The following is a 53,920-nucleotide window of genomic DNA, read 5'->3' as shown; positions in this document are numbered from 1 at the left end:
AAACAATCTAAAAGCAAATATCGAACCTTTTCTAACTTTAAACCAGCGTATTAGGCCCTTAACTTAATGACATTGACCTACGGCACGCGAAGCTTTTTGCGGTGTGTTTTCTACCAATATTGGACACCGCTGGTGCCGCTCGTTTAAGGCTTCGAATATCGCTCCTTATTTCCGCGGCACCTCTTTTAATTTTTCATCCAGATTGTCATCACGCAAATCCATGCAAAAAGAGGAACCCACTGTTTGCAGTGGGTTCCTCTTTTTGAAATACAGGCTATTTAATTATTTATCGCTACGCTTAAGTGTAGCATGCATTTTATAACCATTATAGTCTATATCCATACCCAGGGAATCAGCTTCGGGATATAGTTTACCGCTGTTTTTAACGGCAACTCCGCCCACGTCAATTGTAAATGAATAATCTGTGCCGCTAACCTTGCCATCCGTGATCGGCGTTGAGCCCTGCGGTGATTCACCTGTGCCGGTAAGCTTATCGCCATCAACCTTAAAGGTGTAGTTTAACGGATAGTCGTTACCATCGGGTGCGTGTAGTGTTCCGGTCCATTTACCGTTAAGGTCTGCAACTAAGGCGAAGCAAACCATAAAGCAACAAAGTAATGCCGTACTTGTAAAAATCTTTTTTTTCATTGTCCCTTGATTTTAGTTTTTGAGTTGGCTACTGCGCTGTATCACAATAGGTTTTAAATATAAATAAAAACCCCGCCATATGCAATGGCAGGGTTGGAAACTGATATGTCTTTAATAGCTAAATACTATTTATCCTTCTTAACAATAAAATGTACCTTCTGACCGCCAAAATCCAAATCCATTGCTAATGAATCCGCATAAATTTTACCGGTGTGCGGGTAATCATTTCCTGATACTGAAACTTTGAATGAGAAGGTATCGCCCTTAATTTTACCATCGTCAACTGTTACTTGTCCTTGCGGAGAATCTGCGGTGCCGGTTAACTTTTCTCCATCAACCTTAAAATTATAAGATACCGGGATATCCTGTCCATCAGGAGTAACAATGGTGCCGCTCCATTTACCGGTAATGTCTGCTACTATCGCGAAGCAAACCATAAAGCAGCATAATAATGCTGTAGTTGTAAAAATCTTTTTCATAACAAGTTTAGTTTTTTTATAAGATGCTTTATTTGATAGAACTGTTACACTAAAATATAATTAATAATCCAGAAACATCAACCGGAACTATCCTCTCTAAAAATAAAGTTTTTCTATTTCAAAACATAGGATTAGGCAAACATTTGTTACTCCTCATTATAGTTAGGGGGATGGAAAATCAGCCCCGGTATGGTTACCAGGTTTTCTCATGGGGGCTTGCTTCAAGTTTGCCTTAAAAAGACCGTACTACGGTTTTCTTACCAGCGTAGCATGCGATTTTATGTCGCCTAAGCTGATATCCACCCCTACCGAATCGCCATAAAATCTGCCGGTGTGGTCAATTTCCATTTTGTTTACAATTACATTAAATGTAAAAGTATTCCCGGTTATTTTGCCGTCGTTAATCGGCATATCGCCGGTTGGTGTTTTGGCAGTTCCGGTAAGTTCATTGCCCTCAATTTTAAAGTTGTAAAGCAAAGGGTACTCATCGCCCTGGTCGGTTTTTAGGAGACCGGTCCATTTGCCGGTCAGGCTTTCAATGGTGGCAAATCCTGTAAAAAAGCAGCACATTAACAAAGCAGTAAAAATGATCTTTGGGGTTTTCATAGATTAATTTTTTGTTTGATTTTAGTGTTTGTTTTCTGGAATAAAGGTAGAACCGGTATTAAAGCTTATCATAAACTAAGTGTTAAGTTTGCCTACGACTGTTAATATAAGATTGTGTATGTATTAATATTGGGTTAGGAACTTAGTAACTTTCTTCAACAAACACGTTGCTTTAAAAGTTATTCTTCCACTATCCTACCCCTAAAAAATTACCAAACAACATTAATAAGATAAAATACTGTTATAATCTGGTAAAAAATCCCCATTTATACATCTCTACAGTGCGTACTTTTGATATTAGTTAATTGTAGGTAGGTAAATGATCGGACTGAAGCTAACCCAATCAGCCACTCACCCAATCAACTTAATCAACTAACCCAACGGGATATGCTAAAGAAGTTAAGTTTAATGGTTATAACCTGCTGCTGGCTTGCTGCCGACGCGCAGAAGCAGGACTATCCTATCCAGCCGGTACCTTTTACCAGTGTAAAGCTTACTGACCACTTCTGGACGTCGCGCATTGAGACAAATCGCACCGTTACTATCCCGGCATCCTTTAAACGTTGTGACAGTACCGGACGCATCAAGAACTTCATAATGGCTGCTGAACACAAAGGCAAATTTTGCACCGTATATCCTTTTGATGATACCGATATTTATAAAACTATTGAAGGTGCCTCTTATTCACTCGCAGTACACCCCGACCCAAAGCTATCTGCTTATATAGATTCGCTGATCGCTATTGTTGGTCGCGCGCAGGAGCCAGATGGCTACTTATATACTGCACGAAGCATAAACCCGGCACACCCCATTTCGGCAGCAGGACCTGAGCGCTGGGTAAACGAGGGGAAGATGAGCCATGAATTATATAATTGCGGCCACATGTTCGAGGCTGCGGCAGCGCATTATATGGCAACCGGCAAGCGCAATTTCTTAAACATTGCGCTAAAAAATGCGGACCTGCTGGTACGCACATTCGGACCGGACAAGAAACATGTTGCCCCCGGCCACGAAATTGTTGAAATGGGTTTGGTAAGGCTTTACCGCATCACCGGGAAAACCGACTATTTAACCCTCGCAAAATTCTTTATAGACCAACGCGGCATAAAACAATACGATAAGCGCAGCAAAAACCCATACGAGAACGGCGTTTATTTCCAGGATAATGAGCCGGTTGTAGACCAGGATGAAGCTGAAGGTCATGCGGTAAGGGCAATGTACCTATATTCAGGCATGACCGATGTTGCTGCCCTAACCGGCGATACTGCTTACGTAAAAGCCATCGACAAGATCTGGAACAACATGGTCACTAAAAAAATGTATGTGCAGGGGAGCATTGGCGCCGTTGGCGATGGTGAGCGGTTTGGCGATAATTACGAATTACCAAATGCGACGGCTTACAATGAAACCTGCGCGGCTATCGGCAGCGTTTTCTGGAACCAGCGCATGTTCCTGTTGCACGGAGATTCAAAATATATTGACGTAATGGAGAAAACCCTGTACAACGGGTTGATCTCGGGCGTTGGCCTGGATGGCAACACATTTTTCTATACCAATGCCATGCAGGTAAGCGACAGTTTTAACTATCCTGATTTAGAGCGCTCACGTTCCGGTTGGTTCGTATGTTCATGCTGCCCCACCAATGTGGCGCGGTTCCTGCCGTCAATTCCAGGCTATATGTATGCCCAAAATGGTAATGATGTTTATATAAACCTTTTCATCAGCGGCACTGCTAATTTGAAGGTGAACAATAAAATTTTAAAGATAACCCAGCAAAATAATTACCCATGGGATGGCGGCCTCGCATTTACCATTGACCCGGCTGCTGCTATGGAAATGAACCTGAAGATCCGCATCCCGGGATGGACACAGAACCAGGCTATCCCGTCAACGCTTTACAGCTATGAGCAGTCATCGGCACAAAAAATAGAAATAAAAGTTAACGGCAAAGCTGTTGATTACCAATTGAAGAATGGCTACGCCGTAATCAGCAAAAAATGGAAAAAGAACGATAAGGTTGAGCTTACTCTGCCGATGGATGTGCAGCGCGTAGTTGCCAACGCCAGCCTTACTGATGATAGCGGAAAGATTTCCCTGCAACGCGGACCATTAATGTATTGTGCAGAATGGAAGGATAATGACGGCAAAGCCAGCAATATCATCGTGCCAAAAAACACCGTGTTTACTGCCACCTACCAACCTGACCTGCTAAATGGCGTTACGGTTTTAAAGGGTGATGTAAAAAGCGTTGATGTTAACGAATCAGCGCAAACCATCAGTACAACAAATAAAACAATGACCGCAATCCCCTATTACTCATGGGCTAACCGGGGTAAAGGAGAGATGACGGTATGGTTTCCTGAACAAGTAAAATATATTTAATTGATAACGAAATAAACTTATAAACCGTAGTTTTGACAGTATAACCAATGCCGTCCTTTACGGTTAACCAACAATCAAATCAATATTATCAATGAAGACAAAGATTTTTTTACTGACCTGCCTGGCTGCGGCTTTTACACTTAAGGCTGCAGCACAGGAAATTTCTATCGACAAGGGATGGAAGTTTGCCATCGGTGATTCCACCCAATGGGCATCGCCAACTTATAACGATGCTAACTGGAAACCCATTAACCTGGCTTATGATTGGGAATCGCAAGGGTATCCTAATACTGATGGCTTTGGCTGGTACCGTTCGCACTTGGTGATCCCATCTTCATTGAAGGAAAAATCGTATTTAAAAGATAGCCTTCGGATTACGCTTAATAACGTTGATGATAACGACGAAGTTTATTTAAATGGCCAGCTGATAGCTAAATATGGCGGTCAGAAGGGTGATATAAAAAACGGCAACTACGGGCCACGCAGCTACACGATAGCGGCCAATAACCCGGCAATTTTATGGGACAAGCAAAACGTGCTGGCTATCCGCATTTTTGACACCGGCGGCGCAGGTGGTTTATATGGCGATAAATTTACCCTGAGCATGGCCGACCTGATGGACCCTGTAAGTATAAACACCGATGCTGAGTTTAGTTATGGTGATAACAACAGCTTAAATAAATCGATCAAATTGGTAACTACCAGCAATTATGCATATAAAGGAAAGCTGGCATTTAAAGTTACAGATCCTGAAAACGGAACCGTACTTTACGAAAAAACAAACGATGCCGACTTTACAGCAGGTAAACCTTTTACTTACTCTTTTAGCATAGCACGACTGGAAAAGAAATCCTACGTAGTGAGCTATACTTTTACGGAAGAAAAATCAGGTAAATCGATCACAAAAACTGATGGTACGCCTTATGTGCTTACCCCCTATCCCAGCTCGAAGCCGAAGATCAACGGCGCAGACGTTTACGGAGCAAGGCCAGGCAATCCGTTTTTATACTTAATCCCGGCAAGTGGTAAAAAACCACTGATTTATGCTGCGCAGGGTTTGCCTGATGGACTAAAGCTGGATGCTAATACCGGTATAATAACAGGCGTGGTAACTAAAAAAGGTGATTACCCCGTTACGCTTACCGTGAAGAACAACCTTGGAAGCAATACAAAAAAATTCACCATAAAAATTGGCGATATAATTGGCCTTACACCTGCCCTCGGCTGGAACAGCTGGAATGCGTTCGGTTTATCGGTTAACGATGAGCGCGTTCGTACTGCTGCCAGGACGATGATAGAAAAATTGAGCGCCCATGGCTGGAACTATGTGAATATAGACGATGGATGGGAAGCTGAACAACGTGCAGCAAGCGGCGAGATTGTAACCAACCAGAAGTTCCCGGATATGAAGGCGACTACTGATTATGTACACAGCTTAGGTTTAAAAATGGGGATCTACTCTTCGCCCGGCCCGCGTACATGCGGCGGCTATTTGGGCAGCTGGCAGCATGAGGACCAGGACGCTAAAACCTACGGCGACTGGGGTATTGATTATTTAAAATACGACTGGTGTTCATACAGCGAGGTAACGGCTAAAAACCCAACGCTTGATGATATGAAAAAACCTTACCAGGTGATGCGGGCATCGCTTGATAAAATTCCGCGTGATATCATGTTCAGCTTTTGCCAATATGGTATGGGCGATGTTTGGAAATGGGGCGCCGAAGTTGGCGGCAACAGCTGGAGAAGTACCGGCGATATTGAAGACACCTGGAAAAGCATGTCGACCATTGGATTTCACCAAATAGCTGACGGTCCTTACGCACAGCCAGGACACTTTAATGACCCGGACATGCTGGTAGTAGGAAAAGTAGGCTGGGGCGATAATCAACATAACTCACGCTTAACCCCTGATGAACAATATACACATATCAGCTTGTGGAGCCTTTTATCATCGCCATTATTAATAGGCTGCGATATGGGCAAATTGGACAAGTTTACACTTGGCCTGTTAACAAATGACGAAGTACTGGCCATTGACCAGGATGCATTAGGTAAAGAAGCACACCAGGCGATTAAAGAAGCGGATTACCAGGTATGGATAAAGGACCTGGCAGATGGCGGCAAGGCTGTAGGATTATTCAATACATCAGATAAATATCAAACCATTACGTTAAACCGTGATGAAAACGATTTAAAGGGGTTGACAAAGATCCGTGACGTATGGCAGCAAAAATATATTATAACCAGCGGTAACACTTATTCGGTTAAGGTTGCTCCGCATGGAGTGATGCTGATGAAGCTGAGTAAGTAAAAGCCCCACCCAAACCCTCCCCTAAAGGGAGAGGGCTTAAAAAAGTGTAAATAACAAAGTAAAAAACAATAAAATAGAAAGTCTCTCCTTTAGGAGAGATTTAGAGAGGCATAACATGAGCATAATTTGGAAAGGGGTATTCCCGGCAGTAACTACAAAATTCAATGACAATGATGAAATGGATTTTGAGGCATTCGATAAAAACATCGAAGCACAATTAGAAGCAGGTGCAAAAGGTATCATCATCGGTGGTTCGTTAGGCGAAGCTAGTGTATTGAGCGATGTAGAAAAAATCGAGTTGCTGAAACAAACTGTTAAAACGGTAAACAAGCGCGCTTATGTAATATTAAATATCGCTGAGCAAACCACTAAGGCCGCACTATTATGTGCCGAAAATGCGTTGAAATACGGTGCGGATGGTTTGATGATGCTGCCCCCGCTGCGTTACCTTGCTGATAAGCAGGAAACACTGGAGTACTTTGCAACTGTTGCCAAAAGCACACCGCTGCCAATTATGATCTACAATAATCCTTACGATTATAAAATTGAAGTTACGCTGGATATGTTTGAAGAATTGTCAAAATACGAAAACATCCAGGCGGTAAAAGAATCAACCCGCGACGTGAGCAACGTTACCCGGATGATCAACCGTTTTGGCGACAGGTTTAAACTTATGACAGGTGTTGACACGCTGGCCCTTGAGAGCCTTTTTATGGGAGCTGATGGTTGGGTTGCCGGTTTAGTTGATGCATTCCCCAGGGAAACTGTTGCTATTTTTAATTTAGCAAAGCAAGGCCGTCACCAGGAGGCTTTGAAAATATACCGTTGGTTTTTACCTGTGCTGGAATTGGATATTCACCCTAAGCTTGTACAATATATCAAGCTTGCTGAAACACAAACCGGCCTTGGTACCGAAAACGTACGGGCACCGCGTTTGCCGCTTGTTGGCGAAGAACGCAAAAGGATTTTATCGATCATTGATAACGCCATTGCTAATCGTCCTGAATTACCTGTTGGTAGCTGGGGTGTTTAAGTGAGGAAGAGCGGGGTTAGTTAAAAACATTTCCCCAATTTTGTAGCAGAAGGATTTGCGGAGTTTAAAAACTTCGTAAATCCGGCATGTTTTTAAAATTCACATACTATGGAAACAAGAAATTTAATAGGCTACAATTACCAGCCCGAACTTGGCAATAAATTCAAGGCAGTTGATCCATCCCTGGGGACAGATCTTCCCGGCGAGTTTTACGCAGCAAGTATCTCAGAAGCTAATGCAGCAATGGAACTGGCCGACAAAGCCTTTGCTACTTACCGCAACATCAGCGGAGAGAAGAAGGCTGCCTTTTTACGTAGCATAGCAGAAGAGATTATAGCTATCGGTCCGCCGTTAATTGAGCGCGCCATGCTGGAAAGCGGTTTACCCGATACCCGTTTACAGGGGGAACGCGGCCGCACCACCAACCAGTTAAAAATGTTTGCCGATTTGCTGGATGAAGGTTCATGGGTAGAAGCTATAATTGATACCGCTATCCCTGATCGTCAGCCATTGCCGAGAATAGATATCCGTAAGATGATGGTGCCACTGGGCCCATGCGTTGTGTTTGGTGCGAGCAATTTCCCGATGGCGTTTTCTGTTGCCGGTGGGGATACTGCCGCAGCTTTGGCTGCAGGTTGCCCGGTAATTGTAAAGGCGCATCCGGCGCATCCCGGCACAAGCGCCCTGGTAGCAGAAGCCATTAAGAAGGCTGCTGAAAAAACGGGGATGCCGGAGGGTGTATTTTCCATTTTATATGATGACGGCTACGCAATCGGCGAGGCATTGGTAAAGCACCCAAAAACCAAAATAGTAACTTTTACAGGCTCGTTTAAAGGCGGAATGGCATTGGTGAAAATGGCGCGTGAACGTTACGAACCTATCCCGGTATTTGCTGAAATGGGCAGCACAAACCCAATCATATTTTTACCGAAGGCGCTGGAAAATCGTGCTGAAGATCTGGCAAAATTATCAGCATCAATAACTGCCAACGCAGGGCAATTTTGCACCCAGCCAGGTTTATTAATTGCTATTAAATCAGATGCTTTAGATCGGTTTAAAAACGCACTTGCAATTGCTATAGCAGATGTAAATTCAGCTACTATGCTTACGCCGGGCATTTGCGCAAACTTTAATAAACTATCCGGCGGCATCATTGCTGACGATTCGGTTTCGATAATTGCACAATCAGATAAGATCGACAACAGCAAAATCAATCAGGGCGTTGCCGTGGTAACTGAAATAACTGCAGCAGCATTTTTAGCCGACGAAAAATTTAAGGAAGAAGTTTTCGGGCCATACTCCATGTTGGTTGTTGCCGATGATGTCGCACAGATGGAGCAGGTTGTTGATTCGTTACATGGGCAGCTAACCGCCACCATCATGACCGAAAGCGACGAGCTGGCAAACTATAAAAGCATCACTGATAAACTGGTAAACTTAGCAGGCCGAGTGATATTAAACGGTCCGCCAACAGGTGTTGAAGTAGGCAATGCCATCCAACATGGCGGCCCATTTCCCTCAACCTCTGATAGCAGGTTTACATCGGTAGGCATATCGTCAATCAAACGGTTTGTTAGGCCGGTGGCATGGCAAAACTGGAATGAAGAATTATTGCCCGACGAATTAAAAACCGGCAACCCACTTAACATCTGGCGATTGTTTAATAATGAATGGAAGAAATAATTTAATAAAATTTGTCATTGCGAGGAACGAAGCAACCGCATGCTATACAGAGCGGCTCTACAGGTTTGCGATTGCTTCGTTCCTCGCAATGACAAGAGTTCCCTATTAATAATAACAATGTCGACTAAAACATTTTTCTGTATAGATGCCCACACTTGTGGTAACCCGGTTAGGCTTGTGGCCGGCGGGGGACCAAACCTGGAAGGCAACAACATGAGCGAGAAACGCCAGCACTTTTTAAAGGAGTATGATTGGATCCGCAAAGGTTTGATGTACGAACCAAGAGGGCATGATATGATGTCGGGCAGTATTCTTTATCCGCCTCACGACCCCGCGAATGATGTAGCCGTGCTGTTTATTGAAACCAGCGGTTGCCTGCCCATGTGCGGGCACGGAACGATCGGAACGATCACTATTGCTGTTGAAGAAGGTTTGATCACACCGAAAACACCGGGCGTTATCAGGATGGAAGCCCCTGCCGGTTTGGTATTGATCGAATACAAACAGGAAGGCGCAAAAGTCAAGTCGGTAAAGCTGACCAACGTGGCCTCCTACCTGGCTGCTGAAAACCTGGAAGTTGAATGTCCTGACCTGGGTATGCTTACCGTTGATGTAAGCTACGGCGGAAATTATTACGCCATAGTTGATCCGCAACCAAACTTTAAAGGACTTGAGGATTTTACCGCCGATCAGCTGATTTCGTGGAGCAGAGTTTTAAGAAAACGGATAAATGAGAAATACACATTCGTTCACCCGCAAAACCCAACCATTAACGGCTGCTCACATATTCTTTGGACGGGTAAGACAATCTCTCCTGAAGCTACAGCACGTAACGCAGTTTTTTATGGGGATAAGGCGATTGACCGTTCACCATGCGGAACAGGTACATCGGCGCGGATGGCGCAATGGCACGCCAAGGGCAAATTGAAAAAGGGCGACAAGTTTATCCACGAAAGCATCATCGGCAGCCAGTTTATCGGAACTGTTGAGGATGAGGTGATGATAGGCGATCAACCGGCAATTATCCCGGGCATTGAAGGCTGGGCAAGGGTGTATGGGTACAATACAATTAAAATAGATGATGAGGATCCGTATGCATTTGGGTTCCAGGTGATATAAGCCCCACTATCCAATATGTCATTGCGAGCGCAGCGTGGCAAACTCGTAGCCATACAGAGCGGCCAGAAACGTGTAGAACTTGCTAAGCTGCTCTTTGCGCGACGAGGTTGCCGCGCTCGTTCCTCGCTCGCAATGACATGGTTTGTTAAATTTTGTATTTATGCGATTTGCTAAAAGACACGAATATTCAGTTTATATCCTCACCAATAAGTCAAACACAACGTTTTATGTTGGTGTAACAAGTGAACTGGAAAATCGTGTTTGGCAACATAAAAACAAAGTTCATGATGGGTTTACTTCAAAGTATGCGATTAACAAGCTTGTTTATTATGAAGAATATCAATGGATACAGGATGCAATTGCAAGAGAAAAACAATTAAAAGGTGGATCGAGGCAAAAGAAAATAGATCTGATCTTATCAGTAAATCCGTCATGGGTCGATTTAAGTGACGGCTGGTATGATTGAATCAAAAAAATATTGTCATTGCGAGCGTAGCGCGGCAAACTCTTAGCTATACAGAGCGGCAAAAAAGGTGTAGAACATGCTAAGCGGCTAATCCAGCGACGAGGTTGCCGCGCTCGTTCCTCGCTCGCAATGACAAAGTTTATTAGTGATTATTTATTTAGAAATAAGGGCGTTATGAAGGCAATAATAATAGGGGGTGGTGTAATAGGTTTATTTTCGGCTTATTACCTGCACAAATCAGGATGGGAAGTTGATATTTTAGAACAGGGCGACCTATCAGATAACTGTTCATACGGCAATGCCGGTATGGTTACACCAAGCCACTTTGTTCCGCTGGCATCGCCGGGAATGATTGAGCAGGGCATAAGGTGGATGTTTGATAGCAAGAGCCCGTTTTATGTTAAGCCTTCGTTCAACAAAGATCTGATAGGCTGGGGCTTAAAATTCATGAAAAGCGCCACCAAAAAACATGTGGAGCGTTCTGCGGGCGGGCTGCGTGACATCTCGCTGTTGAGCCGAAATCTATACCACGAATTTGAAAAGGAATCCGGAATTGATTTTGGTTTGGAGGATAAGGGGATCCTGATGCTTTTTAAGTCGCAAAAGGTTGAGGAAGAAGAAATCCACATGGTTGAAAAGGCAACAAATCTAGGCCTTGATGCGCAGTATTTAACTCCCGAAGAAACCCACAAACTTCAGCCTGGCATTGAGCTTGACATTTTAGGCGCGGTACATTACCATTGTGACTCCCACATGTCGCCGAATAAGTTAATGAAGGGGTTGGTAAAATACTTAGAAGCTGAAGGCGTCCGTATTCACAGGAATACCGAGGTGACAAAAAAAAACCAGGATGGCAATAAAATAACGTCGGTAAGTACTAAGGATAAGGAATTTACTGCTGATAACTATGTAATTGCAGGTGGCTCATGGTCGCCGGGAATCGCTAAGCTGGCCGGGTTAAATATCCCGCTGATGCCGGGTAAAGGTTACTCTTTTATGGTGAATGACCCGGTTAAAAAAATGACGATCCCCTCTATCCTCTGCGAGGCCAGGGTTGCGATAACACCTATGAATGGCGGCATCCGTTTTGGCGGCACCATGGAGATCGGCAAGATCAACAAACAGGTGAACATGAACCGGGTAAGAGGTATTGTTGAATCCGTACCAAAATATTTTCCTGAGTTCAAATTGCCTGTGCCAAACGAAAAGGATGTTTGGTTTGGTTTCAGGCCATGTTCGCCGGATGGGTTGCCTTATATCGGGATATCAAGTAAATATAAAAACCTTGCGATTGCAACCGGGCATGCAATGATAGGTTTGGGATTGGCACCGGCTACCGGTAAACTGATAGCAGATGCGTTTAATGGCGAGAAGCCGCTTATTGAGGCAGGATTGTTTGATGCAAACCGCTACCAGTAATCTCATTGTCATTGCGAGGTACGAAGCAATCGCGAACTATACAGGGCAAATAGTAAGGTGTAAAACTGAAAAGCGTAAATGCACAGTTCGCGGTTGCCGCGCTATCGCTCGCAATGACAGGTGAGAATTAATGGTTCAATAAATTTTTATACAACTCATAATTCTCCTCATCAAAACAAACGAAGGTTACCTTTTCAATTTGGTCTGCCTTTTTGAGAAATTCAGTTACAGTATCAACAGCAATCTTCGCTGCCTTATCCTTCGGGAACCTATAAACGCCGGTACTGATATTGGGAAACGCAATGGTTTTGCAGGCGTTATCAATAGCTAGTTGCAGAGAATTTTTATAGCAATTTACCAGCTTATGCTCTTCGTGGTATTTACCATCGTTCCAAACCGGACCAACGGTATGGATCACATATTTGGCAGGCATCTTACCTGCGGTTGTGATCACAGCCTCGCCGGTTTTACAACCGCCTTGCCTGGCTACTATATTGCGGCATTCCTCCAAGATTGCTGGTCCGCCGGCACGATGGATGGCACCATCGACACCACCTCCGCCCAAAAGCGAAGTATTAGCCGCGTTAACAATAGCGTCAGCATTTATTTTGGTGATGTCGGCCTTAACAAGCTCGATCTTATTTTTGTAACCAGTCATGATCATCAATTTAATAACCTGTAATCAATAAATGTTCCATAATATTCTATCAAAATTTCCCTTTCGGACTTTACCGACTTTCCGGACTTTCGGACTTCCAACACAATCAACTTATTTAACTAAATTTACCTCATGAAAGTGTTGCCCTTTACCATCCCTGTTCCGCATGATCATTCCATCATTGTGCAGGAGGAGGTATTGCCGCACTTTTATACCTACCTGCACCGCCATGCGGAGATCCAGATCACCTGGATTAAAAAGGGAGAGGGCACTTTGCTGGCCGGTAACAACATGCACGTTTTCCGGGAGGGCGAAATCTATATGATTGGCGCAAATCTCCCGCACTTATTTAAAAGTGATCCGGCCTATTTTCAGGCAGATGGTGATAAGGAAGTGCACACTATCACTATATTTTTTAATCCATCCGGTAAATTATCCGCTTTATTTAATCTCCCCGAAATGAAGACGATTAAGGCTTTCATCGCCCAAAACCAAAGCGGATTTAAAATCCCGGATAGTATGTACACCGATATAGCTCACCGCATTACCGATATTCAAAACGCTAATGGGGCCGAGCAGCTTTATGGCTTTATAGAACTGCTGAATATTTTAACACAAACCAGCGACCTGCAACCTTTATCATCAGGCAGCTACGCATTTTCTATGACTGACCCTGAGGGTATGAGGATAGCGGCCGTTTACGACTACATTATGCAAAACTATAGCAGCGCGTTGACTCTGGAAGATGTTGCCATGCAGGCCCACCTAACCCCTACTGCATTTTGCAGGTACTTTAAAAAGCATACCCGCCACACGCTGGTAAATTTCATAAATAAAGTAAGGGTAAATGAAGCTTGTAAAATGCTGGTAAACGGGTCAGCAAAAAGCATTGCAACCGTAGCCTACAGTTGCGGCTTTAACAGCATTACCAATTTTAACTATGTATTCAAAAGTATTACCGGGGTATCACCACGTGATTACGTGAACGGGTATGCTAACGCGATAGAATAAGTTGATCGTAGGGGCGTATAGCATACGCCCTATGGTAAATGCCGCAGGATTAGGGCATATGCTATATGCCCCTACCGGAAAATCATGGCGTTTTATAATAATATATCGGCGAATAAATACCCTCACTCGTGGTATAATATCCGGTCCCATTAGGAGTAAACCCTATTGCCTCCCCTTGTCGTTCTGAAACATAAAATGGTTCCCCGGGTTTTGATTGCATGGTTTTCCAAACCGGCTCGTTGCCTTTGCGTTTCCAGTAATAAACGCTTTCATAGTTTTTCAATAATATCTGTGATCCATCCTTAGAAATATCTCCGGCGGTTATCCATTTAAGTGGCTTTATCCCGGCAAAAAACAATTTACAGCGTTTGGTTAACATGACAGAGTCGTTAGCCTTATAATTTAGCGGAGCTGTATAAACGGTTACCGAATCCCGCCGTTTTGACACTATATAAATCAATTTTTCGATAGGGTCTATCATCAAGGTTTCTGCATCCCTCGGTCCGTCAGGGTATTTCAAGTGGAGTGGTGCCATCCTTGTTTTTGATACTGCCTGCGTCAACCAGGATGAATTTTCCTCCGCACGATAAATGGTTATTCCATTTATTCTATCAGAAGAATTGTCACCAATGTCGCCCAGGTAAATATAGCTTTTCTTTTTATCCGGACCCGGCCCAACAGCAATATCTTCACAATCATGTACACCCTGAACTTCTTTTGAATCACCTTTAAAATAGATAGTGGACAAAAGCTTCCCCTGGGGTGTTATGGCGAAAAATCTGCTGGTATCACCGCTATCATTGTGCACATAGTAGACATCCGAATCAACTCCCGAAGCTGCGATACCCGAAATTTCGTCCATTTGTTTGTTTTCAAGGGTTCCTGTTATATCTGTTTCGCGGCTAAGGTGGCGGTGCCTGCCATATGCCCCTAAAAACAGTGCTATTACCAATGCCAGCAGGATCTTTATTTTTGTAGCTCTCCGCATCCGGTGTTCTATTCTCTGATTAGTTCAACTTTTACAGCGCAAAGAAACGCATTTAACATGAAGAGTTTATTAAGAGGATCTTTAGCTCAATAGAATAAAACCTAATCGGCCAGATTTTATTATGAACGGCGACATGTTTTTTCTAAATTAACTAAAAGGATAGTTTTTAGTCCCTGTATTTAAAACAAATTAATATATTAGGCCATAAATCAAATTCACAATATGCAGCTAAAGAAAAAAGTTTTTTGTGCACTCGCGGCGGTATCCCTGTTGGGCCTACAGGCTAAAGCGCAAAAGGTAGAATTTACAGAATACGACCTGCCAAATGGCTTGCACGTAGTTCTGCACCAGGATAGCAAGGCGCCCGTAGTGGCCATTACTGTCATGTACCATGTAGGATCGAAAAATGAAGTTGCGGGCCGCACCGGTTTCGCTCACTTCTTTGAGCACTTGCTATTTGAAGGCAGTGATAACATCAAACGCGGTGAATTTATGAAGATCGTATCGGCTAACGGCGGTCAGAATAATGCCAACACCACACAGGACAGGACTTTTTATTTCGAGGTATTCCCCTCAAACCAACTGGAAACAGGGATGTGGCTGGAAAGCGAACGCATGATGCACCCGGTTATTAATGAGATAGGCGTAACAAGACAGAAGGAAGTGGTAAAGGAAGAAAAACGCCAAAGCCACGACAACCGCCCCTATGGCAACTTTAGCGATGCCATAGCAAAGGACTTGTTTCCTAACCACCCTTACCATAATGGCATCATAGGGCAAATGAATGACATTGATGCAGCAAAACTTGATGAGTTTAAAGCTTTTTTTAAGCAATATTATGGGCCTAATAACGCAGTATTGACCATTGCGGGCGATATCAATATCGATAAAACGAAGGAATTGGTAAAGGCCTATTTTGGAGATATCCCGCGCGGGGCCGATGTTGTTTACAAGAAGATTGAAGAAGCGCCGATAACCAAACAAATTGTTGATACAACCTACGATGCCAATATCCAGATCCCATTGATAGTATCCGCATACCGTGTACCGGGAAGAGATAGCCGCGACTCAAAGATCATGCAGATGATCTCGAGCATATTAACCGGTGGCAGCAGTGCAAGAATGAACAAGAAAATGGTTGATGAGAAAAAAGACGCGTTGCAGGTTTTAGCCATTAACTATGCGCTTGAAGATTATGGCATGTATATTATTGGTGCATTACCTAACAACGGCGCGGCTCCATCAGCACTATTAAGCGATATGGATGAAGAGATCACCAAACTGCAAACCGACCTGATCAGCCCTGAAGATTACCAGAAGCTGCAAAACCAGTTTGAAAATAATTTTGTGAGCGCCAACACCCGTATGCAGGGCGTTGCCGAGAGCCTGAGCAATGGCTATACCTTTTATCACAAAGATACAGGCCATATTAACAAGGAACTGACAGAAATAAAATCGATAACAAGAGAAGAAATAAGGGATGCAGCTAAGAAATACCTTAATGCAAACCAACGCCTTGTATTGTATTATCTGCCCGAAAAAGGCAAAGCTCAATAATTAATTACATCACGAAAAATGATCATGAAGAAATATATAATGATAGCTGCCGGAGCATTATTAATGCAATATGCACAGGCGCAAACAATTGACCGTACACAACAACCCAAACCAGGGCCGGCGCCAGTTTTAACTATTAAAGATCCTGTTAAATACATTTTACCAAACGGTATTACGCTGTTGGTGGTTGAAAACCATAGCCTGCCAAAAGTAACCGCCAACTACCTGATAGACCTTGGCCCGGTAACCGAAGGCAGCAAGGCAGGCGTAGTAAGCCTGATGGGCCAAATGCTTAACGAGGGAACCAAAACAATGCCCAAGGCGGTATTTGACGAGTCGGTTGAGAAGCTGGGCGCCAATGTTCGCCTGAGCTCGTCAAGCGCTTACGTATCGGCGTTAACCCGTTACTTTAAAGAAGCATTTACGCTAATGGGCCAGGGATTAAAGGATCCGGCGTTTACCCAGGAATCATTCGATAAGCTGAAGAGCCAGGAGATCACCGGTTTAAAGTCATCAGCAAAGAGCGCAGCTGCAATTTCAGGCAGGGTAAATAATGCGCTTGTTTATGGCAAAACGCACCCTAATGGCGAGTTTGAAACAGAGGAAAGTATCCAGGCTTTAACCGTTCAGGATATTAAGGATGCTTACGCCAAATATGTAACCCCGTCGAGAGGTTATTTAACTATTGTTGGCGATATTAAACCTGCCGAAGCAAAAGCCCTAGCCACAGAAGTGCTGGGTAACTGGAAAGGCGCTGCACTTACTTTGCCTACGCTCCCTATCGTTGCAAATCCCGCAAAAACCGAGATTGATGTAGTTGACGTGCCAAGTGCGGTACAAACAGAAATAAATGTGATCAACCTTGTTGACATCAAGAAAAACAACCCTGATTATTTTGCGGTAATATTGGCAAGCTATATTTTGGGTGGTGGCGCTGAAAGCCGGTTATTTATGAACCTGCGCGAAAAACATGGATTTACCTATGGCGCCTATTCCGAGTTGGGAACCGGCCGCTGGCAGGAAACATTCGATGCATCTGCATCGGTAAGGAATGCCAAAGTTGATAGTGCTGTAACCGAGATGCTAAACGAAATAAAACGCATCCGTACAGATAAGGTAACCGATGAGGAATTGAATACAGCCAAGGCGCTATACAACGGATCATTTGCCTTAAACCTGGAAGATCCCGCACGTACTGCAACTTTTGCAAGCAATATATTGATCAACGACCTGCCTGCTGATTTTTACAAAACTTACTTGCAAAAGGTAAACGCCGTTACCGCTGATGACATACTGCGTGTATCGCAAAAGTATTTTAATTATGACAATACCCGCGTGGTTATTGTAGGCGGATCAGCCCAGTTTATGGACGGCCTTAAGAAAAGCGGCTACCCAATAAAAATGTATGATAAGTTTGCCAATCCTGTTGTAGAAGGTGCACAAACTGCTGCTGTTCCTGACGTGAAGCCAGCTGATATTATTAAGGGATATATTGACGCTATTGGCGGCGCAACAGAACTAAAAAAGGTAACGTCTTATACCACAACTTCTGACATGGCAATGCAAGGGATGAAGCTTAGCGTTTTGCAAAAGAAGATGGCGCCTAATATGGAAGCAATGACGATTTCGATGGGCGGGAACGTGGTAATGAAGCAGGACTTTGACGGGAGTAAAGGATACCAGCAACAAGGACCTAATAAAAAGGATCTGAGCGCTGACGAGATCGCACAGAAAAAAGTATTTACCTCGCTGACTGAACAGCTTGACTATTTAACCAACCCTGCATTTAAACTAGCTGTTAAGGGCATCCAAAAGGTTAACGGCGCAGATGCCTACCAGGTTAGCGTTACTGATCCTACAGGTAAAATATCAACCGAATATTATGACGTTAAAAGCAAGTTGCTGGTTAAAAACGAAAGCACAACCACCAGCGGCGCTACTACCGTAAATGTTACAGTTGATTATGGTGACTATCGTAAGGTGGGTTCTGTAATGTTTCCTTACAAACAAACCATAACTCAATCTGCAGGCGGCCAGGAACAAACTTTTGAAATGACTGTTACCGATATAAAATTAAATACCGGCGTAACTGCGGATGATTTCAAATAGATAATACACGCTTTAATATTACTGAGGGAGCTTGCCGTTGGCAGGCTCTTTTTTTGTAAAATAAATACTACCTTAGAAAAACCACTTGGATAAAATCACCAGCTATGAAAGATTTAAAAAGAAGGAATTTCCTCAAACTCTCCGGTCTGTCGCTTGTACCTGCATTGCTGCCTTCGCTTACTGCAAACGCGCGCACTTTACCTGTAAATACTGATGCGCCGGTTAGTCCTATTATCTCTTTTACCGACGATGGCATTCATTATCCACCTGCAGATTATATTGCCAAACTGCAGGAGATCACCCAAAAAGACCCTATCAAAGCAGATGTATACGGGCAGGGCGGATCGCTTGCAATGCTCACGAAACGCTTCGCCGAAATTACCGGCAAGGAAGCCGCAACTTATATGCCTACCGGCACTATGGCTAACCAACTGGCCATATCAGTGCTAAGTGGCGAAAATACCAAGATCTTTGTGCAGGATACCAGTCATATTTACAGGGACGAGGCTGATGCCGCCGAATCTGTTTATCATAAACGGCTGATGCCCTTAGCCAAGGGCGAACCATTCTTTACGCTGGAGGATTTAAAGGCAGGGATAGCCTATACCAACGATGAGGAAGTTTTTAAAAGCGGCATAGGTGCAGTAGCTATTGAGAACCCGGTAAGGCGTTGCGATGGCAGGCAGGTACCGATAGATGAAATTAAAAAGATCTCGAAGTATTGCCGCGAGAACGGGCTTAAACTCCATTTGGATGGCGCGCGTTTGTATTTAGCGGCTGCAGCCAGCGGTGTTTCCATTGCAGAATACGCAGCTAATTTTGATACGGTTTACATCTCACTTTATAAATATCTTGGCGCAGATGGCGGCGCAATTCTTTGCGGCGAAAAGGCAGTGATTGACAAAATGGAGCATTTGATAAAGGTCCATGGCGGTACGATATTCAGCAACTGGTCAAAGGCTGCTATGGCGTTATATCATCTGGATGGTTTGGAAGACAGGCTTAAGAAAACCTTTGCACAGGCAACCGACCTATTTGCCAAACTCAACAATGTGCCGGGCATCAGCATTACTGCCCTAAAAGGCGGCTCTAACATATTCGACCTTAAACTGACCGCGGGTACTGATGCAAAAAAATTCCGCAGGGCACTGTTTGAAAAATATAACGTGGTTATCAGGAATGCAAATAGCGAGGGAACTATAAAATTGCAGATAAATGAAACGCTGCTAAGAACAGATAACCAAACTTTAGTAAAGGCTTTCAGCGATGCGCTTACAGCGGCCAAGGCATAAATGGGTTTGATTCATCGAAGACCCAGACCGGGTAAAGGTTGAAATAGTGGCTAACGGCAAATAGCGATTATTGCTTTTTACCATTCTCCACGCTTTTAATTTCTTCCTTCCGATCTTTTTTGAAATCGAAATTATTGAAATCCGGCGTTTGCGGAAGCTGCATAGTGTAGCTGCTGAGTACATCCACCTCAACAGTAACATCATCAGCCACGAAATCGATTATATGGCCACCGGAGGCTTTATCAGCAGATAAAAAATGAAAGTGATAACCCGCAATGTGAGGACCTTCCATAAATGCAGGTAACTTATATCCCACTAAATCGCCTTTGATGCTATTGAATTCAAAGAAGCGCTGCTTATCAAGCATGGCTGCAAGTGGCAAATAAGGCTTTTGCCCCACCGGGGGAAATGCCCTTGTTTTCACATACTTAAAATTACCGTTTATGTGAATGGCATAAATACCGTTTTGGTTGGTCAACACACTATCAAGATACTTAAAAAGTTGCCCCTTTGCCAGCTGTTTTCCGGGCTTATAAACCTTAGTTGCATGAAAGAAGCAAACCACCGCATAAGGGGTTGAATCAGCAGCTGTCACAGGAATAGTTTTGCCGGTGTACTCTGTCTTGTAAAGCTTGCCGTTAAGCATAATTAATTCGCCGTCAAGCCTGGCCGGAGCGCCAAGGCCGAAATCGCCGTGTTGCTTTAGGGCGCTGTACGGATACCAGGCATCATATAAACCTCCAATAAATGCAGCTGCATAACCTGCGCTGAATAAATTGCCTTGTGCATCGCTCTTTTTTTTCTGCGCGATTGCCTGAAAATCTATGCTGAGGAATACAATGAAAATGATAGCGCAATATTTAAAAAAAGATTTCATTTTTAGATGGATGTGGTGGTAAAGTTTACTTTTTGCTTACGGTGTTGTTAAAGTAGTCATTTAACTTTGCAATACTAAAATAAAGCTATGAAAGTTGAAATTTGGAGCGATGTGATGTGCCCGTTTTGCTATATCGGCAAACGCAGGTTTGAGGATGCCTTACAGCATTTTGATAATAAGGACCAGGTAGAAATAGAATGGAAAAGCTTCCAGCTTAACCCCGATTTGGAAACTGATACCTCCATCAACATAAATCAATACCTGGCCGATAAAAAAGGCTGGACCATTGACCACGCCAGCCAAATGAATGACCACGTGACTAAAATGGCTGCCGAAGCAGGTTTAACTTACCATCTTGATAAGGCCGTGGTTGCAAATAGTTTTAAGGCTCATCGGTTTAGCCATTTCGCAAAAAGTAAAGGCTTGGGTATTGAGGCAGAAGAAGCCTTGTTTAAAGCCTATTTTACCGACAGCAAAAACATCGACGACAATAATGTTTTAATTGAACTGGGGCAGTCAATAGGCCTTGATCCTGCTGGAGTAAAGCAGGTTTTAGAAGGTGATGCTTACGCAAGTGATGTTAAACACGATATTGATACCGCGCAATACCTGGGCATCCAGGGTGTTCCGTTTTTTGTTCTGAACAATAAATATGCTATCTCGGGCGCACAGGCTGTACCTGTTTTTGAACAAACCTTACAGAAAGCCTTCGGTGAATGGCAACTTGAAAACCCAAAACCAAAGTTCGAAATCATCGACGGCGAATCATGCGGGCCTGACGGCGACTGCAATTAACTCAACAGAAATATAAAGTAGTTTTTACGCTTATGCCTGCAACACTTTAAAAGCAGGTTACGTATACTGCGTACGGTTAGCTGTGCTTAAAAAAACGTTGGTTTCATCAACAAAAAAATTGTAAATTATTTATTAACAGGTATTTAATCCTGTAAATAATTAACTTATATTTAAGCAGCTTAAATCGCACAATAAAAATGACGATATGAGAAAAATCTACTATAAAATTTTTGCTTCGCTAATAATAATCGCAAGTATTTCTGGTTGCAAATTAGATCCGCCGATTTACCCGGCGGGCAGCACAAGTACCGGCACCAGCGGTAAACTGGTTGACAACGGCAGTACGATAACTTACACCATCAGCGGTACGACAACAACCCTTAAACTTGCATTTTTCCAGGTGATAGCAGCTGATCCGACAACTTCACCCAATGGAAACACACAGATACTAGGCGGAACAACCCAATCGGGTGGTTTTTCACTCTCCTTCAGCAACAACAAAGCTGGAACATATAATATTGATTTACTTTACATCAACGGTTTACTTGGTGATAGTGGTAAAGTTACGGTAACAGAATTGAACGTAACCAGCGCAGATGGCATGCATGGCACCATTAAAGGGACGTTTACAACCGACCTGATTGACCTGAATACCAACGCAACAACTACTGGTATAACCGGCTCGTTTAACATAACCATATAGTTTTGATTCACAGCGCCCTGCGATTTCTATTCCCGGGAAGTATTTGACATTAGCTTAACTTTACGTTTTAACAAATTTCCTTACATTTGTATAGGATCTTCTTAGTGTAAAAAATACACTAAGAAGATCCCGTTTATAATGATGGATTCAATCACGCTTCAACAACCCGTATCAAAAGTAAGGCTCCGCATTGCTGTGGGGGTTTTATTTTTTATGGCCGGGCTGTGTTTTTCAAGTTGGGCGTCACGGATTGCAACCGTTCAGCAAAACCTGGGGTTAACGGATGCTGCCCTTGGTGCCGTACTTTTCTCGTTGCCCGTTGGTTTGATGTTATCGCTGCCGTTTTCGGGTTGGGTGATCACAAAAATTGGCAGTAAAAAATTGCTGCTTGCCGCTATTTTGGTTTACGGTGTTTGCCTGATTAGCCTGGGTCGTGCACAAAATACATTTCAACTGATCATTTGCCTGGTTTGCTTTGGATTTTCAAGCAATGCGGTTAATATCTCCGTTAATACGCAGGCTGTTGCCGCCGAAAGGCTATATGAAAAGCCTATTATGGCTTCCTTTCATGGTTTATGGAGCCTTGCTGGCTTTACCGGGGCAGGTATCGGTACCATAATGATCGCCAACAAGGTTGATCCTTTTCATCACTTTATTATAATTCTTGTTATCCTCGCTGCGGGCGTTATTGCTGCCTCGCGCTATTTAAATAATGATTCAGGTATTTTAAAAACCGGATCGGAAACAAAAGTTTCAATCCGGCAGAAACTAAGGTTAATGGTGCCATTGCTTACATTGGGCAGCATTGCATTTTGCTCAATGATTTGCGAGGGTGCAATGTTCGACTGGAGTGTTATCTATTTTAAGAAGGTAGTTGACGCTCCCATTGCCTTGCAGGGGGCCGGTTTTACGGCATTTATGCTTACCATGGCGGGAGGCCGGTTTATTGCCGACTGGTTTGCACATCGTTTCGGATTAAAACGCACGTTACAGGTAAGCGGAACGCTAACTGCAACAGGACTGCTGATATCGCTTATCTTTCCTTATTTTTATACAGCAATGGCCGGCTTTCTGTTAGTGGGTGCAGGCGTTTCGTCCGTTGTACCTATGGTTTATAGTGCGGCAGGGAGATCAAAAACCATGTCGGCGGGCGTGGCGCTGGCAGCTGTTTCAACCATTGGGTTTATAGGTTTCCTGGTTGGCCCGCCGGTAATAGGTTTTATAGCCGGGCTGGCTACGCTCAGGGCATCGTTTGCATTTATAGCAGTGATGGGCATTAGCGTTGTTGTGCTTTCAACGCGGGCAAAACTGGACCAGGATTAAGCCGAACCGGGATTAAGCAGATTTCCCGGATTTTATTCCTCGTTTAAATCTTTGTTGTTCGGATTTAGGATGTACTCAAAGGTTTCATACCCGTTGTGAAAGATAAATTTCAACCGCGCCTTCGGTTCATCAATATCCAGTGACATTGCGCCAAGTGTTGAGGGAAGGTTGTCTCTTATTAATTTCAGGTCGGTAACGTGCGGCATTTCTACATAGATATTTTCATCCTGCGCCTCAATTGTCCAATGCGGGATATTGGCGCTTCTTAAAACTTCAATCCATTTTTGCTGGTACGGGTTCATGTTGCTTGCTTTTATAAAGGCAACATTACCGGCAATGTTTTTGTTTTTAATGAGAACCGTTTACTGCGCCACAAGATCAAAACCCAATAAATACCCCTGTATTTGCATAAACTTTACTAAGCTTAGGTATTGAGTTAACCTTTCGGCTTTTAAAAGTGGTATCACTGTCTGTATATTTATAATAGCCATATCTCCAGTTCCGGGCAAAGGGGGTAAAGCCCACCGAAGCATAAAAACCTGCGTTAACGGGGATGGCCCCCTTGCCTATTTTAATGTTCCAGTGTAAAAAATTAAGATAGTTTTTGCTGGAGAGCCCGATATAGCCGGCACCATAATGCAATTCCAGGTCCTTCCCTATCTCCCGGTGAATGAGTACGTAGTTAACCGGGGCAATATCTTTATAAACTGCATAGATCTCTCCAGCTTCTACGTTCAGCCAGGATGAGATACTGCTGTACTTATTGGTGAGCTTAGCCCCAAAATACCCAAGTACGGTTGTGAGCTTTGAATCGCCCCCCAACAACAACCCGGCGTCATATTTCCTTCCAATAAAACTAAGGTCAACTCTAAAACCTGTTGAAATCTTTTCAAGCAAATTATAGTTCGCTGCCGTCCAGGCATTAAAGTCGCGGTTATTCAGGAACATTCTGTTGGGTCCGGCCGAAATGGTAAACATTTCATCCTGTACATTTTGCGTGTTGAGTTGGGCGAATGTATTTTGAAAACAGATAAGGATCAAAAATACTAGTGTGATATTTTTCATAGTGGTTTGAATTGGTTGTACGGGTTAGACGCCCAATTCAATACCAGGTTTAATCCATTGATTTATAGAGAGGTAACAATGGAGTTACAATTTAGTCCGAAAGTCGGGGAAGTCCGAAAGAAATATTTTGCTGATAAGGTCTCTTTCTACTTAACATAATCACCTTCAGACTTCAGACTTCAGACTTCAGACTTCAGACTTCAGACTTCAGACTTCAGACTTCAGACTTCAGACTTCAGACTTCAGACTTTCGCTAATTTACCAATAGTAAGTCCCTGCACTATGATAGAAAATACGACTATAACATAGGTAATCAAAACAAATTCATCGCGGTGCATAGCCGCCGGGATGGACAGCGCCATCGCTACGGAAAGGCCACCTCTTAGCCCACCCCAGGTTAACATCAGAATGGCATTCTTTTCAAATTTTATCCAAATCTTCAGAAACATCACCGGGAACGCTACACAGACCAGTCGCGCCAGCAAAACCACGGCAACCATAATGCAGCCAATGATCATAATGGTTGGGTTTACTTTGATGATCAGCATTTCCAGGCCTATCAGCAGGAATAGGATGGCGTTAAAGATCTCGTCGGTAAGGTCCCAGAATTTTTCCAGATAATCGCGCGAAATTTCGGAAAGCCCCTCACCCTTTCCCTTGGTGCCCATAATAATACCGGCGATGATAATTGCCAGCGGTCCTGACAAATGAAAATGATCGGCCACGGAATAGCCACACATAACAACCGTTAATGTGATCAATACTTCTACGCGGTAATTGTCTATTGATTTTATGAGCAGGTGCGCCAGATAGCCTAGCATTGCCCCAAATAAAATCCCTCCACCTGCTTCCTTTAAAAAAAGAACAGCCGTATTGCCAAGGGAAAACTTGTCGGTACCATTTACAGCGACTTCAAATATGGTCAGGAAAACCACTACACCGACACCATCGTTAAAAAGCGATTCGCCTGCTATTTTCATTTCGAGTGTTTTAGGGATCCCTGCTTGTTTAAGGATTCCCATTACGGCGATAGGGTCAGTCGGCGAGATCAATGCGCCAAACAACAAACAATAAATATAGGGGATGTAAAGTCCAAAAACCTGGAAAAGATAATACGACATTATACTCACTAAAAAAGTAGAGATAAACGTGCCGACGGTCGCCATCAGCATCACCGGCCAAAATTCCTTTTTAAGTTTTGCAGCATCAATATGTAAAGAACCTGCAAATAGCAGGAAGCTCAACATTATCTTCATTAGTACCTGCTCAAAATTGATGTTCGAAACCATGAGCAAAGCCTTTGATGAAATAACAGGTATGATATTTCCGGCGATAGCTATAAAAATGGATGACAGCAACGAAATAACCATGATGCCGATGGTAGGCGGCCATTTTATCCAGCGATCATTTACGTAAGCAAAAACTGCCGTTAAAAATATGAGGACGGATATGATATGGTACGCTTCCATTTGGGAACGAATTTAATATAAAATGTTCATTCGTTTACTGGTTCATTAGTTCATTGGTAACGAGATGGCGAAGTTGTTAAACCTTGTTTCCTTACCTTTCGCCTTTTACCTTTCAGCTTTCACCTAAAATTACCATCTTGCATACATAAACCGATACTGTGGATAATAAGATAAAGCTATTAAATAAAAAGCGCGAAGAGGCCCTTTTAGGCGGCGGGAAGGCGCGTATTGAAGGTCAGCATAAAAAAGGGAAACTTACCGCGCGCGAGCGCTTACATTTCTTGATGGACGAAGGCTCGTTCCAGGAAATAGGGATGCTGGTTTCGCACCGGTCCACTGATTTTGGAATGGAAAAGGAAAAATATCCAGGGGATGGTGTCGTAACTGGTTATGGGACTGTCAATGGCCGGTTGGTTTATGTTTTCTCGCAGGATTTCACCGTGTTTGGCGGTTCGCTTTCTGAAACACATGCAGAGAAGATCTGCAAAATAATGGACCTTGCCATGAAGAACGGCGCACCTGTAGTGGGTTTGAACGACTCAGGCGGCGCTCGCATCCAGGAGGGCGTCGTGTCATTAGGGGGCTACGCTGATATCTTTTATAAAAACACCATGGCTTCGGGCGTGGTGCCGCAGATCTCCGCTATCCTCGGGCCTTGTGCTGGAGGCGCTGTTTACTCCCCTGCGATAACTGATTTTATTTTGATGGTGGAAAACACCAGCTACATGTTTGTCACCGGCCCAAACGTGGTGAAAACGGTAACGCATGAGGTAGTTACATCCGAGGAGTTGGGCGGGGCAACTACCCACGCCACCAAATCGGGTGTTACGCATTTTGCCTGTGCCAACGAGATTGAGGCGATTCAAAATGTAAAAAAACTTTTGAGTTATATGCCGCAAAATTGCGAGGATACAGCTCCTGCCCTGCCTTACGAAATAAAAAACGAATTACGCGAAGCGCTAAATACAATAATGCCCGAAAATGCGTCACAACCTTACGACATAAGAGAAGTAATAGATCATGTAATTGACGAAGGATCATTTTTAGAGGTACATAAGGATTTTGCAGAAAATATTGTTGTGGGCTTTGCACGACTGGCAGGGCGCAGTATTGGGATCGTAGCCAATCAGCCTGCATTTTTGGCCGGTGTATTGGATATTAATTCTTCAACAAAGGGCGCCAGGTTTGTTCGCTTTTGCGATAGCTTTAATATTCCGCTGCTGGTGTTTGAAGATGTACCTGGTTTTTTGCCGGGCACCGACCAGGAGTGGAACGCCATTATCACAAACGGCGCTAAACTACTGTATTCATTCTGCGAAGCGACTGTACCACGCATTACCGTGATAACCCGCAAGGCCTATGGCGGAGCCTATGATGTAATGAACTCCAAGCACATCGGTGCAGATATGAATTACGCCTGGCCAACTGCAGAAATTGCAGTAATGGGCGCCAAAGGCGCAGCGGAAATTATTTTTAAACGCGAGATCAATGCTGCAGAGGATAAGGAAGCCAAGTGGAAGGAAATGGAACTAAAATATTCAGATATTTTTGCCAATCCCTATCGTGCCGCGGAGCGTGGTTTTATTGACGAGGTGATAGAACCGGCTGAAACCCGGGTAAAACTGATCCATGCCTTTAAGATGCTGGAAAATAAGGTGGTGAATAACCCGAGGAAGAAGCATGGGAATATACCTCTATAGTGATCAGAGGCTAGAGACCAGAGATTAGTTAGGAAAATGGACAATATCAGCCCCTCAATCGAGCAGATAAGGCCGGAGCATACCTGGCAATTACGCAGGGATGTGCTTTACCCGGGTAAAATGAAGCATGAAATGGAGATGGATGAGGATGCTGACGGGATCCATTTTGGTGCTTTTGTGGATGATAGGTTAGCGGGCGTGGTTTCATTGTTTCAAAATGGATCTGAATTTCAATTTCGGAAGCTGGCTGTCGACGCTTCGATGCAGAAAAAAGGGATTGGACAAAGCTTACTAGCCCAGGTAGTAAAGCATGTAGAAGAAAACGGTGGCGGTCGTCTATGGTGTAATGCCCGGGTTGATGCTACCGGATTTTACCTTAAGCTCGGATTTATCCGGACAGGCAATCTGTTTACAAAAAACGATATTGATTACGAAATTATGGAGAAGATGATTACTCCTCCTTTAGATCAGCCAGCATAGCTTCGGCATACCCGTTTTTATTTTTTGTGTTCGATTCATTTGCCATGTCGGTTGCATCCTCTAAGTTATTTTCAGACTCATAAACAATAGCAAGTGTGTAAGCAGCCCTGGAGGCAACTTTTGCGTCGATATCCTTTAAATAAGGCTGCAGCAAACTATCGGCTTTTTCGAAGTTGCCGTTCATGATTTCCTGGTTTATCGGGCGTAAAAACTTATCGTTAAACAGAGGGCGCGTATGGGTAAGCGTGTAAGGGAAAAAATCCTGCATTGCATTTTCAGAAGCATGTTCTGCAGATACTCTTATTGCCATTTTATTTCCTTTTATAGTCGGCTGGAATATCAGCGACATGATTAAACCTGCATTCAATTGCTGTTCAATCGGATCTTCAGCTGTTCCGTTTAGCTTACGGAAAAACACGCCGTTGTCTTCATACAACATAAAGTTAGTAACCAGCGATGAGTTGTATGAGGTACCATAATCGCTAATTTCTCCAACGGTGATCTTTGCCGAGAAGTTTGTCAGGGCAAGCACATAGTTTGCGTGATACTTTGCAGCGGTCTGTTTTATCGAATCGGTGTTTACTGTTAATCCCACAGAATCAACAACATTAATTATCCTGGTATGCGGCAGTTCGCCGAGCTGAAATCCGCCGTGTCTTATGGCAGCGTAAGCGGCTTCCTTCATCACTGCAAGCGCCTTTTTATTGCTTACTTTTAAGCTGCTTATATCAAATTTGTTTACAAGTACGATTGTATTGGTATCCGGCCGTAGCCTATATTTTGCGGCATAGCTCACGGTTACATCTACAGCTTGCGCAAAAACGCCGGTATTTATCAATAAGAATAGGATAATACAAAAAGGCTTTATTATTTTCATTCTAATATAAACGCCTAAAGTATAGTTTTAGGATGAAACTGGGATGAAAAAAAATCGGCCTGTTACTAGCAGGCCGATCTTAACTAACTAAACTGATCTTATTCTAAAAATTTACTCGTCGCAAAGGTGCAGTTGTTAAATTAAGCGGATGTTAAGGATTTGATAAATGTTATAGGAAAGTTGTAGAAGTTGTAAGGGTTGTAAATGTTGTAGTATTTTGCCTTTTTAACTATTACAACTCTTACAACAACTTCAACCTTTTCATTATATTTGCGTTCCTCATTCTACCAGAGGCATTTAATAGAATATGGCTGAGATAAAATCTGAAACCCCTGATTCCCCTAAGCACGTGGCTGTTGTAACTGACAGCTCTTTATCATTCTTCGAAAAATATATAAACAACGCCTCGCCTACCGGTTTTGAATGGAAGGGCCAGGAGTTATGGCTTGAATATCTGAAGCCCTATATTGATGATCACTATGTAGACAACTACGGTACGGCAGTAGGTATCATTAATAAGGACGCAGCATACAAAGTAGTTATCGAAGCCCACGCCGATGAAATCTCCTGGTTTGTAAATTATATTACCAGCGATGGATTGATATATGTGATCCGCAATGGTGGTTCTGATCACCAGATCGCTCCATCGAAACGTGTAAATATCCATACCGACAACGGTATTGTAAAGGCAGTTTTTGGTTGGCCGGCTATCCACACCCGCAGCGCCGGTGAAAAGGAAGAGGCTCCGACCCTGAAGAATATCTTTTTAGATTGTGGTTGCACCAGCAAGGAAGAAGTTGAAAAACTGGGTATTCACGTTGGTTGTGTTATAACCTACGAAGATGAGTTTATGGTGCTTAACGACCGCTATTATGTTGGCCGGGCACTTGATAATCGCGCAGGTGGCTTCATGATTGCCGAAGTTGCACGTCTGCTTAAAGAAAATAACATAACGCTGCCGTTTGGCTTGTACATCGTAAACGCCGTTCAGGAAGAAATTGGCTTGCGTGGCGCCGAAATGATAGCACATCATATTAAACCAAACGTTGCCATTGTAACAGATGTTACCCATGACACACAAACACCAATGATCAACAAAATAACGCAAGGCGATCTGGCTTGTGGTCGTGGTCCGGTGGTGTCGTACGCACCTGCGGTACAAAACAATTTGAATAAGCTGTTGATCGAATCTGCACAAAAGGCAAATATTCCATTCCAGCGCCAGGCTTCGTCACGCTCAACTGGTACCGACACTGATGCCTTTGCTTACTCAAATGATGGTGTGCCATCTGCATTAATCTCATTGCCATTGCGCTACATGCACACAACGGTTGAGATGATCCACAAAGAAGATGTTGACAATGTGATCCGCCTGATCTATGAAACTTTGTTAAACATTAAAGATGGACAAGATTTCAGATACATTAAATAAATAGCGCCCAAAAGAAAACTTTTTATGGCGATAATTATTATTACAACGGAAAGAGTAAAATAAAAATGTCATATTTACATTTATTATATTGTACCTAATAAAATTATGAAACCCACACTACTTATACTGGCTGCAGGCATGGCAAGCCGCTATGGAAGCATGAAGCAGATTGATGGTTTTGGCCCAAATGGTGAAACTATTATCGATTATTCTATTTACGACGCTATAAAAGCTGGCTTCGGTAAAATAAGTTTTATTATTCGTGAAGAATTTGTTGAGCCGTTTAAAGCCATATTTGAGCCTAAACTAAAGGGACGTATTGAAACCGATTACGTTTTCCAAAGCTTCGACCTTAAACCTTTTGGCATTGAAAAAGAAATTGAACGCGCAAAGCCATGGGGTACTGCACATGCGGTACTGGCAGCACGTAACCAGGTTAAGGAACCTTTTTGCGTTATAAACGCTGACGACTTTTATGGTTATGATTCATTTGAAAAAATGGCAAAGTTTTTAACCACAGAAGTTAGCGACGATACCTATTCACTAATCGGCTACCAAATTGACCGTACCCTGTCTGATTACGGATCCGTATCACGCGGTGTTTGTAAGGTTGACGATAATGGCAACATGGTCGAAATTAATGAGCGTACAGAGGTATATTTTAAGGAAGACGGCAGCGTGGCCTACAAGGATGCAACTGGTGAGCACGCTTTGAGCAGTGATACCCGTGTGTCAATGAATTTCTGGGGCTTTACTCCTGCGGTGTTTAAACAAAGTGAGCCTATGTTCAAGAAATTTGTTGAAGCCAATGAGAGCAATCCAAAATCAGAATTCTTTATTCCTTTGGTGGCTGATGAATTGATAAAAAGCGGTGAGGCATCGTTTAAAGTTATACCAACCAGTTCAAAATGGTTTGGCGTAACCTACAAGGAAGATAAGCCGATCGTACAAAAAAGCATTTCTACACTGGTTGAAAATGGTACTTATCCATCTAATTTGTGGGCGTAGTCAATCAGTAACTTATAATATTGAATCCCGCCATTGTGCGGGATTTTTTGTTTTTAATAGTTTACAAAACGTTATTCCTCTTTACCCGTTACTTCTACAATGATTTATTAACCATTGGGGCAACAAGATGCAAACGGAGATTTTAGGCGATATAGAAAGCGTTAACAAACAAGGCAATATCCTCATTATTAAAACAAAAGAAGCGACTGCCCGCATTTGGGTCTATTCCGATTCAATAATCAGGGTTAACGTTAGCAAAGCATTTAATGATGATGACAAGTCCTTTGCCGTTATCCAAAAACCGGGTGATTTTAAATTTGAAGAATCAGCCGATGAGATCGTTATAAAAACTCCTGTTTTACAACTCCATATAAATAAATCTCCATTACGCTTTAACTTTTATACTGCCAATGGCAAAGCATTAAGCGAGGATGATCCGCGCTTCGGCATAAACTGGCAAGGTGATAGGGTAATTAATTATCGGAAGCTTTATAAAGATGAAAAGTTCATCGGGCTTGGCGAGAAAACCGGCAACCTTAACAAACGGGGTAGCAGCTTTGTAAACTGGAATACAGATGCGGCAATGCACGATACCAAGACCGATCCGCTTTATAAGACTTTTCCATTTTTTATCGGCCTGCATAGCGGATTAACCTATGGGTTATTTTTCGACAATACCCACAAAAGCTATTTCGATTTCGGCGCTACAACTGACGATCAAATGAGCTGGTTTGGTGCCGATGGTGGTGACATGAACTATTATTTCTTCGGCGCGCAAAGTGTAGCGCAAATAATAGAGGACTATACCTGGCTCACCGGTCGTATGGAGATGCCGCCGCTTTGGAGCCTGGGTTACCAGCAATGCCGCTGGAGTTATATGAGTGCCGATGAGGTATTGAGTATTGCAGAAAGATTCCGTAAGGAGAAAATCCCTGCCGATGTAATTTATTGCGATATAGATTACATGGATGAGTTTAAGATCTTCACCTGGAATAAGGAAACCTTTCCTGATCCTAAGGCAATGATCGATAAGCTCAAAGCTATCGGATTTAGATTGATAACAATTGTTGACCCCGGTATTAAGATTGAACCAGGCTACAAAGAATATGACGAAGGTGTCGAAAACAACTATTTCGCCACCTATCCAAACGGAGAAAAATACGTGGGTGAAGTCTGGGCTGGCCGCTGTCATTTCCCTGACTTTTTCAGGGAAGATGTTCGTGAATGGTGGGGAGCAGCGTTTACAGCATTAACAGATCCCGGCGTTGAGGGTTTCTGGAACGATATGAACGAACCCGCCGCCTGGGGTCAAAATATTCCGTCGCTGGTAAAATTCGGGGATAAATATATGCCCGAAGTCCGCAACGCCTACGGAATGGAAATGGCACGTGCCACTTACGAGGGCACCAGAAGGGTCATCGGCAACAAACGACCCTTTGTGCTCACCCGCGCTGCTTATGCCGGTACCCAGCGTTATTCGGCGGTGTGGACGGGCGATAACTCCGCTTACGACTCGCATATGTTAATGGGTCAGCGCATGGTAAGCAGTTTGGGGATCACCGGGATGTCGTTAGTAGGCGTTGATAACGGCGGCTTCAGCGAAAATCCAACGCCTGAGCTGATGGTGCGCTGGAATTCGCTGGGCGTGTACACGCCTATGTTCCGCAACCACGCCATGCAAGGCACTGTTATGCGCGAGCCATGGCAATGGGGTAAGAAGAACATGGCCATCATTAAAAAGGATATTGAACAACGTTACCGTTTGCTGCCGTATATCTATTCCGGGTTTTACCAATCGCACAAAACCGGTTTGCCATTGAGCCGTACCCTCGCCATAAATTATACCAACGATGAAAATGGGTACGATGTGAAGTACCATAACCAGTTTCTATTTGGTGATAGCATCCTGGTGGCTCCTGTTGAAAGCACAAAACTTACCGCAGAGGTCTACCTGCCGGCAGGAGAATGGTATCGGCTTAGTACCAGAGAAAAGTTTACCGGGGAACAGAGTATCATTGTAGATGCGCCATTGACTGATTTGCCTGTGTTTATAAAAGCAGGGGCAATTATCCCTATGCAAAACGTAATTCAAAGCACTAATGAAACCGGTAATGGCGTATTGGAGATCAATATCTGGCATGGTAATGAGCCTACCAGCTTTGTTTATTATGAAGATGATGGGTTAAGCTATGATTATGAACAGGGTGAATATTTTAAACGGGAGATCACTTTTGATCCAAATAAAAGAACCATTGAATTTTCAAAAGTGGAAGGAGCGTTTGTTTCCAGGTTCAATAAAATTAAATTAATGGGGTATGGGTTTGAAGAAGCGTCTGTCTCAAAACATAAATTGTATAACAATAGCAACGATGCAATAAAAATTGATTTGTAATTTCAAATCTGGCTCAGCCCCAACAAAAAACCCCGGCTAAATAAATAGCCAGGGCCTTATAGTTTATAATCTCTTAGGAGATCGGGATTATTTTACTTCTTCGAAGTCAACATCTGTAACAGTGTCACCTTCAGCTTGTCCGCCACCTGATGTACCGGCACCGCCTTCAGCACCTGGCTGACCAGCCTGGCCTGCATCACCTGTAGCTTTGTACATCTCTTCAGATGCAACGTTCCAGGCATTGCTTAATTCAGCTTGTGCGGTATCAATATCAGCAAAGTTCTTAGCTGCATAAGCTTCCTTCAATTTGGCTAAGCCAGATTCGATAGGCGCTTTTTTATCAGCAGAGATCTTATCGCCGTATTCTTTCAGTTGTTTTTCTGTCGAGAAGATCAGGGCATCGGCAGCGTTTAGTTTTTCAACTTCTTCCTTTGCCTTTTTGTCAGCATCAGCATTTGCTTCAGCTTCGTCCTTCATCTTTTTGATCTCAGCATCAGTTAAACCTGAAGACGCTTCAATACGGATCTTTTGTTCCTTGCCTGTTGCTTTGTCTTTTGCAGATACGTTCAATATACCGTTCGCATCAATGTCAAAAGTTACTTCAACCTGTGGCACGCCACGAGGTGCAGGTGGCAATCCATCCAAATGGAACCGGCCAATGGTACGGTTTGCAGAAGCAATAGGGCGCTCACCCTGTAATATATGGATCTCAACAGATGGCTGGTTATCAGATGCAGTTGAGAATGTTTCAGACTTCTTGGTAGGGATAGTAGTGTTAGCTTCAATAAGCTTGGTCATTACACCACCCATAGTTTCAATACCTAATGAAAGTGGGGTAACATCTAACAATAACACATCCTTAACTTCGCCTGTTAATACACCACCCTGGATAGCTGCACCAATGGCAACAACTTCATCCGGGTTAACACCTTTCGATGGTGCCTTACCAAAGAATTTTTCAACAGCTTCCTGGATTGCAGGGATACGGGTTGAACCACCTACTAAGATAACTTCGTCGATATCAGAAGTGCTGTAACCAGCGTTTTTCAAAGCTGTTTTACAAGGCTCGATAGTACGTTTTATTAAGCTGTCAGCCAATTGCTCAAATTTAGCCTTTGTTAAAGTTTTAACAAGGTGCTTAGGCATACCGTCAACAGCGGTAATGTATGGCAGGTTAATTTCAGTTTGAGCTGAGCTTGATAATTCGATCTTAGCTTTTTCTGATGATTCTTTTAAACGCTGCAAAGCCATTGGATCTTTACGCAGATCGATACCTTCGTCGCTTTTAAATTCGTCAGCTAACCAGTCGATAATTACCTGGTCAAAGTCGTCACCACCTAAGTGCGTATCACCGTCGGTCGATTTTACTTCGAACACGCCATCACCTAATTCAAGGATCGAAACGTCATGTGTACCCCCACCGCAATCAAATACGGCAATTTTCATATCCTTGTGTGCTTTGTCAAGGCCGTAAGCCAGGGCAGCAGCAGTAGGTTCGTTTATAATACGACGTACTTTTAAGCCTGCAATTTCACCGGCTTCCTTAGTAGCCTGGCGCTGTGCATCGTTAAAGTAAGCCGGTACGGTAATAACCGCTTCAGTAACTTCATGGCCCAAAAAGTCTTCAGCAGTTTTCTTCATTTTCTGAAGAATCATTGCTGAAATTTCCTGTGGGGTATACATACGGTCGCCGATTTCAACACGTGGTGTGTTGTTATCGCCTTTAACCACTTTGTATGGCATCCGTGAAGCCTCTTTAGTAACCTCGTTAAACTGGTTACCCATAAAGCGCTTGATAGATGAAATAGTTTTTGTAGGATTTGTAATAGCCTGGCGTTTTGCAGGATCACCTACTTTACGTTCGCCGTTGTCAATAAATGCTACTACAGACGGCGTAGTACGTTTACCTTCACTGTTAGCAATAACTACAGGCTCGTTACCTTCCATTACTGCAACGCAGGAGTTGGTTGTTCCTAAGTCGATTCCAATTATTTTAGACATATGATTATATTTTCTTGATTGATTGTTTGTATTACCAGCTATTTAACAAGGGTTGTGCCAATTTGGATTTGGCAGGGAAAATAATAGACATACCGACAAACAAGATTATTCCGTCAGCTATTAACGACAGCGTGGTGACAGGTTGGCAGAAAACAACATCTCAATTTCCGTCATTCACCCAGAGCAGTATTATGGTAAAAGTGCTCTTACCCATACTTCCTTTCGCCGTAGAATTACCCTTGAAGGATTAAAGAACGAAATAAATGCCAGCAGTAAAAAGCCAACACAGGTGATATTATAGCAGCGTATTTCTGGTGTCATTAACCATAAACTTACAGCAATAATTTTAAATTATTGTTATCAAGATGCACTTACAAAACAAAGCAATTGCTGCCGGGCCCACCCCGGCAGCAATTATTTTATTCGATACACTAAAAAATATCAAAGCATGGGTCGGTTGGCGGCTCGCACGTATGTGTTGTCCCCGGACATTGGGCAAGCCCGGTACAACAACCCAGTGAATAAGCATTGCCATTTTGCCCTTGAACCGCGCAGCCGGGGAATTTTCCGCCCTGAACTGCCTTCATTTCGCTTTTTGAAAGTGGTTTTCCTAAGTTAGAATTCATAAAATTAATTTTGATTTTTCGGCCCTGGTTTTTAAAGAGGTACAAAGCTCACTACCTTTTGCTGCTGATCTATATAGTTTAGGGGATCAATCAAATAAAAGATGAAATGGCCCAAGGCAAGAAAGACAGATGAATGTGATTGTTGCGTTTAGGTTATGATAAAACTACAAATACTTATCTGATAAAACAAAATTTTATATACCATTTAATTTAAATAATCTCCCCGAAAATTCAAGCAAAATAAACCTATATCCGTCACCTTTTACTAGTTAGCAACCGATGCTTATATATTATCTATATTTGCTGAATAAATAAACGCCTCTGTTACTTAAAACATCAAACTGGCAAATTACCTTGCCTGGAATTGCATAACAATTAGCCATCCCAAAAGGCTAAATCTTTAATCAAGAAATTGAACTGACTTTTTATTGTTATTAAATTCAAAAATCAAATGTTTTTTATCGAATCAGAAAGGTTACGGATGATTCCGTTAACACGTGAATTATTAAAGTTGCTGCACACCAATAGGAATGACATGGAACAAGCGCTGGGCCTAAACCCGTCAAACCCCCAAATAAGTGAATTTTATAAGAAGGAGATTGACGATGCCATGATCAACTTCTGGCTGCCGAAAACCCTGGCGAACCCGAAAGCTTATAAATGGTATACCAACTGGGAGATCATCTTAAAGAGCACTAACACCGTCGTAGGCGGAATGGGCTTCTCTGGTGACCCAAACGAAGAAGGGGAAGCCGAAACAGGCTACATGATAAACGAGCAGCATCAAAACAAGGGATACGCAAGCGAGGCTTTGCAATTATTGTCAGGATGGGCATTTATGGATAAAAATGTTAAGGCAATCATCGTACATACCTATGCAGACAATTTGCCTTCAAGGAGAATATTGGCTAAGTGCGGATTTAAGGAAGTTTCGACTGACGCCGAAGGCTTGATGAAATTCAGGCTTATTAAAGATTAAAAGTTAAAATCCCATAAAACAAAGAATGCCCCGCTTTGCAGCGGGGCATTTCCTTAATAATTAGATTTATTTGGATTTAAAATTATTCTCCTTTTTCTGCATTTTCTTCATTTGCAGCAGGCGCTTCCGGAGCTTCAGTTTCAGCAGCAGGAGCTTCAGCAACCGGTGCCTCAGCTACGGGAGCAACTTCAACTACTTCTTCTGCTACAGGAGCAGCAGCTTTAGCTTTTGATGAACCACCACGACGACGTGTTGATTTCTTTTCAGCTTTAGCAACATCATTACCGTAAACAGTGTTGTAATCTACTAATTCAATCATTGCCATTTCAGCGTTATCACCTAAACGATTTTCAAGTTTGATGATACGGGTGTAACCACCCGGGCGGTTAGCAATTTTCTCAGCAACTTCGCGGAACAGGATAGTAACTGCATCTTTATCCTGCAGGTAGCTAAATACTGTACGACGTGAGTGCGTAGTATCGTTTTTTGATTTTGTAAGGATTGGCTCAACATAACCGCGTAAAGCTTTTGCTTTTGCTAATGTTGTAGTAATGCGCTTATGTAAGATAAGCGAGGTGGCCATGTTGCTCATCATCGCCTTGCGGTGACTGTTTGTGCGGCCTAAGTGATTAACTTTTTTTCCGTGTCTCATTGTATTTTGTTGTTTGTGGCACGTGCATACCGTCGGACGGCGTTACCGTCAAGTCCTCGGAATTATGCAAATACTCAGTTGTTAATTTGAGTGGTGAGTAGTGAGATCGCCTCACTATACTGCTCGATTATTATATAAAAAATTAGCGATTAAAGTTTCAGAACTAATCTCTGACCTCTAATCGCTAATCTCTAATTATTCTTCGTCTAACTTGAATTTCGACAGGTTCATACCAAAAGATAATCCTTTTGATTTAACCAGGTCCTGAATTTCAGTTAATGACTTTTTACCAAAGTTTCTGAACTTAAGCATATCTGCAACGTCGTATGAAACTAAGTCAGCCAGGCTGCGGATGTCGGCAGCTTTAAGGCAATTTAATGCACGTACAGAAAGATCAAGGTCAACCAATTCAGTTTTAAGGATCTTACGCATGTGTAAAATTTCCTCATCAACTTCCTTAGTTTCTTCCTTAGCCTGTGCTTCAAGCATCATGTTCTCATCGCTGAACAACATAAAGTGCTGGATAAGGATCTTAGCAGCTTCTTTAAGTGCATCTTCAGGATGAATAGAGCCATCAGTGGTAATATCCAGAACTAATTTCTCATAGTCTGTTTTTTGTTCCACACGATAGTTCTCGATAGTATATTTAACGTTTTTGATAGGCGTATAGATCGAGTCGATAGCTATTACACCTACGTTAGCGTCAGGATTTTTGTTTTCTTCACTTGGAACGTAGCCACGGCCTTTACTTACTGTAAGCTCAATTTCAAGCGTTACTGAAGAATCCATGTTACAAATAACAAGATCAGGATTTAAAACTGTAAAGTTATTTGAGAATTTGGTGATGTCACCTGCATTAAAAGCGTCCTGGCCATTAATGATAACAAATATCTTTTCGCTGTCGCCAGATTCACCTGTTTTCTTAAACCTAACTTGTTTAAGGTTAAGTATAATTTCGGTAACATCTTCAACAACACCTTTAATGGTTGAAAACTCATGCATCACGCCTGAAAAACGAACAGATGTGATCGCATAACCTTCAAGTGATGAAAGTAAGATACGACGCAGAGCATTACCAATGGTTATACCGAAGCCTGGTTCTAACGGACGAAACTCAAACGTGCCATCAAAATCAGTTGATTTCTGCATGATAACCTTGTCTGGTTTTTGAAATGCTAAAATTGCCATTTATATCTTTTATTTATTGTTTACTAATTGAAATGATTTAAACCACAAAAAGATTGGCAGAATCTGCCAATCATAATGCGGATAAGTATCGTTATTATTTTGAGTACAACTCGACGATAAGGTTTTCCTTGATATTTTCAGGGATCTCATCGCGATTTGGATAGTTAAGGAATTTGCCTGTTAAATTGGCAGCATCCCATTCAAGCCAGCTGTATTTGTTAATTCTGCGGCCAGCCACTGAATTTGCAATTGCCTCTAATGATTTTGATTTTTCGCGAACTGCGATAACGTCACCTGCTCTTAAAGCATAAGATGCAATGTTTACAACCTCGCCGTTAACAGTAATGTGCTTGTGGCCAACTAACTGGCGTGCACCTGAACGGGTTGGGGAAATACCTAAACGGTATACTGCGTTATCTAAACGGGCCTCTAAAAACTTCAATAAGTTTTCGCCTGTGATGCCTTCTTTAGCGGAAGCGCGGTGAAACAAGTTTTCGAACTGACGCTCTAATACACCGTAAGTGTACTTAACTTTTTGTTTCTCCATCAACTGGGTTGAATACTCTGATTGCTTTCCTCTTCTTTTGGAAGCACCATGCATACCCGGTGGGTAATTTTTTCTTTCTAACGCCTTATCCGGACCGAAGATCGGCTCACGGAAACGGCGCGCAATTTTGGATTTTGGTCCTGTATATCTAGCCATTTTTGTGTGGTTTTTAAAGTATCAAACAGCCCGCAGCTGTCGAATCTTAGCTTTAAAAAAATTGTTAATTAAACTCTTCTCCTTTTTGAAGGGCGGCAACCGTTATGCGGAAGCGGTGTAATGTCTTTTATAGTAGTTACTTCGATACCTGCAGTCTGCAAAGTACGGATTGCTGATTCACGACCAGCACCCGGGCCTTTTACAAATACTTCAACCTTGCGTAAGCCTAAATCATAGGCAACTTTACCGCAATCAGAAGCAGCCTGACCGGCAGCATACGGAGTATTCTTTTTTGATCCTTTAAAACCCATTTTACCTGCAGACGACCATGAAATAGCCTGGCCTGTTTTGTTGGTAAGGGTAATGATGATGTTGTTGAAAGTAGCGTTGATGTGTGCCTCGCCAACCGACTCGACAATTACAATACGCTTTTTGGTTACTTTTTTGGTCTTAGCCATTTTCTTTAATTATTTTATTAATGAATTACTGAGTTAGCGAATAACCCGGACCCATTAATGAGTTATATAATCAGGTAATCCTAATGACGAAGTGCAGAAACTAATCTCTGTCCTCCAATCACTAATCACTATTTAGTAGCTTTCTTCTTATTAGCAACTGTCTTACGTTTTCCTTTACGGGTACGTGAGTTGTTCTTAGTACGCTGACCACGCAAAGGCAAACCTTTACGGTGACGGGTACCACGGTAGCAACCTATATCCATTAAACGCTTAATGTTCAACTGAACTTCTGAACGCAATGAACCTTCAACCTTGATCTGATCGTTAATTATACCACGGATGATAGCTAATTGATCATCATTCCAATCTTGAACCTTCGTATCAAAATCAATTCCAGCTTCAGTCAAAATTCTTTGAGCTGTTGAACGGCCAATACCGTAAATGTAGGTTAGGCCAATCTCGCCTCTTTTATTCTTTGGTAAATCAATACCTGAAATCCTTGCCATATTTTTTGTTTGTATTTTTACGCAATAACCGAACGGCGGGCCACCGTTGTACGAATTACTACAATTTCTTTAATTATCCCTGACGTTGTTTAAACTTAGGATTCTTTTTGTTGATCACATAAAGTTTCCCGTTGCGACGGATGATCTTGCAATCAACGCTGCGTTTTTTAATGGATGCTCTAACTTTCATCTCGTTTATTATTTATATCTATAGGTTATTCTACCCTTTGTTAAATCATACGGACTCATCTCCAGTTTAACCCTGTCGCCAGGTAAAATTTTGATGTAGTGCATCCGCATTTTCCCGGATATATGCGCAATAATCTCATGACCATTTTCCAGTTCAACCCTGAACATTGCATTTGATAATGCCTCCCGAATTGTTCCGTCTTGTTCAATCGATGATTGTTTAGCCATATTTTATTGATTATTACTTAATTATCCGCCCTAAAACCGGGATGCAAAATTAATAAAAATATTTTAATTATTATTTTTTTCTTTTAAAACATTATCTACGTAAGAAAATGTCGAAAGTATATCGGGTTGCCCCTTTCTGACAGCAACCGTATGCTCATAATGAGCGGATGGCTTACCATCAATGGTTGATACTGTCCATCCATCGTCCCAAAACTTAACCCTTGCTTTACCTGCGTTAATCATCGGCTCAATAGCAATCACCATTCCTTCCTCCAACTTCACACCTGCTCCGCGTTTACCGTAGTTAGGTACTTCGGGCTTCTCGTGCAGCTCTAAACCCACACCATGTCCAACCAGCTCCTTAACCACACCATAACCATGCCTTTCAGCATGCTCCTGTACGGCGTAACCTATGTCACCAACACGCATTCCAGCTACTGCTTTCTGAACACCAAGATCAAGGCATTCACGCGTAACACGCATCAGGTTCTTTGCGGTATCGCTAACCTCGCCAATGGCAAAGGTAAAAGCAGAATCACCAAAGTATTTATTCAGGATCACCCCGCAATCAACTGATACTACGTCGCCATCGGTAAGCACATGCTTACCCGGGAAACCGTGTACCACCTGGTCATTCATCGAGATACACAATGAATAAGGGAAGCCGTGGTAGTTTAAAAATGCAGGAACCCCTCCGTTGTCACGGATAAAGGTTTCTGCAAGTTTGTCTAATTCGATTGTTTTAATACCCGGACGGATTACCTTCGCAATCTCTCCAAGCGTTTTGGAAACAAGTAAAGAACTTTCTCTTATTAGTTCTATCTCCTCGATAGACTTATAATGAATCTTTGACATGTTAAATTATCAGATAACAGGCTGGCTTGTTCCATCCGCTGACGGGATAGCCGTACGCCCTTTAATTCTTCCTGTTTTCATTAAACCATCATAATGGCGCATTAACAGGTGGCTTTCAATTTGCTGTAGCGTATCCAAAACAACACCCACTAATATAATTAATGAAGTACCGCCAAAGAAACGGGCAAACGATGGTGACACACCTACAAGACTGCCTAAAGCCGGGATAACTGCTATAATAGCAAGTGCTATAGAACCAGGTAAGGTAATTCTTGAAATTACACCATCAATAAAGCTGCCGGTATCTCTTCCTGGTTTAACACCCGGAATAAAGCCGCCATTCTTCTTCATATCATCGGCCATTTGGTTTGGATTAACCGTGATTGCCGTATAGAAGTAAGTGAAGATAATGATCAGGAATGCAAACAATAAATTGTGTCCCCATGCCGTAACATCAGATAATGACATTAATATGCTGTTCGACGCCAATTTAGGAGCAAGCTGCTGAATGGTTGTAGGAATGAACATGATAGCCTGGGCAAATATGATCGGCATTACCCCTGCTGCATTTACCTTTAAAGGAATATACTGGCGAACGCCACCGTATTGCTTGTTACCAACTATCCGCTTTGCATACTGAACTGCAATTTTACGGGTTCCCTGTACAATAAGCACAGTAAACATTACCACTGCAATAAGCGCTACAATTTCAACTATGAACGTTACCAATCCACCAGCACCTGATGTGCGTGACTGGAACTCTGTTAAAAATGCACCGGGAAGTGCTGATATAATACCCACCATGATGATGAGTGAAATACCATTTCCAATACCTTTATCAGTGATCTTTTCACCTAACCACATCACAAACATGGTACCTGCTGTTAATACACACATATTCAAAATAGTGAAATATGGGTTAGCAAGCTCCATTTGCTCAGCAGAGATCTGTGACCTTAAGTAAGCGATAGCCTGCACTGCAGTAATACCGATTGTAAGGTAGCGCGTCCACTGATTGATCTTGTTCCTACCGCTTTCACCCTCTTTTTGCAACTTGGCAAAATAAGGAACAGCAATACCCAATAGTTGCACCACAATGGAAGCAGAAATATATGGCATCACACCCAATGCAAAAATTGAGGCTCGTGAAAACGATCCTCCTGCAAACAGATTAAGCAAACCGGCCATGCCTTCTTTATTCTGCTGCGTATTAAGCGAGTTGTAATTAACACCCGGCAGAACCACGAAAGCGCCTACACGGTATATTAAAAGAAATAAGAGTGTGTTAGTAATACGCACTCTTAAATCATCGATTTTCCAAATATTGGATAATGTGGTGAAAAATTTCTTCATCGAAAAATTATAGCTTAACTATGGTACCACCTGCTGCTTCGATAGCTTTTTGAGCGGTAGCAGTAAATGCATGGGCTTTAACTTCTAATTTGGCTTTCAGTTCGCCACGGCCTAATATTTTAACAAGGTCGTTACGTGATGCCAATCCGTGCTCTTTCAGTGTATCAAAATCAACTGATGATAAAGAATATTTCTCAGTTAATGCCTGTAACACATCAAGGTTTACACCAGTGTATTCAACACGGTTAGGGTTTTTAAAGCCAACCTTAGGTACACGGCGCTGTAATGGCATCTGGCCACCTTCGAAACCAACCTTAGTGCTGGTACCTGAACGCGAACCGGCGCCTTTATGGCCACGGGTTGATGTTCCGCCACGGCCTGAACCAGTACCACGGCCAATTCTTTTTCTATTTTTAGTAGAACCTTCTGCAGGTTTTAGATTACTTAAATTCATGATATTAAATATTTTCTACCGCTACCAGGTGATTAACTTTTTTAACCATACCGATGATAGCTGCAGTAGCTTCAACTTCTACACTGTGGTTGATCTTTCTTAAGCCCAGGGCCTCAACCGTACGTTTTTGGCGCTCACTTCTGTCGATCACGCTTTTAATCTGGGTTATTTTGATTTTTGCCATGACAGATTATCCGTTAAATACTTTACCTAAACTAACGCCGCGTTGTTGTGCTACGGTATAAGCATCACGTAATTGTGATAATGCCGATACAGTTGCCTTAACCACGTTGTGCGGGTTTGATGAACCTTTTGATTTTGCCAATACGTTGTGGATGCCGGCTGATTCTAATACAGCACGCATTGCACCACCAGCAATTACACCGGTACCGTTCGCAGCTGGCTTGATGAAAACAAAACCACCTGAAAATTTACCGATCTGCTCGTGAGGTATAGTGCTGTTGATAATAGGAACCTTTACAAGGTTCTTTTTAGCATCATCAATACCTTTAGCAATAGCTTCAGTAACTTCTTTAGCTTTACCCAAACCGTAACCTACAACACCGTTCTCATCACCCACTACCACAATGGCACTGAAGCTGAATGTACGGCCACCTTTGGTTACTTTGGCAACACGCTGTATGCTTACCAAGCGGTCTTTTAATTCGATCTCGCTTGTTTTTACTCTTTTTATGTTGATTGTTGACATTTCTCTTTTCGATTAAAAGTTTAAACCACCTTCACGTGCACCTTCAGCCAATGATTTAACACGACCATGGTACAAATAACCGTTCCTGTCGAAAACCACATCCTTAATGCCTGCTGCAATTGCTTTTGATGCAACCAGTTTGCCAACGGCAACCGACTGATCAATTTTAGTGCCTTCTGCTGCAGTAAAATCTTTTGATAATGATGAGGCAGACACTAATGTCTTTCCGGTCACATCGTCAATGATCTGTGCGTAGATACCTTTATTGCTTCTGTATACTGACAGGCGCGGACGTATTGAAGAACCTGAAAGGCGCTTCCTGATCCCCATCTTAATCCTGTCTCTTCTTGATAATTTTGCTCTAGCTGCCATGACGATTATTTTTTAGATGCTGATTTACCTGCTTTTCTTCTCAATACTTCGCCAACAAACTTGATACCCTTACCCTTGTAAGGCTCTGGTGCACGTAACGAGCGGATCTTCGCTGCTACCTGGCCAATAAGTTGTTTATCGATAGACTCTAAAATGATGGTAGGGTTTTTACCCTTCTCAGCAGTTGTTGAAACTTTTATTTCTTTTGGTAATTCGAAAACATAGTGGTGAGAATATCCCAATACTAAATCTAATGTATTACCTGTATTGGTTGCGCGGTAACCTACACCAACTAATTCCTGCTGGATTGTGTAACCGGCAGTTACGCCTACAACCATATTGTTGATCAATGCACGGTATAAGCCGTGTAATGCTTTATGACGCTTTTGATCAGAAGGGCGTTTTACAACCAGATTTCCTTCTTCCTGTTCAACAGTGATATCACTGTCAACAGCCTGATGCAACTCACCTTTAGGGCCTTTTACGGTAACAACATTATCTGCTGATACTGTAATTGTAACTCCCTGTGGTAGTGCTATAGGTGATTTTCCTACTCTTGACATTGCTTAATTTCCTCCTATTAATATACGTAGCATAAAACCTCACCGCCAACATTCTGTGCGCGTGCTTCTTTATCGGTCATTACACCTTTAGAAGTCGACAGGATGGCGATACCTAAACCATTTAATACTCTTGGCATATTATCCATGCCTGCGTATTTCCTCAAACCTGGTTTACTGATGCGTGCAATGCTGCGGATAGCAGAAACTTTAGTTATCGGGTGGTATTTCAAAGCTACCTTGATGGTGCCCTGAGGACCATTATCCTCAAACTTAAAATTAGCAATGTAACCTTTGTCGAAAAGCACCTTAGTGATTTCCTTTTTCAGATTTGATGCAGGAATTTCAACAACCCGATGGTTGGCCTTAATAGCATTCCTTACTCTTGTAAGATAATCTGCGATTGGATCTGTATTCATTTTATTGTGTTATGATAGTGGTTTCCTTCCGGTAACATCCCGGGCGACCTTCTATCGGTTAATTCATTATAGTTAATCAGAGAATAGAAACCAGAGGTTAGTTGTTTTCCTAATCTCTGGTTTCTATTCTCTAATCGCTGTTTACCAGCTTGCTTTCTTTATTCCGGGGATCTTTCCTGCCAGTGCCATATCACGGAATGTAACACGTGATATACCAAACTGACGCATGTATCCACGCGGACGGCCTGTTAATTTACAACGGTTATGTAATTTAACCGGTGATGACGCTTTTGGTAATGCATCTAATGCTGCATAGTTTCCTTCAGCTTTAAGGGCCGCTCTTTTCTCAGCGTATTTAGCTACTAATTTAGCGCGTTTAATTTCACGTGCCTTTACACCTTCTTTAGCCATTGTTAGTTGGAGTTTGATTTTTAAATGGTAAACCAAATTGTTTCAGTAACTCTAATGCTTCAACATCGTTGGTAGCTGAGGTTACAAAGGTAATATCCATACCCTGGATTTTATTGATCTTATCGATATTTATCTCAGGGAAAATGATTTGCTCAGATACACCTAAAGTATAGTTTCCACGTCCGTCAAAACCTTTATCGTTAATGCCTTTGAAGTCACGGATACGTGGCAGGGCAACAGCAATTAAACGGTCAAGAAACTCATACATTGTATTATCACGTAAGGTAACACGTACGCCGATAGGCATGTTTTTACGTAATTTAAAGTTTGAAATATCTTTCTTTGATTTTGAAGATACAGCCTGCTGACCTGTAATAGTGGTCAATTCGGTAATAGTACTTTCAATAAGCTTTTTATCAGTAGTAGCACCACCAACACCCTGGTTGATAGCGATTTTCTCAAGCTTAGGAACCTGCATTACGCTTTTGTACTGAAATTTATCTTTCAGTGCAGTACGAATTTCGTCCTTATACTTCGTTTTTAATCTTGGTACGTATTCCATTACTTAATTTCCTCTCCTGATATTTTTGCAAATCTTACTAATTTACCTGCATCGTTTTTCCTGCGGCCAACGCGGGTTGCCTTTCCTGATTTAGGATCGATCAGCGCCAGGTTTGAAATTGCGATAGCAGCTTCCTGCTTAACAATTCCACCGTTAGGTTTTGCTGCATTAGGCTTTGTATGTTTTGATACCATATTGGCACCTTCAACAATAGCGCGGCCTTTTTCTAATATTACTTCTAATATCTTACCTTCTGATCCTTTTGAATCGCCGGCTATAACCTTTACCAGATCGCCTTTTTTGATCTTTAATTTGGCAGGTTGTATGTGTTGTTTCTTTTCCATTATTACAATACCTCCGGTGCTAATGATACAATTTTCATAAATTGTTTTTCACGTAACTCTCTTGCTACCGGGCCAAAGATACGGGTACCTCTTGGCTCATCCTGGTTGTTTAACAAAACAGCGGCATTGTCATCAAAACGAATGTAAGAACCATCCTTACGACGGATCTCTTTTTTAGTTCTAACTACTACAGCTTTTGAAACGGTACCTTTTTTAACGTTGCCTGATGGCAAAGCGCTCTTTACGGTAACTACTATCTTATCGCCGATTGATGCATACCTTTTACCGGTACCACCTAACACACGGATAACTAAAACTTCTTTAGCACCGCTGTTGTCAGCTACATTTAATCTTGATTCCTGTTGTACCATCTTATTTAGCCCTTTCTAAAATTTGAACTAATCTCCAGTTTTTGTTCTTGCTCAGCGGGCGGGTTTCCATAATCAATACGGTATCGCCTACACCACAAGTATTGGCTTCATCATGAGCCATAAATTTGGTAGTCTTCTTAACGAATTTACCGTAGATAGGGTGTTTCACTTTACGCTCAACGGCAACCACGATAGATTTTTCCATCTTGTTGCTAACTACCAGGCCGGTACGAGTTTTTCTTAAATTTCTTTCCATTTTTCCCGATGCTTAATTTATTCAGAAGCTGCCGCCGATTTGCGCTTTGTTAACTCCGTAGTTAAGCGGGCGATGTCCTTACGTACCTTTGTGATACGGGTAGGGTTTTCAATAGCAGAAACCGCATGTGCAAATTTCAGTTTGGTAAGAGTTGCTCTCTCCTCGCTGACCCTGGCAACCAATTCTTCAGTTGACAACTCCAAAATTTCTGAGTTCTTCATTTTATTTAACTGTTTGTGTTATATTGAAGAGGTTATAAAAGTTACCTGTTGTACTAAACGTATTACAACACATTTATAACGTTCATTTTTATTTATGCTTCTACGTAATCTCTACGTACTATAAATCTTGTTTGCACAGGCAATTTTTGTGCTGCCAGGCGCAGTGCTTCTTTAGCAACATCTAAAGGCACACCTTCGGCTTCAAAAATGATCCTTCCGGGGCGTACTACCGCTACCCAGTACTCAGGAGCACCTTTACCTTTACCCATACGTACTTCTGCCGGTTTTTTGGTTACAGGCTTGTCAGGGAATATCCTGATCCACACCTGGCCTTCACGTTTCATAAAACGTGTAACAGCAATACGTGCAGCTTCGATCTGGCGGCTGGTGATCCAGGCCGGCTCGAGTGATTTTATACCGAAAGATCCGAATGAAAGCTCAGCGCCACGACTGGCGTTACCTTTCATTTTGCCTTTTTGCATCTTTCTGAACTTCGTTCTTTTTGGCTGTAGCATTTTCTTAAGCTTTTATATCGTTACGATATATTTTTTCTACTCTAATTATTATCTCTTTCCTGGACCACCCGGGCGATTTCCGCCTGGACGGCTTCCTCCGCCTTGTCCACCGGGACGATTACCGCCCTGGCCCGGACCACCACGACGATCACCGCCTGGTTTCCTGTCGCCTCTGCGTTCGCCACCGCGCTCACCGCCTCTTTCGTTGCCGCCACGACCGCCGAAGCCTGCCGCGCCGCCTTCAGGGCGTCCACCTTTACCGCTTGCGCTGCTTGCGCCGCCAATGTTTGGTGATAAGTCGCGTTTGCCGTAAACCTCGCCTTTGCAAATCCAAACCTTAACACCTATTTTACCATAGGTAGTTAATGCTTCAGCTAATGCATAATCGATGTCTGCACGGAAAGTATGTAGTGGAATTCTTCCTTCCTTATATTGTTCTGTACGTGCCATTTCAGCGCCACCTAAACGGCCTGATGTCATAACCTTTATTCCTTCAGCACCCATTCTCATGGTTGAAGCAATAGTGGTTTTCATTGCACGACGGAATGAAATACGAGCTTCAAGCTGTTTTGCTATGCCTTCAGCAACTAGTTGTGCATCAAGCTCCGGACGTTTGATCTCAAATATGTTGATCTGAACTTCCTTCTTAGTCAATTTCTTTAACTCTTCTTTTATCTTGTCAACTTCCTGGCCACCTTTACCTATAACAATACCCGGACGGGCAGTGTGTATAGTTACAGTGATGCGTTTCAGTGTGCGTTCTATAACTACCTTTGATACACCACCTTTTGAGATACGTGCTGAAAGATATTTACGGATCTTTTCGTCTTCAACTAATTTGTCGGCATAATGATTGCCACCGAACCAATTAGAATCCCAACCTCTGATGATTCCTAATCTGTTACCTATTGGATGTGCTTTCTGTCCCATTTCAAATTAATTGTTGTCGTTTTTACTGTCTACCACCAAGTGTACATGGTTTGAGCGTTTGCGGATACGGTATCCTCTTCCTTGCGGAGCAGGACGTAACCTTTTTAGCTGACGACCACCACCTACTGACACCTCTTTTACATATAAGTCGCTGTCTTCAACACGCTTGCCTTCGTTTTTTGCTTCCCAGTTTTTGATGGCTGATAACAAAAGCTTTTCAACGCGTATTGCAGCTTCTTTATTTAAGAACTTAAGGGTATATATCGCTTTCTCAACGTTCATACCGCGGATAAGGTCAACCACCAAACGCATTTTACGCGGTGAGGTAGGGCAGTTCTGTAATTTGGCAACAGATGCACCACCAACCTGCAATTTTGCAGCTTCCTTTTGCTGTCTGATTAGTACAGACTTTTTAATTTTTGTTGTTGCTTCCATGCCTTATTTTTTCTTTTCTGCGTGACCACGGAATGTACGTGTTGGTGCAAACTCTCCCAGCTTGTGTCCAACCATGTTTTCTGTTACGTACACAGGGATAAATTTATTTCCGTTGTGTACTGCGAATGTATGACCAACGAAATCCGGAGAGATCATGGAGCGCCTTGACCATGTTTTTACAACCGATTTCTTATTTGAATCATTCAGAACCATAACTTTCTTGTCAAGGTTATGATCGATGTAAGGTCCTTTTCTAATTGAACGTGCCATTGTTATTTCTTCCTTCTTTCAATGATATAACGATCCGATGTTTTCTTTTTGTCACGAGTTTTGTAGCCTTTAGCTAATAAACCTTTACGTGAACGTGGGTGACCACCTGAGGCCCTGCCCTCGCCACCACCCATAGGGTGATCTACCGGGTTCATGGCTACACCACGAACTCTTGGCCTGCGGCCTAACCAGCGTTTACGGCCGGCTTTACCTAACACAGCGTTTGCTCTGTCGCCATTTGAAACTGTACCGATAGTAGCCAGGCAAGTTGCCAGGATCATACGGGTTTCGCCTGAAGGCAATTTTATAATAGCATATTTGCCATCACGTGCTGAAAGCTGTGCGTAAGTACCTGCACTGCGTGCAATAGTACCGCCCTGACCCGGGTTCAATTCAATATTGTGAATAATAGAACCCAATGGGATGGTTTTTAACGGTAACGTGTTACCAACTTCAGGAGGAGCTGTTTCGCCCGATAAAACGGTCTGTCCAACTACTAAGCCTGCAGGGGCTATCATATATCTTTTTTCTCCGTCAACAAAATGTAACAGTGCTATACGTGCAGAACGGTTAGGATCGTACTCGATAGTTGCAACCTTTGCAGGGATATCAAATTTATTACGTTTGAAATCAATTAACCTGTAGGCTTGTTTATGGCCACCACCTAAATAGCGCATGGTCATTTTACCGCTGTTGTTACGTCCGCCTGATCTTGTGTTAGATGAAACAACCAACGATTTTTCAGGAACGTTTGTTGTGATATCTGACGTATCAGTATCTATACGGAAGCGGGTACCGGGCGTAACCGGTTTAAATCTTTTAACTGCCATCTCTTTATTTATATACCGCTATAAAAATCAATTACTTCTCCGTCTTTCAACGTAATAACCGCTTTTTTATAAGTTGCAGCACGACCGCTAACGGCGCCTGCTTTGGTATTGCGGGTCTTAAGTTTTCCAACGTATTTCATAGTGTTTACAGCTTTCACGTTAACACCATACATAGCCTCAATGGCTCCTTTGATCTGAATTTTGTTAGCTCTGTGATCAACTTTGAAAGCATAACGATTAAGCTTCTCTGTTAATTGAGTTACTTTTTCAGTAAGTAAGGGTTTCTTTAAAATTTCCATAATTACTTAGCTAATGCTTCCTCCAAAGTTTTAAGAGCACCTGTTGTTAAGATCAGCTTACCTGCGTTTAACACATCATAAGTGTTTAACTGGTTTGCTAAAATAACCTTAGTTCTTTTCAGGTTTCTGCTTGATAAATAAACATTGTTATTTGCAGCGCCTAATACTAAAAGTGTTTTTACATCACTAACATTAAGATCTGCGGTAAGCTGTATGTAGCTTTTAGTTTTGACAGTATCAAAAGTAAAATCTTCTACAACTACTATGCTGCTGTCTTTCGCTTTATATGATAAAGCTGAATTGCGGGCCAGTGATTTAAGCTTCTTGTTTAACTTGAAGCTGTAATCGCGCGGCTGCGGACCGAATACACGGCCACCACCATTAAACAATGGAGATTTTACGCTACCTGCACGGGCACCACCAGTACCTTTTTGCTTATATAATTTGCGGGTTGAACCTGCAATTTCGTTACGCTGTTTTGATTTGTGTGTACCCTGACGCTGGTTAGCTAAATACTGCTTAACATCAAGATAGATTGCGTGATCGTTTGGTTCAATACCGAATACGGACTCAGGAAGTTGCACCTTGGCACCTGTTTCTTTACCTGATACATTTACTACGTTAACTTCCATCTTATTTATCCACTATTACGAATGAACCCTTAGCTCCTGGGATGGAACCTTTAACAACCAACAGATTCTGCTCTGCAAACACCTTCACAACCTGTAAGTTTTGAACCTTAACACGTTCACTACCCATGTGGCCAGCCATACGCATACCTTTAAATACACGTGAAGGCCATGATGAAGCACCCAATGAACCCGGCGCACGTAAACGATTGTGCTGACCGTGAGTTTGCATACCCACACCACCAAAACCGTGACGTTTTACCACACCCTGGAAACCTTTACCTTTTGATGTACCAACTACATCAACAAAATCACCGATCTCGAAAATATCTACAGAGATAGTATCTCCTAGTGCTTTTTCGTCCGTGAAAGTTTTGAATTCAACCAGCTTACGTTTTGGTGTAGTGCCGGCTTTCTGGAAGTGACCTTTTAAAGGACCTGAAGTGTGCTTTTCTTTTTTCTCGCCATATGCAAGCTGTACTGCTGCATATCCGTCGGTTTCAACAGACCTGATCTGTGTTACCACACAAGGGCCAGCTTCGATTACTGTGCAGGGGATATTTTTCCCTGTTTCATCGAAAATGCTGGTCATTCCTACTTTTTTACCAATAATTCCTGACATTTTCTTTTTAGTTTGCGTCCATCGAAGCAGTAGGGCTTCGTTCAAGACAAATAATATTCCCCCGTAAGGGACGGCAAAGATAGAACTTTTACATTAATTGTCAAATAGTTAATGAGTTATTTTTTTATATTTTATTTAGAGGGAGATTTGGAGGAGAAAATGTGAAGTTTATAAAGATAAATAGCACTTTAATTGGCGGCATCTATTATAAACAGTTGGTTCGGGATAGCCATTTTCGATTTAAACTCGTATCTACCTTTCAAGATCTGCATAAAAAATAGTTACCCGCCTTGTGTCTTTTGGAAAATTCCTCCAATATTTTATCTTTACCTTATGAAATCTCTATACAGCCTGCTTATCATTTTATTAATTGTGACGCAATCATCGGCTCAAAACACAGGCACTCCGGATACTACTAAAAAGTTAATTTTTACAGCCATTGAAAAAGTTCCAGAGTTCCCGGGTGGAATGCAGGGGTTCGGACTTTATTTAAGCAAAAATATTAAATATCCAGATGTTGCCCGATTGATAGGCATCAATGGAAAACTTCGTTTATCTTTTGTAGTTGACAGAGACGGCAGCATAACCGATGTTACGCCATTAAACTGTATTGGTGCTGGCTGTGAAGCGGAGGCAGTTAAGCTATTGGAGCAATGTCCTAAATGGAGCCCAGGCGTTCAGAACAGCAAGCCGGTTAGGGTTGCATATAGCATCCCTATATCCTTTACAGCAAATCAGGGTAAAGTTTTAATGCAAAACCTCCGCAAATCCGGCTATGGCTTTGTTTTTAATGTGAAAGGCACCTTATATACTATTGATGAGGCTGAAAAAATCATCGGCGATTCCTTTATGTCGCAGCAAGTGGATATCGCAGAGCCTTTTTTTAATTATAATAAGATTACAAAATTCGATATGCCTGATAAGAAGGAAGTTTACTTAATCATCATTAAATCGACATGAGATTAACAATCATTTAATCAAACGCAAGAAATGATCGTTGCCCAAACTTACCTTTAGATTAGCTTCAACAAGAATTAATATGTTATTATTATTGTTGAAGCTTTCTTTTTGCTTCTTTTTCTTTGTTA

At 42.5% G+C, this 53,920-nt stretch carries 62 protein-coding genes; 21 read left to right on the top strand and 41 right to left on the bottom strand.

The genetic code is table 11. The features are described 5' to 3' along the window. Positions 1-282: 282 nt before the first annotated feature. The 3 genes from KXD93_RS29275 to KXD93_RS29265 all read right to left on the bottom strand — a co-directional run bounded on the left by KXD93_RS29275 (position 283) and on the right by KXD93_RS29265 (position 1,733). Positions 283-648, bottom strand: a complete 366-nt coding sequence (locus KXD93_RS29275) for a hypothetical protein (RefSeq protein ID WP_258141110.1) — start codon at positions 646-648, stop codon at positions 283-285. A gap of 125 nt (positions 649-773) precedes the next feature. Further along, positions 774-1,127 carry a hypothetical protein gene (locus KXD93_RS29270; protein ID WP_258141109.1) on the bottom strand — a complete coding sequence of 118 codons (354 nt, stop codon included), beginning with the start codon at positions 1,125-1,127 and terminating at the stop codon, positions 774-776. A 246-nt stretch (positions 1,128-1,373) separates the two neighbouring features. Next, positions 1,374-1,733, bottom strand: coding sequence for a hypothetical protein (locus KXD93_RS29265; RefSeq protein ID WP_258141108.1), 360 nt, complete (start codon positions 1,731-1,733; stop codon positions 1,374-1,376). Positions 1,734-2,120: 387 nt separating this feature from the next. Here KXD93_RS29265 and KXD93_RS29260 point away from each other — a divergent pair, with 387 nt between their 5' ends. The 7 genes from KXD93_RS29260 to KXD93_RS29230 all read left to right on the top strand — a co-directional run bounded on the left by KXD93_RS29260 (position 2,121) and on the right by KXD93_RS29230 (position 12,149). Then, positions 2,121-4,115, top strand: coding sequence for a glycoside hydrolase family 127 protein (locus KXD93_RS29260; protein WP_258141107.1), 1,995 nt, complete (start codon positions 2,121-2,123; stop codon positions 4,113-4,115). Between the two features lie 91 nt (positions 4,116-4,206). After that, positions 4,207-6,429: a putative Ig domain-containing protein gene (locus KXD93_RS29255; RefSeq protein WP_258141106.1), complete on the top strand. Its 2,223-nt coding sequence runs from the start codon at positions 4,207-4,209 to the stop codon at positions 6,427-6,429. 115 nt (positions 6,430-6,544) lie between these two features. Continuing rightward, positions 6,545-7,462, top strand: a complete 918-nt coding sequence (locus tag KXD93_RS29250; RefSeq protein ID WP_258141105.1) for a dihydrodipicolinate synthase family protein — start codon at positions 6,545-6,547, stop codon at positions 7,460-7,462. A gap of 108 nt (positions 7,463-7,570) precedes the next feature. Further along, a complete protein-coding gene (locus tag KXD93_RS29245) occupies positions 7,571-9,145 on the top strand; it encodes an aldehyde dehydrogenase (NADP(+)) (RefSeq protein ID WP_258141104.1) in 1,575 nt (524 codons plus the stop codon). A gap of 117 nt (positions 9,146-9,262) precedes the next feature. Then, a complete protein-coding gene (locus tag KXD93_RS29240) occupies positions 9,263-10,264 on the top strand; it encodes a 4-hydroxyproline epimerase (RefSeq protein ID WP_258141103.1) in 1,002 nt (333 codons plus the stop codon). A gap of 160 nt (positions 10,265-10,424) precedes the next feature. Continuing rightward, positions 10,425-10,730 carry a GIY-YIG nuclease family protein gene (locus KXD93_RS29235; protein WP_258141102.1) on the top strand — a complete coding sequence of 102 codons (306 nt, stop codon included), beginning with the start codon at positions 10,425-10,427 and terminating at the stop codon, positions 10,728-10,730. Positions 10,731-10,904: 174 nt separating this feature from the next. Continuing rightward, a complete protein-coding gene (locus tag KXD93_RS29230; protein ID WP_258141101.1) occupies positions 10,905-12,149 on the top strand; it encodes an NAD(P)/FAD-dependent oxidoreductase in 1,245 nt (414 codons plus the stop codon). A gap of 127 nt (positions 12,150-12,276) precedes the next feature. Here KXD93_RS29230 and KXD93_RS29225 read toward each other — a convergent pair whose 3' ends face one another. Next, positions 12,277-12,807, bottom strand: a complete 531-nt coding sequence (locus tag KXD93_RS29225) for an O-acetyl-ADP-ribose deacetylase (RefSeq protein WP_258141100.1) — start codon at positions 12,805-12,807, stop codon at positions 12,277-12,279. Between the two features lie 132 nt (positions 12,808-12,939). On the opposite strand from KXD93_RS29225, the gene KXD93_RS29220 reads away from it, so the two are divergent. Further along, positions 12,940-13,818, top strand: coding sequence for an AraC family transcriptional regulator (locus tag KXD93_RS29220; RefSeq protein ID WP_258141099.1), 879 nt, complete (start codon positions 12,940-12,942; stop codon positions 13,816-13,818). Between the two features lie 82 nt (positions 13,819-13,900). Here KXD93_RS29220 and KXD93_RS29215 read toward each other — a convergent pair whose 3' ends face one another. After that, positions 13,901-14,806, bottom strand: coding sequence for a hypothetical protein (locus KXD93_RS29215; RefSeq protein ID WP_258141098.1), 906 nt, complete (start codon positions 14,804-14,806; stop codon positions 13,901-13,903). Between the two features lie 222 nt (positions 14,807-15,028). On the opposite strand from KXD93_RS29215, the gene KXD93_RS29210 reads away from it, so the two are divergent. The 3 genes from KXD93_RS29210 to KXD93_RS29200 all read left to right on the top strand — a co-directional run bounded on the left by KXD93_RS29210 (position 15,029) and on the right by KXD93_RS29200 (position 19,764). Further along, a complete protein-coding gene (locus KXD93_RS29210) occupies positions 15,029-16,363 on the top strand; it encodes a M16 family metallopeptidase (protein WP_258141097.1) in 1,335 nt (444 codons plus the stop codon). 24 nt (positions 16,364-16,387) lie between these two features. Beyond that, a complete protein-coding gene (locus KXD93_RS29205; RefSeq protein ID WP_258141096.1) occupies positions 16,388-18,472 on the top strand; it encodes a M16 family metallopeptidase in 2,085 nt (694 codons plus the stop codon). 104 nt (positions 18,473-18,576) lie between these two features. Continuing rightward, a complete protein-coding gene (locus tag KXD93_RS29200) occupies positions 18,577-19,764 on the top strand; it encodes a threonine aldolase family protein (RefSeq protein WP_258141095.1) in 1,188 nt (395 codons plus the stop codon). Between the two features lie 67 nt (positions 19,765-19,831). On the opposite strand, the gene budA is transcribed toward KXD93_RS29200, so the two are convergent. Next, entirely contained in the window at positions 19,832-20,641 is an 810-nt protein-coding gene (gene budA, locus KXD93_RS29195; protein WP_258141094.1) for an acetolactate decarboxylase, read from the bottom strand. 87 nt (positions 20,642-20,728) lie between these two features. On the opposite strand from budA, the gene KXD93_RS29190 reads away from it, so the two are divergent. The 3 genes from KXD93_RS29190 (at position 20,729) to KXD93_RS29180 (ending at position 23,462) form a co-directional block, all read left to right on the top strand. Further along, on the top strand, positions 20,729-21,436 hold the full coding sequence (locus KXD93_RS29190; RefSeq protein ID WP_258141093.1) for a DsbA family oxidoreductase: 708 nt from the start codon (positions 20,729-20,731) through the stop codon (positions 21,434-21,436). A 205-nt stretch (positions 21,437-21,641) separates the two neighbouring features. Next, complete coding sequence (locus KXD93_RS29185) at positions 21,642-22,139, top strand: hypothetical protein (protein ID WP_258141092.1); 498 nt, start codon at positions 21,642-21,644, stop codon at positions 22,137-22,139. A gap of 138 nt (positions 22,140-22,277) precedes the next feature. Beyond that, positions 22,278-23,462 carry an MFS transporter gene (locus tag KXD93_RS29180; RefSeq protein WP_258141091.1) on the top strand — a complete coding sequence of 395 codons (1,185 nt, stop codon included), beginning with the start codon at positions 22,278-22,280 and terminating at the stop codon, positions 23,460-23,462. Positions 23,463-23,494: 32 nt separating this feature from the next. Here KXD93_RS29180 and KXD93_RS29175 read toward each other — a convergent pair whose 3' ends face one another. The 3 genes from KXD93_RS29175 to KXD93_RS29165 form a co-directional block, all read right to left on the bottom strand. Then, positions 23,495-23,764, bottom strand: a complete 270-nt coding sequence (locus KXD93_RS29175; RefSeq protein ID WP_258141090.1) for a hypothetical protein — start codon at positions 23,762-23,764, stop codon at positions 23,495-23,497. Between the two features lie 76 nt (positions 23,765-23,840). Continuing rightward, positions 23,841-24,527: a hypothetical protein gene (locus tag KXD93_RS29170; RefSeq protein WP_258141089.1), complete on the bottom strand. Its 687-nt coding sequence runs from the start codon at positions 24,525-24,527 to the stop codon at positions 23,841-23,843. A 242-nt stretch (positions 24,528-24,769) separates the two neighbouring features. Then, positions 24,770-25,996, bottom strand: coding sequence for a cation:proton antiporter (locus KXD93_RS29165; RefSeq protein ID WP_258141088.1), 1,227 nt, complete (start codon positions 25,994-25,996; stop codon positions 24,770-24,772). Positions 25,997-26,154: 158 nt separating this feature from the next. On the opposite strand from KXD93_RS29165, the gene KXD93_RS29160 reads away from it, so the two are divergent. After that, a complete protein-coding gene (locus KXD93_RS29160) occupies positions 26,155-27,696 on the top strand; it encodes an acyl-CoA carboxylase subunit beta (protein ID WP_258141087.1) in 1,542 nt (513 codons plus the stop codon). Between the two features lie 36 nt (positions 27,697-27,732). Further along, a complete protein-coding gene (locus tag KXD93_RS29155) occupies positions 27,733-28,176 on the top strand; it encodes a GNAT family N-acetyltransferase (RefSeq protein WP_258141086.1) in 444 nt (147 codons plus the stop codon). Here KXD93_RS29155 and KXD93_RS29150 read toward each other — a convergent pair. Continuing rightward, a complete protein-coding gene (locus tag KXD93_RS29150; RefSeq protein ID WP_258141085.1) occupies positions 28,148-29,053 on the bottom strand; it encodes a DUF6340 family protein in 906 nt (301 codons plus the stop codon). The genes KXD93_RS29155 and KXD93_RS29150 overlap by 29 nt on opposite strands. Before the next feature lie 307 nt (positions 29,054-29,360). Between KXD93_RS29150 and KXD93_RS29145 the strand changes: the two genes are divergently transcribed. The 3 genes from KXD93_RS29145 (at position 29,361) to KXD93_RS29135 (ending at position 33,885) form a co-directional block, all read left to right on the top strand. Then, positions 29,361-30,485, top strand: coding sequence for a M42 family metallopeptidase (locus KXD93_RS29145; protein WP_258141084.1), 1,125 nt, complete (start codon positions 29,361-29,363; stop codon positions 30,483-30,485). A gap of 105 nt (positions 30,486-30,590) precedes the next feature. After that, positions 30,591-31,493 (top strand): nucleotidyltransferase family protein, encoded by a 903-nt coding sequence (locus KXD93_RS29140; protein WP_258141083.1) that lies wholly within the window; start codon positions 30,591-30,593, stop codon positions 31,491-31,493. Between the two features lie 127 nt (positions 31,494-31,620). Beyond that, positions 31,621-33,885 carry a glycoside hydrolase family 31 protein gene (locus tag KXD93_RS29135; RefSeq protein ID WP_258141082.1) on the top strand — a complete coding sequence of 755 codons (2,265 nt, stop codon included), beginning with the start codon at positions 31,621-31,623 and terminating at the stop codon, positions 33,883-33,885. Between the two features lie 87 nt (positions 33,886-33,972). On the opposite strand, the gene dnaK is transcribed toward KXD93_RS29135, so the two are convergent. Together dnaK and KXD93_RS29125 are read right to left on the bottom strand one after the other, a co-directional pair. Beyond that, positions 33,973-35,886 (bottom strand): molecular chaperone DnaK, encoded by a 1,914-nt coding sequence (gene dnaK / locus KXD93_RS29130; protein ID WP_373417382.1) that lies wholly within the window; start codon positions 35,884-35,886, stop codon positions 33,973-33,975. Between the two features lie 431 nt (positions 35,887-36,317). Continuing rightward, the gene (locus KXD93_RS29125) at positions 36,318-36,512 is read right to left on the bottom strand and encodes a hypothetical protein (protein WP_258141081.1); all 195 of its coding nucleotides are present in this window, start codon (positions 36,510-36,512) and stop codon (positions 36,318-36,320) included. A gap of 451 nt (positions 36,513-36,963) precedes the next feature. On the opposite strand from KXD93_RS29125, the gene KXD93_RS29120 reads away from it, so the two are divergent. Beyond that, positions 36,964-37,491 (top strand): GNAT family N-acetyltransferase, encoded by a 528-nt coding sequence (locus KXD93_RS29120; protein ID WP_258141080.1) that lies wholly within the window; start codon positions 36,964-36,966, stop codon positions 37,489-37,491. Between the two features lie 82 nt (positions 37,492-37,573). Here the strand turns inward: KXD93_RS29120 and rplQ are convergent, their stop codons facing one another. The 29 genes from rplQ to rplC form a co-directional block, all read right to left on the bottom strand. Continuing rightward, positions 37,574-38,143 carry a 50S ribosomal protein L17 gene (gene rplQ / locus KXD93_RS29115; protein WP_258141079.1) on the bottom strand — a complete coding sequence of 190 codons (570 nt, stop codon included), beginning with the start codon at positions 38,141-38,143 and terminating at the stop codon, positions 37,574-37,576. Between the two features lie 195 nt (positions 38,144-38,338). Continuing rightward, the gene (locus KXD93_RS29110; RefSeq protein WP_258141078.1) at positions 38,339-39,331 is read right to left on the bottom strand and encodes a DNA-directed RNA polymerase subunit alpha; all 993 of its coding nucleotides are present in this window, start codon (positions 39,329-39,331) and stop codon (positions 38,339-38,341) included. Positions 39,332-39,425: 94 nt separating this feature from the next. Then, complete coding sequence (rpsD, locus tag KXD93_RS29105) at positions 39,426-40,034, bottom strand: 30S ribosomal protein S4 (protein WP_258141077.1); 609 nt, start codon at positions 40,032-40,034, stop codon at positions 39,426-39,428. 68 nt (positions 40,035-40,102) lie between these two features. Beyond that, entirely contained in the window at positions 40,103-40,492 is a 390-nt protein-coding gene (gene rpsK / locus KXD93_RS29100) for a 30S ribosomal protein S11 (RefSeq protein WP_158995336.1), read from the bottom strand. Positions 40,493-40,620: 128 nt separating this feature from the next. Further along, positions 40,621-40,998: a 30S ribosomal protein S13 gene (rpsM, locus tag KXD93_RS29095; protein WP_258141076.1), complete on the bottom strand. Its 378-nt coding sequence runs from the start codon at positions 40,996-40,998 to the stop codon at positions 40,621-40,623. Positions 40,999-41,071: 73 nt separating this feature from the next. After that, positions 41,072-41,188 carry a 50S ribosomal protein L36 gene (gene rpmJ / locus KXD93_RS29090; protein ID WP_082855993.1) on the bottom strand — a complete coding sequence of 39 codons (117 nt, stop codon included), beginning with the start codon at positions 41,186-41,188 and terminating at the stop codon, positions 41,072-41,074. A gap of 8 nt (positions 41,189-41,196) precedes the next feature. Beyond that, on the bottom strand, positions 41,197-41,415 hold the full coding sequence (gene infA / locus KXD93_RS29085; protein WP_022833270.1) for a translation initiation factor IF-1: 219 nt from the start codon (positions 41,413-41,415) through the stop codon (positions 41,197-41,199). A 63-nt stretch (positions 41,416-41,478) separates the two neighbouring features. Continuing rightward, positions 41,479-42,270: a type I methionyl aminopeptidase gene (map, locus tag KXD93_RS29080; protein ID WP_258141075.1), complete on the bottom strand. Its 792-nt coding sequence runs from the start codon at positions 42,268-42,270 to the stop codon at positions 41,479-41,481. Positions 42,271-42,279: 9 nt separating this feature from the next. Beyond that, positions 42,280-43,623 carry a preprotein translocase subunit SecY gene (secY, locus tag KXD93_RS29075; RefSeq protein ID WP_258141074.1) on the bottom strand — a complete coding sequence of 448 codons (1,344 nt, stop codon included), beginning with the start codon at positions 43,621-43,623 and terminating at the stop codon, positions 42,280-42,282. A gap of 7 nt (positions 43,624-43,630) precedes the next feature. Then, a complete protein-coding gene (rplO, locus tag KXD93_RS29070; protein ID WP_258141073.1) occupies positions 43,631-44,077 on the bottom strand; it encodes a 50S ribosomal protein L15 in 447 nt (148 codons plus the stop codon). A 4-nt stretch (positions 44,078-44,081) separates the two neighbouring features. Continuing rightward, positions 44,082-44,261, bottom strand: a complete 180-nt coding sequence (gene rpmD, locus KXD93_RS29065) for a 50S ribosomal protein L30 (protein WP_073405778.1) — start codon at positions 44,259-44,261, stop codon at positions 44,082-44,084. A 6-nt stretch (positions 44,262-44,267) separates the two neighbouring features. Further along, complete coding sequence (gene rpsE, locus KXD93_RS29060; protein ID WP_094572244.1) at positions 44,268-44,786, bottom strand: 30S ribosomal protein S5; 519 nt, start codon at positions 44,784-44,786, stop codon at positions 44,268-44,270. 12 nt (positions 44,787-44,798) lie between these two features. Continuing rightward, positions 44,799-45,158 carry a 50S ribosomal protein L18 gene (rplR, locus tag KXD93_RS29055; RefSeq protein WP_258141072.1) on the bottom strand — a complete coding sequence of 120 codons (360 nt, stop codon included), beginning with the start codon at positions 45,156-45,158 and terminating at the stop codon, positions 44,799-44,801. A 5-nt stretch (positions 45,159-45,163) separates the two neighbouring features. Then, the gene (gene rplF / locus KXD93_RS29050; RefSeq protein ID WP_258141071.1) at positions 45,164-45,721 is read right to left on the bottom strand and encodes a 50S ribosomal protein L6; all 558 of its coding nucleotides are present in this window, start codon (positions 45,719-45,721) and stop codon (positions 45,164-45,166) included. Between the two features lie 17 nt (positions 45,722-45,738). Then, positions 45,739-46,137 carry a 30S ribosomal protein S8 gene (rpsH, locus tag KXD93_RS29045; RefSeq protein WP_258141070.1) on the bottom strand — a complete coding sequence of 133 codons (399 nt, stop codon included), beginning with the start codon at positions 46,135-46,137 and terminating at the stop codon, positions 45,739-45,741. Between the two features lie 141 nt (positions 46,138-46,278). After that, positions 46,279-46,548 (bottom strand): 30S ribosomal protein S14, encoded by a 270-nt coding sequence (rpsN, locus tag KXD93_RS29040; protein ID WP_258141069.1) that lies wholly within the window; start codon positions 46,546-46,548, stop codon positions 46,279-46,281. Further along, positions 46,541-47,110 carry a 50S ribosomal protein L5 gene (gene rplE, locus KXD93_RS29035; protein WP_258141068.1) on the bottom strand — a complete coding sequence of 190 codons (570 nt, stop codon included), beginning with the start codon at positions 47,108-47,110 and terminating at the stop codon, positions 46,541-46,543. The genes rpsN and rplE overlap by 8 nt, the downstream gene beginning before the upstream one ends. Beyond that, entirely contained in the window at positions 47,110-47,454 is a 345-nt protein-coding gene (rplX, locus tag KXD93_RS29030) for a 50S ribosomal protein L24 (protein WP_258141067.1), read from the bottom strand. The genes rplE and rplX overlap by 1 nt, the downstream gene beginning before the upstream one ends. 2 nt (positions 47,455-47,456) lie before the next feature. Beyond that, the gene (rplN, locus tag KXD93_RS29025) at positions 47,457-47,825 is read right to left on the bottom strand and encodes a 50S ribosomal protein L14 (RefSeq protein ID WP_073405786.1); all 369 of its coding nucleotides are present in this window, start codon (positions 47,823-47,825) and stop codon (positions 47,457-47,459) included. A 1-nt stretch (position 47,826) separates the two neighbouring features. After that, the gene (rpsQ, locus tag KXD93_RS29020; protein ID WP_129876199.1) at positions 47,827-48,081 is read right to left on the bottom strand and encodes a 30S ribosomal protein S17; all 255 of its coding nucleotides are present in this window, start codon (positions 48,079-48,081) and stop codon (positions 47,827-47,829) included. A gap of 17 nt (positions 48,082-48,098) precedes the next feature. Continuing rightward, entirely contained in the window at positions 48,099-48,302 is a 204-nt protein-coding gene (gene rpmC, locus KXD93_RS29015) for a 50S ribosomal protein L29 (RefSeq protein ID WP_252788403.1), read from the bottom strand. Between the two features lie 92 nt (positions 48,303-48,394). Continuing rightward, on the bottom strand, positions 48,395-48,817 hold the full coding sequence (rplP, locus tag KXD93_RS29010; RefSeq protein ID WP_073405789.1) for a 50S ribosomal protein L16: 423 nt from the start codon (positions 48,815-48,817) through the stop codon (positions 48,395-48,397). A gap of 48 nt (positions 48,818-48,865) precedes the next feature. Further along, positions 48,866-49,747: a 30S ribosomal protein S3 gene (gene rpsC / locus KXD93_RS29005; protein WP_258141066.1), complete on the bottom strand. Its 882-nt coding sequence runs from the start codon at positions 49,745-49,747 to the stop codon at positions 48,866-48,868. Between the two features lie 6 nt (positions 49,748-49,753). Next, positions 49,754-50,182: a 50S ribosomal protein L22 gene (gene rplV / locus KXD93_RS29000; protein WP_258141065.1), complete on the bottom strand. Its 429-nt coding sequence runs from the start codon at positions 50,180-50,182 to the stop codon at positions 49,754-49,756. 3 nt (positions 50,183-50,185) lie between these two features. Beyond that, positions 50,186-50,452, bottom strand: a complete 267-nt coding sequence (gene rpsS / locus KXD93_RS28995) for a 30S ribosomal protein S19 (protein ID WP_073405792.1) — start codon at positions 50,450-50,452, stop codon at positions 50,186-50,188. A 2-nt stretch (positions 50,453-50,454) separates the two neighbouring features. Further along, positions 50,455-51,282: a 50S ribosomal protein L2 gene (rplB, locus tag KXD93_RS28990; RefSeq protein ID WP_258141064.1), complete on the bottom strand. Its 828-nt coding sequence runs from the start codon at positions 51,280-51,282 to the stop codon at positions 50,455-50,457. 8 nt (positions 51,283-51,290) lie between these two features. Beyond that, positions 51,291-51,581, bottom strand: a complete 291-nt coding sequence (gene rplW / locus KXD93_RS28985; protein ID WP_258141063.1) for a 50S ribosomal protein L23 — start codon at positions 51,579-51,581, stop codon at positions 51,291-51,293. Between the two features lie 2 nt (positions 51,582-51,583). Next, positions 51,584-52,213: a 50S ribosomal protein L4 gene (gene rplD / locus KXD93_RS28980; RefSeq protein ID WP_258141062.1), complete on the bottom strand. Its 630-nt coding sequence runs from the start codon at positions 52,211-52,213 to the stop codon at positions 51,584-51,586. Position 52,214: 1 nt separating this feature from the next. Next, positions 52,215-52,832 (bottom strand): 50S ribosomal protein L3, encoded by a 618-nt coding sequence (gene rplC, locus KXD93_RS28975; RefSeq protein WP_258141061.1) that lies wholly within the window; start codon positions 52,830-52,832, stop codon positions 52,215-52,217. Positions 52,833-53,165: 333 nt separating this feature from the next. On the opposite strand from rplC, the gene KXD93_RS28970 reads away from it, so the two are divergent. Continuing rightward, complete coding sequence (locus KXD93_RS28970) at positions 53,166-53,792, top strand: energy transducer TonB (protein ID WP_258141060.1); 627 nt, start codon at positions 53,166-53,168, stop codon at positions 53,790-53,792. Positions 53,793-53,920: the final 128 nt, after the last annotated feature.

The organism is Mucilaginibacter phenanthrenivorans, from assembly GCF_024721155.1.
GTDB classification, from domain to species: Bacteria; Bacteroidota; Bacteroidia; order Sphingobacteriales; family Sphingobacteriaceae; genus Mucilaginibacter; species Mucilaginibacter phenanthrenivorans.
This window is presented reverse-complemented; position numbering and strand designations above follow the sequence as displayed.

Coding starts and splice junctions, on each gene's coding strand:
- KXD93_RS29275 (WP_258141110.1), bottom strand. CDS start 648: ATGAAAAAAAAGATTTTTACAAGTACGGCATTACTTTGTTGCTTTATG.
- KXD93_RS29270 (WP_258141109.1), bottom strand. CDS start 1,127: ATGAAAAAGATTTTTACAACTACAGCATTATTATGCTGCTTTATGGTT.
- KXD93_RS29265 (WP_258141108.1), bottom strand. CDS start 1,733: ATGAAAACCCCAAAGATCATTTTTACTGCTTTGTTAATGTGCTGCTTT.
- KXD93_RS29260 (WP_258141107.1), top strand. CDS start 2,121: ATGCTAAAGAAGTTAAGTTTAATGGTTATAACCTGCTGCTGGCTTGCT.
- KXD93_RS29255 (WP_258141106.1), top strand. CDS start 4,207: ATGAAGACAAAGATTTTTTTACTGACCTGCCTGGCTGCGGCTTTTACA.
- KXD93_RS29250 (WP_258141105.1), top strand. CDS start 6,545: ATGAGCATAATTTGGAAAGGGGTATTCCCGGCAGTAACTACAAAATTC.
- KXD93_RS29245 (WP_258141104.1), top strand. CDS start 7,571: ATGGAAACAAGAAATTTAATAGGCTACAATTACCAGCCCGAACTTGGC.
- KXD93_RS29240 (WP_258141103.1), top strand. CDS start 9,263: ATGTCGACTAAAACATTTTTCTGTATAGATGCCCACACTTGTGGTAAC.
- KXD93_RS29235 (WP_258141102.1), top strand. CDS start 10,425: ATGCGATTTGCTAAAAGACACGAATATTCAGTTTATATCCTCACCAAT.
- KXD93_RS29230 (WP_258141101.1), top strand. CDS start 10,905: ATGAAGGCAATAATAATAGGGGGTGGTGTAATAGGTTTATTTTCGGCT.
- KXD93_RS29225 (WP_258141100.1), bottom strand. CDS start 12,807: ATGACTGGTTACAAAAATAAGATCGAGCTTGTTAAGGCCGACATCACC.
- KXD93_RS29220 (WP_258141099.1), top strand. CDS start 12,940: ATGAAAGTGTTGCCCTTTACCATCCCTGTTCCGCATGATCATTCCATC.
- KXD93_RS29215 (WP_258141098.1), bottom strand. CDS start 14,806: ATGCGGAGAGCTACAAAAATAAAGATCCTGCTGGCATTGGTAATAGCA.
- KXD93_RS29210 (WP_258141097.1), top strand. CDS start 15,029: ATGCAGCTAAAGAAAAAAGTTTTTTGTGCACTCGCGGCGGTATCCCTG.
- KXD93_RS29205 (WP_258141096.1), top strand. CDS start 16,388: ATGAAGAAATATATAATGATAGCTGCCGGAGCATTATTAATGCAATAT.
- KXD93_RS29200 (WP_258141095.1), top strand. CDS start 18,577: ATGAAAGATTTAAAAAGAAGGAATTTCCTCAAACTCTCCGGTCTGTCG.
- budA (WP_258141094.1), bottom strand. CDS start 20,641: ATGAAATCTTTTTTTAAATATTGCGCTATCATTTTCATTGTATTCCTC.
- KXD93_RS29190 (WP_258141093.1), top strand. CDS start 20,729: ATGAAAGTTGAAATTTGGAGCGATGTGATGTGCCCGTTTTGCTATATC.
- KXD93_RS29185 (WP_258141092.1), top strand. CDS start 21,642: ATGAGAAAAATCTACTATAAAATTTTTGCTTCGCTAATAATAATCGCA.
- KXD93_RS29180 (WP_258141091.1), top strand. CDS start 22,278: ATGATGGATTCAATCACGCTTCAACAACCCGTATCAAAAGTAAGGCTC.
- KXD93_RS29175 (WP_258141090.1), bottom strand. CDS start 23,764: ATGAACCCGTACCAGCAAAAATGGATTGAAGTTTTAAGAAGCGCCAAT.
- KXD93_RS29170 (WP_258141089.1), bottom strand. CDS start 24,527: ATGAAAAATATCACACTAGTATTTTTGATCCTTATCTGTTTTCAAAAT.
- KXD93_RS29165 (WP_258141088.1), bottom strand. CDS start 25,996: ATGGAAGCGTACCATATCATATCCGTCCTCATATTTTTAACGGCAGTT.
- KXD93_RS29155 (WP_258141086.1), top strand. CDS start 27,733: ATGGACAATATCAGCCCCTCAATCGAGCAGATAAGGCCGGAGCATACC.
- KXD93_RS29150 (WP_258141085.1), bottom strand. CDS start 29,053: ATGAAAATAATAAAGCCTTTTTGTATTATCCTATTCTTATTGATAAAT.
- KXD93_RS29145 (WP_258141084.1), top strand. CDS start 29,361: ATGGCTGAGATAAAATCTGAAACCCCTGATTCCCCTAAGCACGTGGCT.
- KXD93_RS29140 (WP_258141083.1), top strand. CDS start 30,591: ATGAAACCCACACTACTTATACTGGCTGCAGGCATGGCAAGCCGCTAT.
- KXD93_RS29135 (WP_258141082.1), top strand. CDS start 31,621: ATGCAAACGGAGATTTTAGGCGATATAGAAAGCGTTAACAAACAAGGC.
- dnaK (WP_373417382.1), bottom strand. CDS start 35,886: ATGTCTAAAATAATTGGAATCGACTTAGGAACAACCAACTCCTGCGTT.
- KXD93_RS29125 (WP_258141081.1), bottom strand. CDS start 36,512: ATGAATTCTAACTTAGGAAAACCACTTTCAAAAAGCGAAATGAAGGCA.
- KXD93_RS29120 (WP_258141080.1), top strand. CDS start 36,964: ATGTTTTTTATCGAATCAGAAAGGTTACGGATGATTCCGTTAACACGT.
- rplQ (WP_258141079.1), bottom strand. CDS start 38,143: ATGAGACACGGAAAAAAAGTTAATCACTTAGGCCGCACAAACAGTCAC.
- KXD93_RS29110 (WP_258141078.1), bottom strand. CDS start 39,331: ATGGCAATTTTAGCATTTCAAAAACCAGACAAGGTTATCATGCAGAAA.
- rpsD (WP_258141077.1), bottom strand. CDS start 40,034: ATGGCTAGATATACAGGACCAAAATCCAAAATTGCGCGCCGTTTCCGT.
- rpsK (WP_158995336.1), bottom strand. CDS start 40,492: ATGGCTAAGACCAAAAAAGTAACCAAAAAGCGTATTGTAATTGTCGAG.
- rpsM (WP_258141076.1), bottom strand. CDS start 40,998: ATGGCAAGGATTTCAGGTATTGATTTACCAAAGAATAAAAGAGGCGAG.
- rpmJ (WP_082855993.1), bottom strand. CDS start 41,188: ATGAAAGTTAGAGCATCCATTAAAAAACGCAGCGTTGATTGCAAGATC.
- infA (WP_022833270.1), bottom strand. CDS start 41,415: ATGGCTAAACAATCATCGATTGAACAAGACGGAACAATTCGGGAGGCA.
- map (WP_258141075.1), bottom strand. CDS start 42,270: ATGTCAAAGATTCATTATAAGTCTATCGAGGAGATAGAACTAATAAGA.
- secY (WP_258141074.1), bottom strand. CDS start 43,623: ATGAAGAAATTTTTCACCACATTATCCAATATTTGGAAAATCGATGAT.
- rplO (WP_258141073.1), bottom strand. CDS start 44,077: ATGAATTTAAGTAATCTAAAACCTGCAGAAGGTTCTACTAAAAATAGA.
- rpmD (WP_073405778.1), bottom strand. CDS start 44,261: ATGGCAAAAATCAAAATAACCCAGATTAAAAGCGTGATCGACAGAAGT.
- rpsE (WP_094572244.1), bottom strand. CDS start 44,786: ATGTCAACAATCAACATAAAAAGAGTAAAAACAAGCGAGATCGAATTA.
- rplR (WP_258141072.1), bottom strand. CDS start 45,158: ATGGCAGCTAGAGCAAAATTATCAAGAAGAGACAGGATTAAGATGGGG.
- rplF (WP_258141071.1), bottom strand. CDS start 45,721: ATGTCAAGAGTAGGAAAATCACCTATAGCACTACCACAGGGAGTTACA.
- rpsH (WP_258141070.1), bottom strand. CDS start 46,137: ATGAATACAGATCCAATCGCAGATTATCTTACAAGAGTAAGGAATGCT.
- rpsN (WP_258141069.1), bottom strand. CDS start 46,548: ATGGCTAAAGAAGGTGTAAAGGCACGTGAAATTAAACGCGCTAAATTA.
- rplE (WP_258141068.1), bottom strand. CDS start 47,110: ATGGAATACGTACCAAGATTAAAAACGAAGTATAAGGACGAAATTCGT.
- rplX (WP_258141067.1), bottom strand. CDS start 47,454: ATGGAAAAGAAACAACACATACAACCTGCCAAATTAAAGATCAAAAAA.
- rplN (WP_073405786.1), bottom strand. CDS start 47,825: ATGGTACAACAGGAATCAAGATTAAATGTAGCTGACAACAGCGGTGCT.
- rpsQ (WP_129876199.1), bottom strand. CDS start 48,081: ATGGAAAGAAATTTAAGAAAAACTCGTACCGGCCTGGTAGTTAGCAAC.
- rpmC (WP_252788403.1), bottom strand. CDS start 48,302: ATGAAGAACTCAGAAATTTTGGAGTTGTCAACTGAAGAATTGGTTGCC.
- rplP (WP_073405789.1), bottom strand. CDS start 48,817: ATGCTACAGCCAAAAAGAACGAAGTTCAGAAAGATGCAAAAAGGCAAA.
- rpsC (WP_258141066.1), bottom strand. CDS start 49,747: ATGGGACAGAAAGCACATCCAATAGGTAACAGATTAGGAATCATCAGA.
- rplV (WP_258141065.1), bottom strand. CDS start 50,182: ATGGAAGCAACAACAAAAATTAAAAAGTCTGTACTAATCAGACAGCAA.
- rpsS (WP_073405792.1), bottom strand. CDS start 50,452: ATGGCACGTTCAATTAGAAAAGGACCTTACATCGATCATAACCTTGAC.
- rplB (WP_258141064.1), bottom strand. CDS start 51,282: ATGGCAGTTAAAAGATTTAAACCGGTTACGCCCGGTACCCGCTTCCGT.
- rplW (WP_258141063.1), bottom strand. CDS start 51,581: ATGGAAATTTTAAAGAAACCCTTACTTACTGAAAAAGTAACTCAATTA.
- rplD (WP_258141062.1), bottom strand. CDS start 52,213: ATGGAAGTTAACGTAGTAAATGTATCAGGTAAAGAAACAGGTGCCAAG.
- rplC (WP_258141061.1), bottom strand. CDS start 52,832: ATGTCAGGAATTATTGGTAAAAAAGTAGGAATGACCAGCATTTTCGAT.
- KXD93_RS28970 (WP_258141060.1), top strand. CDS start 53,166: ATGAAATCTCTATACAGCCTGCTTATCATTTTATTAATTGTGACGCAA.